The sequence below is a fragment of the Ruegeria sp. ANG-R genome (assembly GCF_000813985.1).
Taxonomy (GTDB): domain Bacteria; phylum Pseudomonadota; class Alphaproteobacteria; order Rhodobacterales; family Rhodobacteraceae; genus Ruegeria.
On sequence record NZ_JWLJ01000011.1, the window covers coordinates 114,485 to 169,573 of the forward strand.

Annotated in this window: 59 protein-coding genes, 2 tRNA genes, 1 pseudogene and 1 riboswitch (2 of these 63 only partly in view); of the genes and pseudogenes, 39 read left to right on the top strand and 23 right to left on the bottom strand. The window is 58.7% G+C overall.

The window, feature by feature from the left end:
• The 4 genes from RA27_RS18865 to RA27_RS18880 all read right to left on the bottom strand — a co-directional run.
• A protein-coding gene (locus RA27_RS18865; protein ID WP_039542772.1) for a hypothetical protein crosses the window boundary here: on the bottom strand, positions 1–329 show its start. 583 nt of this gene lie to the left of the window's left edge; only the first 329 of its 912 coding nucleotides appear in the window; it begins with the start codon at positions 327–329; its stop codon lies beyond the left edge, outside the window.
• Between the two features lie 138 nt (positions 330–467).
• Positions 468–1,778 carry a hypothetical protein gene (locus RA27_RS18870; RefSeq protein WP_052265382.1) on the bottom strand — a complete coding sequence of 437 codons (1,311 nt, stop codon included), beginning with the start codon at positions 1,776–1,778 and terminating at the stop codon, positions 468–470.
• A gap of 12 nt (positions 1,779–1,790) precedes the next feature.
• On the bottom strand, positions 1,791–3,146 hold the full coding sequence (locus RA27_RS18875; protein ID WP_039542775.1) for a TfuA-like protein: 1,356 nt from the start codon (positions 3,144–3,146) through the stop codon (positions 1,791–1,793).
• Complete coding sequence (locus RA27_RS18880; RefSeq protein ID WP_039542778.1) at positions 3,143–4,336, bottom strand: YcaO-like family protein; 1,194 nt, start codon at positions 4,334–4,336, stop codon at positions 3,143–3,145. The genes RA27_RS18875 and RA27_RS18880 overlap by 4 nt, the downstream gene beginning before the upstream one ends.
• Before the next feature lie 295 nt (positions 4,337–4,631).
• Here RA27_RS18880 and RA27_RS18885 point away from each other — a divergent pair.
• The 6 genes from RA27_RS18885 (at position 4,632) to RA27_RS18910 (ending at position 9,360) form a co-directional block, all read left to right on the top strand.
• Positions 4,632–4,707, top strand: a tRNA-Thr gene (locus tag RA27_RS18885).
• A gap of 601 nt (positions 4,708–5,308) precedes the next feature.
• Positions 5,309–5,647, top strand: coding sequence for a helix-turn-helix transcriptional regulator (locus RA27_RS18895; protein WP_052265383.1), 339 nt, complete (start codon positions 5,309–5,311; stop codon positions 5,645–5,647).
• A gap of 480 nt (positions 5,648–6,127) precedes the next feature.
• Positions 6,128–6,691, top strand: coding sequence for a hypothetical protein (locus RA27_RS18900; RefSeq protein ID WP_039542782.1), 564 nt, complete (start codon positions 6,128–6,130; stop codon positions 6,689–6,691).
• Between the two features lie 81 nt (positions 6,692–6,772).
• Positions 6,773–7,360: a hypothetical protein gene (locus RA27_RS24125; RefSeq protein ID WP_152610748.1), complete on the top strand. Its 588-nt coding sequence runs from the start codon at positions 6,773–6,775 to the stop codon at positions 7,358–7,360.
• A 158-nt stretch (positions 7,361–7,518) separates the two neighbouring features.
• Positions 7,519–8,304, top strand: a complete 786-nt coding sequence (locus RA27_RS23795; protein ID WP_082025195.1) for a phage minor head protein — start codon at positions 7,519–7,521, stop codon at positions 8,302–8,304.
• Positions 8,305–8,463: 159 nt separating this feature from the next.
• Positions 8,464–9,360 carry a DNA adenine methylase gene (locus RA27_RS18910; RefSeq protein WP_052265384.1) on the top strand — a complete coding sequence of 299 codons (897 nt, stop codon included), beginning with the start codon at positions 8,464–8,466 and terminating at the stop codon, positions 9,358–9,360.
• On the opposite strand, the gene RA27_RS18915 is transcribed toward RA27_RS18910, so the two are convergent.
• The 3 genes and pseudogenes from RA27_RS18915 to RA27_RS18925 all read right to left on the bottom strand — a co-directional run bounded on the left by RA27_RS18915 (position 9,349) and on the right by RA27_RS18925 (position 10,642).
• Complete coding sequence (locus tag RA27_RS18915) at positions 9,349–10,068, bottom strand: hypothetical protein (RefSeq protein ID WP_039542789.1); 720 nt, start codon at positions 10,066–10,068, stop codon at positions 9,349–9,351. The genes RA27_RS18910 and RA27_RS18915 overlap by 12 nt on opposite strands.
• A 144-nt stretch (positions 10,069–10,212) precedes the next feature.
• Positions 10,213–10,440 (bottom strand): annotated as a pseudogene (locus tag RA27_RS23800) (IS5/IS1182 family transposase); the annotation flags it as partial.
• Positions 10,441–10,566: 126 nt separating this feature from the next.
• Positions 10,567–10,642, bottom strand: a tRNA-Lys gene (locus RA27_RS18925).
• A 212-nt stretch (positions 10,643–10,854) separates the two neighbouring features.
• Here RA27_RS18925 and dapF point away from each other — a divergent pair.
• Together dapF and mtaB are read left to right on the top strand one after the other, a co-directional pair.
• Positions 10,855–11,697: a diaminopimelate epimerase gene (gene dapF / locus RA27_RS18930; RefSeq protein ID WP_039542792.1), complete on the top strand. Its 843-nt coding sequence runs from the start codon at positions 10,855–10,857 to the stop codon at positions 11,695–11,697.
• Positions 11,694–12,950, top strand: a complete 1,257-nt coding sequence (mtaB, locus tag RA27_RS18935) for a tRNA (N(6)-L-threonylcarbamoyladenosine(37)-C(2))-methylthiotransferase MtaB (protein WP_039542793.1) — start codon at positions 11,694–11,696, stop codon at positions 12,948–12,950. The genes dapF and mtaB overlap by 4 nt, the downstream gene beginning before the upstream one ends.
• A gap of 97 nt (positions 12,951–13,047) precedes the next feature.
• On the opposite strand, the gene RA27_RS18940 is transcribed toward mtaB, so the two are convergent.
• From RA27_RS18940 to petA, 3 genes are read right to left on the bottom strand one after another with little or no spacing between them, the layout of a single operon-like run.
• The gene (locus RA27_RS18940; protein WP_039542795.1) at positions 13,048–13,833 is read right to left on the bottom strand and encodes a cytochrome c1; all 786 of its coding nucleotides are present in this window, start codon (positions 13,831–13,833) and stop codon (positions 13,048–13,050) included.
• Between the two features lie 15 nt (positions 13,834–13,848).
• Positions 13,849–15,180, bottom strand: coding sequence for a cytochrome b (petB, locus tag RA27_RS18945; protein WP_039542796.1), 1,332 nt, complete (start codon positions 15,178–15,180; stop codon positions 13,849–13,851).
• Between the two features lie 14 nt (positions 15,181–15,194).
• Positions 15,195–15,779 carry a ubiquinol-cytochrome c reductase iron-sulfur subunit gene (gene petA, locus RA27_RS18950; protein ID WP_039542798.1) on the bottom strand — a complete coding sequence of 195 codons (585 nt, stop codon included), beginning with the start codon at positions 15,777–15,779 and terminating at the stop codon, positions 15,195–15,197.
• 488 nt (positions 15,780–16,267) lie between these two features.
• Between petA and RA27_RS18955 the strand changes: the two genes are divergently transcribed.
• Positions 16,268–16,714, top strand: coding sequence for a cytochrome c550 (locus RA27_RS18955; RefSeq protein ID WP_039542800.1), 447 nt, complete (start codon positions 16,268–16,270; stop codon positions 16,712–16,714).
• A gap of 18 nt (positions 16,715–16,732) precedes the next feature.
• Here RA27_RS18955 and RA27_RS18960 read toward each other — a convergent pair whose 3' ends face one another.
• Positions 16,733–17,347, bottom strand: coding sequence for an FMN-binding negative transcriptional regulator (locus RA27_RS18960; RefSeq protein WP_039542803.1), 615 nt, complete (start codon positions 17,345–17,347; stop codon positions 16,733–16,735).
• Positions 17,348–17,402: 55 nt separating this feature from the next.
• Positions 17,403–17,549: riboswitch (FMN riboswitch) on the top strand.
• A gap of 74 nt (positions 17,550–17,623) precedes the next feature.
• Between RA27_RS18960 and RA27_RS18965 the strand changes: the two genes are divergently transcribed.
• The 5 genes from RA27_RS18965 to cobO all read left to right on the top strand — a co-directional run bounded on the left by RA27_RS18965 (position 17,624) and on the right by cobO (position 21,601).
• Complete coding sequence (locus RA27_RS18965; RefSeq protein ID WP_039542805.1) at positions 17,624–18,064, top strand: 6,7-dimethyl-8-ribityllumazine synthase; 441 nt, start codon at positions 17,624–17,626, stop codon at positions 18,062–18,064.
• 143 nt (positions 18,065–18,207) lie between these two features.
• The gene (gene aroC, locus RA27_RS18970) at positions 18,208–19,308 is read left to right on the top strand and encodes a chorismate synthase (protein WP_039542808.1); all 1,101 of its coding nucleotides are present in this window, start codon (positions 18,208–18,210) and stop codon (positions 19,306–19,308) included.
• Entirely contained in the window at positions 19,292–19,954 is a 663-nt protein-coding gene (locus RA27_RS18975; protein WP_052265385.1) for an HD domain-containing protein, read from the top strand. The genes aroC and RA27_RS18975 overlap by 17 nt, the downstream gene beginning before the upstream one ends.
• Positions 19,955–20,008: 54 nt before the next feature.
• Positions 20,009–20,944: a DMT family transporter gene (locus RA27_RS18980; protein WP_039542811.1), complete on the top strand. Its 936-nt coding sequence runs from the start codon at positions 20,009–20,011 to the stop codon at positions 20,942–20,944.
• 57 nt (positions 20,945–21,001) lie between these two features.
• Positions 21,002–21,601 (top strand): cob(I)yrinic acid a,c-diamide adenosyltransferase, encoded by a 600-nt coding sequence (gene cobO, locus RA27_RS18985; protein WP_039542814.1) that lies wholly within the window; start codon positions 21,002–21,004, stop codon positions 21,599–21,601.
• Here cobO and RA27_RS18990 read toward each other — a convergent pair.
• The 4 genes from RA27_RS18990 to RA27_RS19005 all read right to left on the bottom strand — a co-directional run bounded on the left by RA27_RS18990 (position 21,598) and on the right by RA27_RS19005 (position 24,489).
• Positions 21,598–21,807: a hypothetical protein gene (locus RA27_RS18990; RefSeq protein WP_039542817.1), complete on the bottom strand. Its 210-nt coding sequence runs from the start codon at positions 21,805–21,807 to the stop codon at positions 21,598–21,600. The genes cobO and RA27_RS18990 overlap by 4 nt on opposite strands.
• A gap of 271 nt (positions 21,808–22,078) precedes the next feature.
• A complete protein-coding gene (locus tag RA27_RS18995; protein WP_039542819.1) occupies positions 22,079–22,444 on the bottom strand; it encodes a hypothetical protein in 366 nt (121 codons plus the stop codon).
• A 111-nt stretch (positions 22,445–22,555) separates the two neighbouring features.
• Positions 22,556–23,506: an AraC family transcriptional regulator gene (locus tag RA27_RS19000; protein ID WP_039542822.1), complete on the bottom strand. Its 951-nt coding sequence runs from the start codon at positions 23,504–23,506 to the stop codon at positions 22,556–22,558.
• 116 nt (positions 23,507–23,622) lie between these two features.
• Positions 23,623–24,489 (bottom strand): branched-chain amino acid aminotransferase, encoded by an 867-nt coding sequence (locus tag RA27_RS19005; protein WP_039543200.1) that lies wholly within the window; start codon positions 24,487–24,489, stop codon positions 23,623–23,625.
• 158 nt (positions 24,490–24,647) lie between these two features.
• Here RA27_RS19005 and RA27_RS19010 point away from each other — a divergent pair, with 158 nt between their 5' ends.
• From RA27_RS19010 to RA27_RS19075, 14 genes are all read left to right on the top strand, one after another.
• Positions 24,648–25,160 (top strand): MarR family transcriptional regulator, encoded by a 513-nt coding sequence (locus RA27_RS19010; RefSeq protein WP_039542825.1) that lies wholly within the window; start codon positions 24,648–24,650, stop codon positions 25,158–25,160.
• On the top strand, positions 25,157–25,858 hold the full coding sequence (locus tag RA27_RS19015; protein WP_039542829.1) for a response regulator: 702 nt from the start codon (positions 25,157–25,159) through the stop codon (positions 25,856–25,858). Before RA27_RS19010 ends, RA27_RS19015 begins: the two co-directional genes overlap by 4 nt.
• A gap of 69 nt (positions 25,859–25,927) precedes the next feature.
• Positions 25,928–26,854 carry a histone deacetylase family protein gene (locus tag RA27_RS19020; protein ID WP_039542832.1) on the top strand — a complete coding sequence of 309 codons (927 nt, stop codon included), beginning with the start codon at positions 25,928–25,930 and terminating at the stop codon, positions 26,852–26,854.
• Positions 26,851–27,093, top strand: a complete 243-nt coding sequence (locus tag RA27_RS19025; RefSeq protein ID WP_039542836.1) for an exodeoxyribonuclease VII small subunit — start codon at positions 26,851–26,853, stop codon at positions 27,091–27,093. Before RA27_RS19020 ends, RA27_RS19025 begins: the two co-directional genes overlap by 4 nt.
• Positions 27,094–27,960 carry a polyprenyl synthetase family protein gene (locus tag RA27_RS19030; protein ID WP_039542838.1) on the top strand — a complete coding sequence of 289 codons (867 nt, stop codon included), beginning with the start codon at positions 27,094–27,096 and terminating at the stop codon, positions 27,958–27,960.
• 21 nt (positions 27,961–27,981) lie between these two features.
• Positions 27,982–29,913: a 1-deoxy-D-xylulose-5-phosphate synthase gene (gene dxs / locus RA27_RS19035; protein WP_039542840.1), complete on the top strand. Its 1,932-nt coding sequence runs from the start codon at positions 27,982–27,984 to the stop codon at positions 29,911–29,913.
• Between the two features lie 213 nt (positions 29,914–30,126).
• The gene (gene napF, locus RA27_RS23805) at positions 30,127–30,639 is read left to right on the top strand and encodes a ferredoxin-type protein NapF (protein ID WP_082025196.1); all 513 of its coding nucleotides are present in this window, start codon (positions 30,127–30,129) and stop codon (positions 30,637–30,639) included.
• The gene (locus tag RA27_RS19045; protein ID WP_039542844.1) at positions 30,636–30,929 is read left to right on the top strand and encodes a chaperone NapD; all 294 of its coding nucleotides are present in this window, start codon (positions 30,636–30,638) and stop codon (positions 30,927–30,929) included. Before napF ends, RA27_RS19045 begins: the two co-directional genes overlap by 4 nt.
• The gene (gene napA / locus RA27_RS19050; RefSeq protein WP_039542847.1) at positions 30,926–33,430 is read left to right on the top strand and encodes a nitrate reductase catalytic subunit NapA; all 2,505 of its coding nucleotides are present in this window, start codon (positions 30,926–30,928) and stop codon (positions 33,428–33,430) included. Before RA27_RS19045 ends, napA begins: the two co-directional genes overlap by 4 nt.
• A 27-nt stretch (positions 33,431–33,457) precedes the next feature.
• The gene (gene napG, locus RA27_RS19055; RefSeq protein WP_039542849.1) at positions 33,458–34,276 is read left to right on the top strand and encodes a ferredoxin-type protein NapG; all 819 of its coding nucleotides are present in this window, start codon (positions 33,458–33,460) and stop codon (positions 34,274–34,276) included.
• Complete coding sequence (gene napH, locus RA27_RS19060; RefSeq protein ID WP_052265386.1) at positions 34,273–35,184, top strand: quinol dehydrogenase ferredoxin subunit NapH; 912 nt, start codon at positions 34,273–34,275, stop codon at positions 35,182–35,184. Before napG ends, napH begins: the two co-directional genes overlap by 4 nt.
• Positions 35,185–35,196: 12 nt before the next feature.
• Entirely contained in the window at positions 35,197–35,631 is a 435-nt protein-coding gene (locus RA27_RS19065; RefSeq protein WP_039542850.1) for a nitrate reductase cytochrome c-type subunit, read from the top strand.
• A 26-nt stretch (positions 35,632–35,657) separates the two neighbouring features.
• The gene (locus RA27_RS19070; RefSeq protein WP_039542852.1) at positions 35,658–36,350 is read left to right on the top strand and encodes a NapC/NirT family cytochrome c; all 693 of its coding nucleotides are present in this window, start codon (positions 35,658–35,660) and stop codon (positions 36,348–36,350) included.
• Between the two features lie 13 nt (positions 36,351–36,363).
• Positions 36,364–36,621 (top strand): hypothetical protein, encoded by a 258-nt coding sequence (locus RA27_RS19075; RefSeq protein ID WP_039542854.1) that lies wholly within the window; start codon positions 36,364–36,366, stop codon positions 36,619–36,621.
• A gap of 28 nt (positions 36,622–36,649) precedes the next feature.
• Here RA27_RS19075 and RA27_RS19080 read toward each other — a convergent pair whose 3' ends face one another.
• Positions 36,650–37,351 (bottom strand): Crp/Fnr family transcriptional regulator, encoded by a 702-nt coding sequence (locus RA27_RS19080; protein ID WP_039543203.1) that lies wholly within the window; start codon positions 37,349–37,351, stop codon positions 36,650–36,652.
• A gap of 185 nt (positions 37,352–37,536) precedes the next feature.
• Here RA27_RS19080 and hemA point away from each other — a divergent pair, with 185 nt between their 5' ends.
• Entirely contained in the window at positions 37,537–38,760 is a 1,224-nt protein-coding gene (gene hemA / locus RA27_RS19085) for a 5-aminolevulinate synthase (RefSeq protein ID WP_039542856.1), read from the top strand.
• A 58-nt stretch (positions 38,761–38,818) separates the two neighbouring features.
• Here the strand turns inward: hemA and RA27_RS19090 are convergent, their stop codons facing one another.
• From RA27_RS19090 to RA27_RS19115, 6 genes are read right to left on the bottom strand one after another with little or no spacing between them, the layout of a single operon-like run.
• Positions 38,819–39,106: a cytochrome C oxidase subunit IV family protein gene (locus RA27_RS19090; protein WP_052265387.1), complete on the bottom strand. Its 288-nt coding sequence runs from the start codon at positions 39,104–39,106 to the stop codon at positions 38,819–38,821.
• A 5-nt stretch (positions 39,107–39,111) separates the two neighbouring features.
• Entirely contained in the window at positions 39,112–39,660 is a 549-nt protein-coding gene (locus tag RA27_RS19095; RefSeq protein WP_039542858.1) for a cytochrome c oxidase subunit 3, read from the bottom strand.
• Positions 39,657–41,579, bottom strand: coding sequence for a VWA domain-containing protein (locus RA27_RS19100; protein ID WP_039542860.1), 1,923 nt, complete (start codon positions 41,577–41,579; stop codon positions 39,657–39,659). Before RA27_RS19100 ends, RA27_RS19095 begins: the two co-directional genes overlap by 4 nt.
• A gap of 9 nt (positions 41,580–41,588) precedes the next feature.
• Positions 41,589–42,404: a CbbQ/NirQ/NorQ/GpvN family protein gene (locus tag RA27_RS19105; RefSeq protein ID WP_039542862.1), complete on the bottom strand. Its 816-nt coding sequence runs from the start codon at positions 42,402–42,404 to the stop codon at positions 41,589–41,591.
• Positions 42,404–43,771, bottom strand: coding sequence for a cbb3-type cytochrome c oxidase subunit I (locus RA27_RS19110; RefSeq protein WP_039542864.1), 1,368 nt, complete (start codon positions 43,769–43,771; stop codon positions 42,404–42,406). Before RA27_RS19110 ends, RA27_RS19105 begins: the two co-directional genes overlap by 1 nt.
• Positions 43,772–43,786: 15 nt before the next feature.
• Positions 43,787–44,236, bottom strand: coding sequence for a cytochrome c (locus RA27_RS19115; RefSeq protein ID WP_039542866.1), 450 nt, complete (start codon positions 44,234–44,236; stop codon positions 43,787–43,789).
• A gap of 307 nt (positions 44,237–44,543) precedes the next feature.
• On the opposite strand from RA27_RS19115, the gene RA27_RS19120 reads away from it, so the two are divergent.
• Positions 44,544–45,599, top strand: a complete 1,056-nt coding sequence (locus tag RA27_RS19120) for a Hint domain-containing protein (RefSeq protein ID WP_039542867.1) — start codon at positions 44,544–44,546, stop codon at positions 45,597–45,599.
• A gap of 25 nt (positions 45,600–45,624) precedes the next feature.
• Here RA27_RS19120 and RA27_RS19125 read toward each other — a convergent pair whose 3' ends face one another.
• A complete protein-coding gene (locus RA27_RS19125; RefSeq protein WP_039542869.1) occupies positions 45,625–46,815 on the bottom strand; it encodes an NnrS family protein in 1,191 nt (396 codons plus the stop codon).
• Between the two features lie 245 nt (positions 46,816–47,060).
• Between RA27_RS19125 and RA27_RS19130 the strand changes: the two genes are divergently transcribed.
• The 9 genes from RA27_RS19130 to RA27_RS19170 all read left to right on the top strand — a co-directional run.
• Entirely contained in the window at positions 47,061–48,737 is a 1,677-nt protein-coding gene (locus tag RA27_RS19130; protein WP_039542872.1) for a cytochrome D1 domain-containing protein, read from the top strand.
• A 125-nt stretch (positions 48,738–48,862) separates the two neighbouring features.
• Complete coding sequence (locus RA27_RS19135) at positions 48,863–50,647, top strand: NapC/NirT family cytochrome c (RefSeq protein WP_039542874.1); 1,785 nt, start codon at positions 48,863–48,865, stop codon at positions 50,645–50,647.
• Positions 50,648–50,699: 52 nt separating this feature from the next.
• Complete coding sequence (locus tag RA27_RS19140; RefSeq protein ID WP_039542876.1) at positions 50,700–51,113, top strand: plastocyanin/azurin family copper-binding protein; 414 nt, start codon at positions 50,700–50,702, stop codon at positions 51,111–51,113.
• A gap of 213 nt (positions 51,114–51,326) precedes the next feature.
• Complete coding sequence (cobA, locus tag RA27_RS19145) at positions 51,327–52,088, top strand: uroporphyrinogen-III C-methyltransferase (protein ID WP_039542878.1); 762 nt, start codon at positions 51,327–51,329, stop codon at positions 52,086–52,088.
• A complete protein-coding gene (locus RA27_RS19150) occupies positions 52,081–52,464 on the top strand; it encodes a cytochrome c (RefSeq protein ID WP_082025197.1) in 384 nt (127 codons plus the stop codon). Before cobA ends, RA27_RS19150 begins: the two co-directional genes overlap by 8 nt.
• Positions 52,461–53,606, top strand: coding sequence for a cytochrome D1 domain-containing protein (locus tag RA27_RS19155; protein WP_039542881.1), 1,146 nt, complete (start codon positions 52,461–52,463; stop codon positions 53,604–53,606). The genes RA27_RS19150 and RA27_RS19155 overlap by 4 nt, the downstream gene beginning before the upstream one ends.
• Positions 53,607–53,610: 4 nt before the next feature.
• Positions 53,611–54,600, top strand: a complete 990-nt coding sequence (locus RA27_RS19160; RefSeq protein WP_039542883.1) for an AsnC family transcriptional regulator — start codon at positions 53,611–53,613, stop codon at positions 54,598–54,600.
• Positions 54,597–55,046 carry an AsnC family transcriptional regulator gene (locus RA27_RS19165; RefSeq protein WP_039542886.1) on the top strand — a complete coding sequence of 150 codons (450 nt, stop codon included), beginning with the start codon at positions 54,597–54,599 and terminating at the stop codon, positions 55,044–55,046. The genes RA27_RS19160 and RA27_RS19165 overlap by 4 nt, the downstream gene beginning before the upstream one ends.
• Positions 55,043–55,089 carry the beginning of an AsnC family transcriptional regulator gene (locus tag RA27_RS19170; RefSeq protein ID WP_039542888.1) on the top strand. 436 nt of this gene lie beyond the right edge of the window, so only the first 47 of its 483 coding nucleotides appear in the window; the start codon lies at positions 55,043–55,045; its stop codon lies off the right edge, out of view. The genes RA27_RS19165 and RA27_RS19170 overlap by 4 nt, the downstream gene beginning before the upstream one ends.

The following is a 55,089-nucleotide window of genomic DNA, read 5'->3' on the forward strand; positions in this document are numbered from 1 at the left end:
CAGTAGGTATTTTTGAACTGACGACCCCGGCGGATATAGACAAACGAGTCGTGCGAGACCTTCTTGCGCTTTTCGAATTTGAACTTGCCGCCGGTCGCTTTGACCACTTTGTAGATGCCGGAATACTCGTTCGCCGCATCACCCACCTGAACCAGAACACGGTCGTCTTCTCGAACGGGGACACCGTCAATTTTCAGGAATGAGTTATTCAGGTCGGTATGGCTATCAAGCTCTTCTGCAAGACGGACAGAACGTTGTTTCAGTTTTAAATCGCTTAACTCTCGCCCAAACAATAATACCTCGGAAAAACTGAGTAAGGACTCAGACATATCACTTTCTCCCTATCGGGGGTCGACGGTGCCCAGGGCCACGCCTGTCCCAAGTTTACGCAATTGTTGCGCGTCGATTGCCAAAATTATCACCCCGTGCGTGTAAAATGCCATAAAGTTTCGCCAAAAACAAAGACTTTAAGGCTCGTTTGCTTCTGGCGACAACGTCCGAACCGAAGCGGCATGGCTGGACCCGTCCGGCTTGGTCAACCGTGGCCCCGGACGTGTCAGCCCGATCTCGCGCATCCGGAAATTACTTTCGATGATCTGACGGAACGCACCGCCGGTTATCTCCTGATCAACCACGACCAGTGCACGTTCGACACCGAAGTAACTCAGCATGTCCGCATCCAGCATCTCCCATGCGTCGGCAAGATACGAGCCCAGCAAATCCCGGGCTTCGATCAAGGCGACGCGAAAGCCTTCGGGATCGGCGGCGTAGTGCGTGTCGAACAGATCCTGCATGATCTCGTTATATTCGTCCGTTCCTTCCAGCTCGTCCGACAGGTCCTCCATCTCCGGGTCGATCACGTCATGGGCGACCAGCCTTTCGTGATAGATGTCGACCAGAATATCGAACATTGCGCCGGTCAGAGGTTCTGAAAGCGCGTGTTCGCTGGACCAGCCATGCGCGAAGTCGGACAGCGTCCGGTCATTGGCGGCGATGCGGATCTGCGCGTTCTGTGACAGCTCCGCGAAGCGGCTGAGTCGGTTGTAGGTATACAGGTTCCCGCGCGTGTTTTTCAGCAGCTCGTCCACGACCGATCCGAAATGCAGCGAGGCCAGCAGCGCGACCATATCTGCGGCCGATTCATGGAACCCGTAATATTCACCTGTCGCGTCCTCTTCTGAAGGCAGGCCGATAACGCTGTAGATGATGGCGTGCCCGATCTCATGTGCCACGACGTCAAAGTTCAGGCTGTAGGGGCGGTATTCGTCGCCGTGTTCGCGGGTGCCGCCGGTTTCCAGAAACCCCCAGCCGATATGCGCGTTATCCAGGCTGGGCAGCAACGACAGCTCCAACCGTTCGAAGTCGCGCGCGAAATGCCAGGGGATCGGATGGCCGAAATACCCCTCCCAGACGTCCATGGTAAAATGGGCGGCCCCGAACAGATGGGCGGCCTCGAAGGCCGGGTCGTCGGGATCGATATGGATGAAGTTCCCGAATTCATCCGGTTCGGGGGGTGGCTCGATATAGCCATCCCACGCGGGCAGATACATCTCGGGGCCATCCTCGCCCTCGATCATCGCCCCGTAAGGTATCGTCTTGCCGACCGGGTTCATCGCATACATGCGCGGCCCCGAGGGGCCCGGGCCGATGGTCCCCTGAGGCGCTGAAATCTCAACCAGTTCCGGTTTCGAGTTCGGCTCAAGATACGGCGACTGCGGATACAGCAGGAACCGGGTGCCCGGGGGTTCGTTCTCCGAGTAGTCGGGCCAGATCGTCATTGTTCCCTCCCGTTATCCGTCCGGTTGTATGCCCGCCGTCACGTCGGACCCCTGATCAGCCGGGTTTCTGTCCAACTGACAAAACACGAACTCTGCTTCAATCAGATCGACAAAGGCATCGCGCCCCTCAAGACCCAGTGCAATTGCGTGTGATTCAAGATCATCCGGCACCGCCTGGTCAAGACGCGTTTCAAAATACCATATCAGCGACTGCGTTCGGTTCGCCGCGCCATTGGCGCTATTCGGTCGCGGCATCTGCTCGGCCTTGCGCCGGGCGCGCTCGCGCAACGCGCTATAGTCACCCGCGCGCCGAAGTTCGGTAAGCAGCGCGGCATCCAGCTCATCTGCCAGACCTTCGATTGCGATATCAACGCGCGATCTGTCAGCCAGCATCGTCTCGTATTGCGCAAGCGTCAGGTCGTTCTCTTGCAGCCATTGGATAAGATCGGCGTGGCGGGGCAGCCGGGCCCCCAGCCTATGCTCGGTCATCTGTTGCAGCAACGCCTGTTTGTCAGGTTCCCGGCCCTGTCTGCGGGCCGCGTCCTGTGAAAGCAAGCTCAGCGCGGCGCGGTCGCGCAGTTCGGCGTAACGCACGGGGTCAAGCCGCAACTCATCCACCAACGCCCGCGCGCCGGTTTCCTGCTGTGTGGTTTCGGTATCGACGCGAGTGCAGAGTTCGCGCCAGGCCAGCGTGCGCTCGACGCGCTGAGGATCGGGCGCTGCCGCGCCTTCGTCCAGACACCGGGCCATTTCGGTCAGCATCGTGCGCGCGTCATCGCCTTTGGTATCGACCCGCCCTTCCGGCAGCCAGCGTTGGAAGCCCTCCAGGCCGGACGGTGGCGTAGCACCCTCCATGATCCTGTCCCACACCCGATCACGGTAATGCAATTCCTTGGCCGTCCGCAGCAGGGCAGAGCCCGCCGCAGATTGCAGAACCCCCTCAGTCCGCGCTTGCGCAATCGTGGCGCGGATCGACACCATCGGCTCGCTCAACGGCGGAAAACCAAGCTCGGCAGGGCCATGCAGGACCGCCACCTCATCGTCATCCTCAAGCGCGCCGCTTAGATAGTCCTCGAATACCTGCCCGATTCCGATCATCCCGAAGTCAGCCAGCTCTGCCGCCCGCAGCGCGCCCATGCTGGCGCTGCCAAAGACCGGGATACCTTGCTCGATCGCCCACAGGATTTCTTTGTGCCAAACCGAGGGCACCCCGTCGAAATAGCCGTCGATAATCCCGATCGCGGGCGGTTTGTCCCGCACCGCACGATATACGTCTCCCTGCTGAACCGGCGGCAGAATGGTTGCATCGAGCAGTTCCCGAACCGTATCTGCCCGCAACGTGGGCCCGACAAAGACGACCGCTTTCATGATGACACCGCCTGAGCCCGAGGTCCGGCGATGAAATCAGGGTCATCATGAGGTGCCTCCAGCCCCGGAATCACGGCACGAACCACGGCGATGTCGATCTCGGGCCGCGACAGATCAACCGTGATCACCTGATCTATTCCGACAGCCGACAGGCGTGTCTCCAACAGGGACAAATCTTCCGCAAAAGATTCGGTCACATGCGTCGGGCACGCGGTGAAATCGCCGGTTATGGCCGAGCCATCGATCAACGCGCGGATATATCCGTTGCGCCAGTTCCGGGCAGTGTCCGAGAATTCTTCGGGGTCCAGATCGTCCCGCGCGCCCGAGATATAGGTCAGCCTTGTCTGTGCCGCTTCGGTCAGCGCCCGCAGCAGGGCGATGGCGCGGTCCGGGTGGCAGCCATCGCCGATGCCGATATGACCCGTTGCGCCACCAGTTTCGCAGACCGCACAGCGAAAGCTGGCGATGCCAACATCCGAGGTTGTGTCCCATATCCCCAGATCCAGCCCCGCCGCCGCAAACCGATCCATCGCCTGTTGGCAGCGCGGATCATCCACCGTGTGGGGATCGACGCGTGGCGTCACCGCCCGGTGATGCCACAGCGTGGTCGCGTCGCGCTCGACCAGCTCGCAGATCGCATGGCAACTGGCCTCGGTTACATCGTTGCCCGAAGCCAACCCGTTGGTGGTTCTGGGAAAGGCGCGCTGCCCGCCCACGGGCGACGTGGTGTAATCGGTATCCACCATCTCATACGGCACCCAGCAGGGCTGATCCGAACCCAGGTCGCGCCCCTGCACCCACAGCATCGCGTGATGCGGATCGAACCGACCGCCGGTCACGCGCGGCAGTCGGGCCACGTCAACAACGTGATCCTGTGCCAGATCGATATGGCTGGACAGACGCAACGGCAGTTCGACCCGTTCTGCGTGCCACGATTCAATCGCCTCCATCACGCCCGAGGCCTGCGCAGCGCTCAGTGATAACCCTTTGCCCAGTGATACCGCGACCGAGCGGGAATTGGGCCGTGTCACCATGACCGTCGGCAACCCGACTCGGTCGAGCCCGGTCAGGTTGGCAATTCGGGTAATGCCCATCTGTCTGAGAAACGGTTTGACGATAGCAAGCGTCTGCTCCGGGTCCCGCAGCCGGTGTGTATCCAGCACGTAAGTCTTCTGCGAAATCCCGGACATTCAAATGACCTTGCCAAATACCTGATAAACCAACCGAACCCGACGGACGGATCAGGTCCGCGTCAGGATGCGGGATGATTGCGAACCGGTCAACAGCAGGCTGATTGTGCGATCCGCACTTGCACGACCTGCGTCCTGCGGTTAATTCGTCTACTGCGTCGACCCAATAGTCAGTTTGTAGAGCAGGTCTTTCGTAAGTAGCGGGTCCATCCGCAATTGACGTTCGAGGCCAGTAGGTTAGAGAAGGCGCGTGATAACTAGTAGGGCCATAGTAGGGCCGCGAAAAAAGAAGGATGCCGCTGTAGCTCAGCTGGTAGAGCACGTCATTCGTAATGATGGGGTCGTAGGTTCGAGTCCTATCAGCGGCACCACCCTTCTTCTTAATCAATTGTTCTAAAACAGTGATCACTTCCGCGCTGCCAGCACCTTTAGTTTTAACAAGATATCTTTGTCAGTCACGGTGAAGGCAACGTGCTTATCGTCGGAAAACATCGCGAGATATGCGCCTTGGTGTTTCTTCTTCGCATCCAACGCCGCCCCTGCGACAAGGCCAACACCACCCGTTAGTATACCACCGGCTATTGCGCCAACGGCCATTTTCCCGGGAGAACGTGATGACTCTGACCCAAGAGCCTCGAAAGCCTACAATCTCATGCGTGAGGTAGTTTTTTCCTCGCCCCATGCTTCCAGATGTGAGGAAAGCTAATCGCTGCCCATTGTTGCCACCAAGTTCGATGGAAAGAGCACTGATGCCCGGTGAGCTTTCAATTATCTTTGCCTTAAATGTCTTGCCTTTCACCATATAGCCGCAACTCCTTTCTTGCACACCCAAACCGCCGCGCCAAATAATGCCAACTGCTCTTGGGCTGTGGTTCCACTTTTGTCAGAATAAGAACTTAAAGATCTGAATATCCAAAACAGGTGGTTATGATTTCTAGATTTGAGAAGTTCTTCATCTGAATGATGCTATCCATGGATAGCACGACAGACCTGAGGGAAGTTTTTGGGACAAACGTTCGGCATCACCGCCGTTCGCTTGTCTGGACACAGGAGCATCTCGCAGAACGTGGTGGAGCTACCTATGAAACGATTGGTAAGATCGAACGTGGGGCGGCTGCACCATCATTTGATACGGCATCCAGAATTGCGGTTGAACTCAAAGTAGATCCGTCAACTTTGTTTGGTGCTATTGCTGTTGTCGAGGGCGCTCGCGGAAAACTGCTTTCACAGATCCAGAAGTCGCTAGCGCGCATGAATGAGGAGCAACTTGCAAGGGCATCGAAGATGCTGGATGCGTTCATTGGTCGTTGATCGGGAACTTATTGTACTGTGTTTTTGCGGACTGCAGGGTTATACGTGCGCAAGTAGAGCACATTGCCCAGCGCAACGGGCGTTAAATGCCCAGAGAAGGCCGTACAGGCTGCGGCTGGCATACGCACGGCCCCAAGCCACCACTAATGGGATGTCGTCAACAGCGCGGCGCGTAAGACGTAGATTTGGCATTATCGACCTCAGAGGGCCGCAGCCTTTTGGGACTTGCGCATGTCGGGAGGACGGTTCGATTGTGTTGCTGGTAGGTAACAGCGTCTTCGGTGACGGCTGGTTCTACATATGGAGTTGAAATCGCTATATTTACTTCGCCTCAAAACTGAACAACACACTCATGCGTAGAAGAGCTCCTTATGTGATCGCCTGCTTGCTCGTCTGTAGGCGCTAGTAAGAAGCAGCGTTTCACAACGCTTCGTAGTTGGCAAACCAAACAAGACAAGTGCTCAGTTATAATGCAAGACATTGAAGAAGAAGCAAAAAAAACAGAAAGCCAGCTTGACTGAAGAGATTAAATCACGCGCTAGTCAACCGGGATGGGAGGCAATTGTTGAAGTTCTGAATTTGATTCAGGCTGAAATCGACGAGGGTCGACCAAGGTTAAGAAAAGTGAACGTAAAAGAGAATATTGGTAGTGACCGACTTGCTAGCGGTGTTCAAAGAAGCCAGACCACTAGTGCCGAATTGGTTGTAAGCGAACCTTTCTCCGACGTTGAATCCTTAGATATGACTGCAGAGGCATTAGCATTGGCATTTATAACTCCCACAAAAATGGCCTCACGGTTGATTACGACGGTTAACCGCTTGCGCGGAGATAAAAAGACTTCTGAAGAAGAAACGACGGTGAAATTTGTCGATCCCAATTCTCCTGAAAACAAGCCTTCAAGAATAATTTCACTTCAGGAAGTTAAGAGTTCCCGCAACAAATTGAATTCACTGGCACAAAGCTTAGAAAAGCTTGTGCTTGGCCTCGAAAAAAGTAAGCGGCGCATAGCCTTTGACCCTGTGAGTGAAGTCGATGCCGATTGAACAAGATCTGTGGGCTCAAATTGTTGATGCGCTTGGGCAGTCCCGAGTTCAAACCTATCGTCTGCTTCCGCCGGAGACGACTTGTACGAGGCCTACATTTGGTCACTAGTATTGGAAGCAGTTGAACGAGAGGGCGCTACGATCTCGCTCCGAGACAACGATGGCAATACACCTTCGAGCTTTTGGTTCAGATCTAGCCCATCTGGTATAGCTTCCAAAGCCCACCCATTTTGTCATGCCGAAATTGAATTCGACCAATGCCCTCCACTTGAGGCACACATCGGGATATACGTTTCCGGCAGGTCCAAAGTGCAACATGAATGCGATGTTGCGGTGTTGTTCAAGAGCGAAGCTGATGCAAGTCGAGCAAACAACGCACATCCTCGTTTTAGCAAGACGCTTCTGACAGTCGAGTGCAAGTTCTATATCAATTCCAATGTCGGCATTGGTTTGGGCAGATCTTTCTTGGGTCTGATCCACGATATCCAAAATGGAGAACGCTATTTTGTTTCAACCCGCGCAACTAAATCAGTTTCGCAGCTATTTGCAAAGCACAACAAGGAGTATGAGATTGGTCTTTCGCCCATGGAGCCAGATTTAGAAGTTCGACTTCGAGGCTCGTTTGAAAAGGCCTTTAGAGACTTCAAATCTGAATACTATAAACCGTAGTGTTATTCTTTGCCCAAGCTGACTGCGGGTTTTGTTTACATAATGGACCTTACGCGGAAATTTTTGGGTTGCGTTTATTCGAAACCAGCTAATGCTAGGGATAAATCTTCTTAGGCAACTGTTGCTAGAACCAACTGAGCACGACCGTGGGAGGTTCCATGCAGCAGGATTTCGGAGGTTTTCTTCGCTATGGCGGGAACGGACAGTACGTGGTGACTCGGCGAGAAAACCGAGTGATTGGGTATCGCTCGGCCATCTCGATCAAATCTGTTTTCCCAAACTATTCATCGTTGCTGTCAGACTTCGTGAATCGTTTGGACGAGGTTGTCTCTGAAAATAGCAGGATGCTGCTGAATGCGCTTACGTCTCCCGATAGCGTGCCGATTGTTTCGGAAGCAGACCTCTTCGATGTGTCTGAAGCCAAGGACGAAGCCCTAAGACAGTGGGGTGCACGTCTCCCAAGCATTTTCTCGGAATATCACACCCACCCTCAGCGTCTCCGCCCTCGACGAGTTAGCATGGAGGAACGCCTTCTTCGTGCATTTGCAGCTTTGGTAAACCAATTGCTGCAAGATGCTCTCGGCATTGAACAGTATATCTGGCGGACACGCGATGACGCCAAGGTTCGAGATAGCCATGCGGAATACGATGAGCGAGTATTTCGATGGGACAGTCCTCCGGAGGGAGGTCATCCGGGGCAGACGCATAATTGCCGCTGTGTCGCTGAGCCAATTCCACCCGGAACGCAAAACAATGTTGTTTGGCTGACTTTGCTGCGACCGCCGATAGCTTCCCGAGCAACAACGGTACGGTCCGGCGCTTGGCGAATGGCCTGTCTGCCAGATCACCAGCTGGTTTGGCTGCATATGCAGCGTTGGAGGCGAGCAATCAGCTCCAATCATTTATTCCGCATATGCCAGCCAGCATTCGCTAAGCGGGCATAAACAGGCAAGAATGGGTCGGGTCTGGTTGTGGTTATTACGGGGAGGCCAGCCGGGTCGTAGCTAACGGTGATTGATGTGTCGTGTATCATCCAGTAGTAGGTGACCAGCTCCAAACAACAAACCCTAGCAATGCACCGATTGACGGGCTAAAGCTTTTCCATGGCTAACCTACCTCACCCGATCCCGTATCAAGGTAGTAAGCGCAAGCTCGCGCCGATGATTGACGACTACCTGCCAGAAGGCATCAAAACCTTCTATGAACCATTTTGCGGTTCCGCTGCGATGACGATTTACGCTGCTTATCATCAGCGCGCAGATCGCTTCGTGATAGCCGATAGCCTTGAGCCGATGGTGGCGCTGCTGCGTTCAATCGTCGAGGAACCTGACGTAACGGCGGCGCGGTATGCTGAGCTGTGGCATGGTCAGCGCGAGGGCGAGACCGGATATTTCAACGAGGTGCGGGACCGATACAATGCCGATCGGCAACCAGTGGACCTGCTCTACCTTATATGTCGTTGCGTTAAGAATGCGGTTCGCTTTAACCGCGAGGGACGGTTCACCCAGTCGGTGGACAAGCGCCGCCTCGGGATGCGCCCGGAGAAGTTGAGCAACGCAGTGCAGGGTGTCTCACGGATTTTGCGTGGCAGAACTGAGTTCCGGGTAGGTGACTGGCGCACGACGGCATCTGACGCAGGTACGGCTGACTTTGTTTACATGGACCCGCCCTACCTCGGGACTTCCATGGGGAGAGACAAGCGCTACCATCAGCAGCTCACACAAGAGGAGTTATGTGAGGGACTGCAAGAGCTGCGCGCGAGGAATGTCCCCTTTGCGCTTTCCTATGACGGTATGACCGGCGGACGCGAATATGGCCCGCCTTTGCCCGACAACCTAGGGCTCACTCGCCTGTTGCTCCATGCCGGAACTTCATCTCAGTCCACCTTGTCGGGGCGGAAAGAGGAGACGGTCGAAAGCCTATATGTGACGCCTAGTCTAGCCGAACCGGTTGAGGGGGTGATCCGTCCGAAGGTAGCGCAGGCCAGCCTAGCCATCTAGCAACCGCTTAGCGAGAACCTGAACGGTCACGCCTTCCCGCGCGGCGCGATCACGCAGCTTGTCGAACACCGAGGTCTCATCCGCGCGCCATTCAAGGTCAAGACGGCGAACCTCCTCAAGTGCCACGTGCGTGTAGCTCTCGGGTGACGCCCAGAAGCAGGCACTGCAGACATCCTCACTCCGGTCTTGCTGAGCGTTGCGGCAGTTCTCGCAGGACCAAGACTTGGCTCGTTGGCTTGAGGCGTCGATGAGCATGTAGGTCTCGGGGTTAGACTCATCGAACGCTGCATCACCAGCCACTTGATATGGCACCCGATGGTCGATCTGGAGGTAGCGCGGCGCGAGCACTTCTTGCGTAAAGGCTTCCCGCGAGTTGTAGTGTTCAACCAGTCGGTTCTTGAAAGCCTTCGAGAACGCTTTGCGCCCGTCTATTCGGCCCGCTTTAATGTCGCTCGGGTTGCCAAAACGATACACCCCGATCTTGCGACCAGTCTTCGCCGAAACGCGGTCGCGTGTCATCACAATCGGGATTCCCGCTTCCTTTACGTCGCCCGCGACACGAGGTGGGTGGTCATATCCCAATTCATTCAGGTCTTCAGTCGAGCACTCACCGTACTCCAACAGGTAGTCAATGAGTGCTCGCGCACGCTTCGCGGTGACTTTCTCGCATAACGCGAGGATTCGAGGGTCAACATTCTGATTCGGCATAGAAATCACGTTGCCATACGTGACAGTGCAGCGAAAGCCGCAGCTCGACCAACATATCCGCAATTAGTTGTTCGGCTTTGCTGTGGTTGGGGCTCTGTTGCGCAAATCGGGTGAAGACCGAGCTTCCCCTTTCCCCGGAGGTACTTATCCTGCGGGCTCTGTGACGGGTATGCCAAGAGCTGTGTAGCGGTTGAGAACCGCGATCGGGACCTGCAGCTCAGCAACTTGCCGACCGAAGTCCCTCGCCATGAGGCCTTGGCCAAGTCGTTTGACGCAATTCATCTTTGCCTCTGCGCGGCTCCGGCGGTGATAGCCGGTCAGCTTTCGTCATAGGGCCGGCCCGAGATACTTGCAGGCTCTCACGGCTTCGTTAGCCCCCCGGAATGAGCACAATTCGCACGTTCCGGGCTTTCGTCCTTTCGGGTCGGCACTGTCCTCGAGAGGACAAAAACCTGTCGTAAAGGAACGATCAGGTGTCATTTGTCACTTTGAAAAAAGTGGTGAGCCGTGCAGGATTCGAACCTGCGACCCACTGATTAAAAGTCAGTTGCTCTACCAACTGAGCTAACGGCCCACTCTTTTTGTTGGATCTCGGCGATCCGTGGTGCTCTGTAAAGTATTTTCCCGACCGGGTTCAAGACCTTATTTCACACCTCGTTTCGCCAATGCCCAAGACATATCCGGCGACCCGATAGGCGGCCTAATTAGGCAGGTGGCGCAGGGGGGTCAACCCCTTTTTTTAGGAATCTGCGCGACAGGGTGGATTCATGTTGTGACCGGGGTTATATGCCCGCCATGCGACCCATAAACGATATCGGTTTGCCCTTCATGAAGATGCACGGGCTGGGCAATGACTTTGTCATTGTGGATACACGTGCGCAGGCTGTGCCGATTACTCCCGCACTGGCCAGAGGAATCGGGCATCGGCAGTTCGGCGTGGGATTTGATCAGCTGGCAGTGATCGAAAGCGGGGAATCGGACGCGCATCTGGTGTTCTACAATGCCGACGGATCGACCTCTGCCGCCTGCGGCAATGCCACACGATGCATTGCGCGGTTCTTGATGGAGGAGACGGGCAAATCCGATCTGACTTTGACGACCGAACGTGGCTCTTTGTTGGCGCGTGACGCAGGCAATGGGCTGACATCGGTCAACATGGGCCATCCGCAGCTTACGTGGCATGAAATTCCCCTGGCCGAAGAGGTGGACACCCTAGAGCTTCCCATCGAGGGCGGCCCGACAGCAACCGGTATGGGCAATCCGCATTGCACATTCTTTGTCGATAAGGCCGAAGCCATCCCGTTGGAGGAATTTGGCGCGCGCTACGAACTCCACCCGCTCTATCCTGAACGCACCAATGTGCAGGTTGCGCAGATCACGGGGCCGGATCAGATTCGGATGCGCGTTTGGGAGCGCGGTGTCGGCATCACCCTGGCTTCGGGGTCGTCGTCCTGCGCCACCGCTGTAGCGGCTGCCCGGCGTGGCCTTACGGGTCGTCAGGTGCAAGTGGATCTTGACGGCGGAACGATCTGGATCGATTGGCGGGAGGATGGAGTCTGGATGACGGGACCCACAGCTCACGTCTTTTCCGGCACGCTGACCCCGGAGTTTCTGAGGTCATTGGGATGAACCCGCCAAAGTTCACCACTCTGGGCTGTCGCCTGAACGCCTATGAGACCGAAGCGATGAAAGAGTTGTCGCAGCAGGCAGGGCTGAGCGATGCCGTGATCGTGAACACCTGCGCAGTGACGGCCGAGGCCGTGCGCAAGGCCCGCCAGGAAATCCGCAGGCTGAGGCGGGAGAATCCGGATGCCCGCCTGATCGTCACAGGCTGCGCCGCACAGACCGAGCCCGAGACCTTTGCCCGGATGGATGAGGTTGATGCGGTGATCGGCAATACCGAGAAGATGCAGCCCGAAACCTGGAAGGGGATGGCCGCGGATTTCATCGGTCAGACCGAGGCCGTGCAGGTGGACGATATCATGTCGGTCACGGAAACCGCAGGGCATCTGATCGATGGTTTTGGCACACGATCGCGCGCCTATGTACAGGTGCAGAATGGCTGCGACCATCGCTGTACCTTCTGCATCATTCCTTACGGCCGCGGCAACTCACGCAGCGTTCCGGCCGGTGTGGTGGTAGACCAGATCAAACGGCTGGTCGACAAGGGTTATAACGAGGTTGTTCTCACTGGCGTGGACCTCACATCGTGGGGCGCTGACCTGCCTGCGCAGCCGAAACTGGGCGATCTGGTCATGCGCATCCTCAAGCTGGTGCCTGATCTTGCGCGTTTGCGTATCAGCTCTATCGACTCGATCGAGGTGGATGAGAACCTGATGCGCGCCATCGCAACCGAGCCGCGCCTGATGCCTCATCTGCACCTGTCATTGCAACACGGCGATGATCTGATCCTCAAGCGGATGAAACGCCGCCATCTGCGCGATGACGCCATTCGCTTCACCGAAGAAGCGCGCAAGCTGCGCCCCGACATGACGTATGGCGCAGACATCATCGCCGGTTTCCCAACCGAGACCGAGGCGCATTTCGAGAACTCGCTGAAACTGGTAAAAGACTGCAACCTGACATGGCTGCACGTGTTTCCGTATTCCAAACGCGACGGCACGCCAGCCGCCCGTATTCCGCAACAGATAAACGGGTCCGTCATCAAAGATCGCGCCGCCCGTCTGCGGGCCTCCGGGGATGCGCAGGTCGCAAAACACCTGTCAGAGCAGATTGGCAAACAGCACACGGTACTGATGGAAAACCCGCATATGGGCCGGACCGAGCAGTTTACCGAAGTCGCCTTTGCCGCACCTCAGCCCGAGGGCCAGATCGTCTCGGCGACGATTGTCGGGAAGTCGGCCACTCAGTTGCAAGCCTGATTTAATCAGCCGCTTCATCTGGCCCCTTACATGCCGCTGTAACGAAAAACCCCCGCAACCGTCAGGCGCGGGGGTAAATTTGTGGATCGCGACCGACTTAATCCAGCCGCTTACCTTTGACGGGTGCCCAAAGGCGCTTGTTGACCAGATACAGAATCACCGACAGGACGGTCAGGAAAAGAACGCCAACAAACCCGGCACTCTTGCGCTCCATCATCTTCGGTTCAGCCGTCCACATCAGGAAGGCTGCAACGTCTTCGGACATAGCCTCGACAGTTGCAGGGTGACCATCGGCGAATTCAACCTGATCATCCGACAGCGGCGGTGCCATCGAAATCCAGCCACCGGGGAAGGCGGTGTTCTCGTACAGGATGGAACCCGCCTCTTCCTTTTCATGACCGGTATAACCATCCAGAAGCGAGGCAATGTATTCCGCGCCGCCCATACCTTTGAACAGCTGGTTGATGCCAAGACCGTACGGACCATGGAAGCCCGCACGCGCCTTCGCCATCAGGCTCAGGTCCGGCGCGCCCACACCGTTGTTGGCCGGGAAGTGATCCGTTGGCTTGGCCGGGCGGAAATCGTCCTCTTCCGGGTCAAAGACCTCGAAGTTGTCGGCCGCGTAGGTGATGACCTGCTCTTCCGAATACCCCAGCGCTTCAAGATCACGCAGAGGCACATATTTCAGACCGTGGCAAGCCGCGCAGACCTCGGTATAGACCTGCAGACCGCGCTGAAGCTGGTTCATATCCCAGGTCCCGAAAGGCCCTTCGAACGAGAAGTGGAAATCCTCGATGTGCTGCTCACCGCCACCTGCCGCAAAGGTCGAGGCGGGCGCAAGGGCCAAAGCAAACGCGGCACCGATTGCAAGTTTCTTGAACATGTTCCGTCCCTTTTCTTACTCGGCCGGCGTGGCGTCGGCGTTAGCCTTGCCATAATGCGCGTTAAAGTCTTCTTCGATGGTTTCCGGCTGCGCCTCGGGCTTTTCGATGACACCCAGGATCGGCAGGATCACGAAGAAATAGGCGAACCAGTAGGCGGACGCGATCAGTGAGAAGGACGCATAGGGTTCTTCAGCGGGCATCGCCCCCAGCCACATCAGGGCAAAGAAGTCGATGATCAGCAGGTAGAACCACCATTTGAACATCGGACGGTACTTGCCTGACCGCACGGTCGAGGTGTCCAGCCAGGGCGCCAGGGCCATGGCCAGGATCGCACCGAACATCGCCAGAACACCAAAGAACTTGGCGTCGATGATGCCGCCGGTGATGAAGCTGGCGAATTGCACAACCCAAACCTCGCCGGTGAAGGCACGCAAGATCGCGTAGAACGGCAGGAAGTACCATTCGGGAACGATGTGCGCAGGCGTGACCAGCGGGTTGGCCTCGATGTAGTTATCGGGGTGGCCCAGATAGTTCGGCATGTAGCCAACGATGGCCCAGAACACGACCAGAATGACCGCCAGAGCGAACAGGTCCTTGATCACGAAATAGGGCCAGAAGGGCAGGGTATCTTTCTCGGCCTCGGCCTTTGAGCCCCGGCGCACTTCAACACCTGTGGGGTTGTTGTTGCCGGTGGTGTGGAAGGCCCAGATATGCACGATCACCAGCGCCGCAATGACAAACGGCAGCAGGTAGTGCAGCGAGAAGAAGCGGTTCAGCGTGGCATTGTCCACCGCCGGTCCGCCCAGCAGCCAGGTCTGGATCGCGTCACCCACGAACGGGATCGCACCAAACAGGCCGGTGATCACGGTCGCGCCCCAGAAGGACATCTGGCCCCAGGGCAGAACGTAGCCCATGAAGGCAGTGCCCATCATCATCAGATAGATCAGCATCCCGATGATCCACGTGATCTCACGCGGGGCTTTGTACGAGCCGTAGAACAGGCCACGGAAGATGTGAATGTAGACCGCAACAAAGAACAGCGACGCGCCGTTCATGTGCAGATAGCGCAGCATATAGCCGCCATTCACGTTGCGCATGATGTGTTCGATGCTGGCAAAAGCCAGATCCACATGCGGGGTGTAATGCATCACCAGAACGATACCGGTGACGATTTGCAGCGCCAGACAGAAGGCCAGGACGATGCCCCAGATCCACCACCAGTTCAGGTTTTTCGGGGTGGGAATCATCAGGGTGTCATACAGCAGGCCGACAATCGGCAGGCGGCTGTTCAGCCACTTTTCGCCGTTCGTCTTCGGCTCGTAGTGATCGTGGGGAATGCCGGACATAAACTGGGTCTCCCTTAGCCGAGTTTGATGGTGCTGCTGTCCACCCACTCAGCGGGCGGCACAGGAAGGTTCTCGGGCGCGGGGCCCTTACGGATACGGCCCGCCAGATCGTAGTGCGAACCATGGCAGGGGCAGAACCAGCCGCCGAAATCACCGGCGTCGCCCAGAGGCACACAGCCCAGGTGGGTACATACGCCCATCTGGACGAGCCATGCGGCGGCCTCTTCGCCTTCGGGCGACGGCATCACGCGGTTGGCATCCGTTGCGGGCGCATCGGCGGCCAGATTGAAGTTGCGTGCCAGCGGATCGGGCAGTGCATCGACGCCGTCGGGGTCCTGCTCACCAGCGCGCTGAATCTCTTCGCCAGTGCGGTGGCGAATGAAAACGGGTTTACCCAGCCACTTCACGGTCAGCTGCGTCCCCTCTTCGACACCGCTTACATCAACGCGGATCGAGGACAGCGCCTGAACGTCTGCCGATGGATTCATTTGATTCACCAGGGGCCAAACGGCAGCCCCGGTGGCAACGACACCTGCGCCGCCAGCGACGTAGTAGAGGAAATCTCTGCGGGTGCCTTCGTGGTCTTCAGCGTGGGACACGAGGTTATCTCCGAATTGTCTGGCGCCCGCGAACGGGCATAAAGCTCGCGCACCGCACAAGTGCGGCGTCTTAGAGGGGGTATCTATCGGGGAGAATAGAGTTCGTCCAGCGCTGTTAAACGCGCAATACGCCGCATCTAAGCATTCATGTCACGGTGAAGGGGTAAAATTTCAATATCAAATGCAGATTTTGACCCTCAAAGTATCCGAATAACGCCCCGCAGTTGGAGTGTGATTCGGTCTCTGACTGCACCCCTGTCGGTTTCGAACCAACGCAAATCGAGACCGTGACGACACAGTCGGCATTTTTGAGTTTTCTGTCGCAAATTCGCCCGCCAAAGCTCCGGCCCAAACCGATTCTGATGCACTTAAATCATTCATATAAAATAGATATTTCAAAAATCTGTAGTCCATCGAAAATATGATTGCACTTTTAACGGGAATGTCTGAAAGACCGGTAAACACCACCTCTCAGCCGGAGATTTCCAATGCCAAAGATTGCAGCAACCGCAGTTCTTTTTTCTCTTCTGACCACTGCACAGGCCTTTGCGGTCGGTGATCCGGCGAAAGGTGAGCTGCTCTATAACCGGTGCTCCTCCTGCCACGCGATCATCAAAGATGGCGAAGTTCTGGTCAAAGGCGGTATCACGGGGCCGAATCTGTATGGCGTCGTTGGTCGCGTCGCCGGGTCCGAATACGATTATCGCAACGGAAGCGAGCGTTTGCCCATCGGAATGTTCACCGATGACATGATCCGGGCGGGCCAGGAAGGGCTGGTCTGGACAGAAGAAAACATCGCCGCCTATTCGCAAGATCCGGTCGGGTTCATCAAAGAGTATCTGAATGATGAAACGGCTCGCCCCAACATGAGCGTGAAACTGAAGAAGGGCGCGGACGACATCGCCGCCTATCTGGCCACCTTCAGCACTCAGTAAACAGGGCACACATGTACCTCAGGCCTCGCGCATAAGCGAGGCCAGCCGTTCGACCTCACTCCCAACCCCCGCAGATCGCATCTGATCAGCAGCTAGTTTACGCGCGGCTGGGGGCTTGTTCTGATTCAGCTTCCACGTGCCATCGATGTCAGAGATATTCAGGCGGAATGGCACGATCATGCGCATCATCCGATCCAAGGCATCCTGTGTCATTTTCGATACCAGCCAAGGAGGCTTTGGCAGCAAGCGTTTTTCGAAATCGGCCGCCTGCCGGTCCAGCAGGGCACGCAGCTCATCCGCTGGACGCATCTCAAGCTCCCCGGTCAGATGAACCGCCACATAGTTCCAGGTCGGGACCTGATCATCGATTCCATACCAATCGGGAGAAACATACCCATCCGGCCCCGAGACGGCGATCCGCGCCGGTTGCGGCTGCTTCAGTTGCCTGACGACCGGATTTGACCGGACCAGATGCAAGTCGGCCCATGCGGCATCCTCGTTCAGCAGAAAGGGAACATGACTCAGCAGCGGTGCATCCGGTGCCGACACCGCCAGAACGCCAAAGGCGCGGGCGCGGGCAAATTCTATATTACGCGCGGGGGCCTCGGCCCTAAAGGCTGGATTGGGGTGCATTTCGGTCCTCCTGCCAATTTCTCTTGCAGAAGCGATGTCGCCTTGGCAAGGTCCCATTCGTTCTCAGGGCGGGGCGAAATTCCCCACCGGCGGTATGCGGGCATGACCCGTAAGCCCGCGAGCGGCCCCGCCTTCGGGGTGACAAGCAGATCTGGTGAGAGGCCAGAGCCGACGGTTACAGTCCGGATGGAAGAGAACGTGCAAGTCGCGCCGGTGATACGGTGCGATTGCTCGTGATCGCCTTGGGTGACGTGTCTGTTTACTTAGGAGATCTCGATGACACACACCCGCTATGCTTTTGTCAAAGCCAACTGGCATTCCGATATCGTCGACCGCGCGCTGGACGGGTTTCAGGACCTCATCCCGGTCGACCAGATCGACGTCTTCGACGTACCCGGCGCATTCGAGATGCCGTTGCTGGCCCGCGATCTGGCGCAGACAGGGCGTTACGCTGCGATCGCCTGTGCCGCCTTCGTGGTGGATGGCGGCATCTACCGGCACGACTTCGTCGCACAGGCCGTCGTCGATGGGCTGATGCGGGCCGGGCTCGAGACGGGTATTCCTGTCCTGTCGGTCTCACTGACCCCACATCAATATCAGGAAACCGACCACCACAACGCAATCTATCGCGACCATTTCGTGCAAAAGGGCCGCGAGGCCGCACAAGCTGCACTTGCGATCACCAAAACCCGCCAATCGCTGCAAGCGGCAACCTGATTCGCTTCATCTGGCCAAAAATATCCCGGGGGTGAATTGAGCCAAAGGCTCAAGAGGGGGCTGACCCCCTCCCCCGCTGCGCCGAAATCCGCTTGAGGCCAAAGGCACTCCCCGCTAATCACATCCCGCAAAGGAGCACGCCCATGTCGATGAACAGCTTTGGACACCTCTTCCGCGTCACCACCTGGGGTGAAAGCCATGGGCCCGCCCTGGGCGCTACGGTTGACGGGTGCCCGCCGGGCGTCACCATCGACGAAGCCATGATCCAACACTGGCTGGACAAGCGCAAACCGGGGCAGAACAAGTTCACCACCCAGCGGCGAGAACCCGATCAGGTGAAGATCCTGTCTGGTGTGTTCGAGGGCCAGACCACCGGCACCCCGGTTCAGCTGATGATCGAAAATACCGATCAGCGCTCGAAAGACTATGGCGATATCATGGACAAGTTCCGCCCGGGCCATGCGGATATCACCTATTGGCAGAAATACGGCATCCGGGACTATCGTGGCGGCGGGCGCAGCTCGGCCCGTGAAACCGCCTCGCGCGTCGCCGCAGGCGGTCTGGCACGCGAGGCGATCAAGCAGATCGCGCCCAATGTCCAAATCACCGGCTACATGACCCAGATAGGCCCCCACAAGATCGACCGGGACAAGTTCGACTGGTCCCAGATCGAACAGAACCCGTTCTGGACGCCTGATGCGCAGGCGGCCGAGGACTGGGCCGCCTATCTGGACGGGTTGCGCAAATCTGGCAACTCAGTCGGCGCGGTTGTTGAGGTCGTCGCGCGCGGCGTTCCCGCCGGGATCGGCGCGCCCATTTATGCCAAGTTAGACACGGATCTGGCCGCCGCGATGATGTCGATCAACGCGGTCAAGGGCGTCGAGATCGGCGAAGGCATGGCCGCCGCCGAACTGACTGGCGAGGCCAACGCGGATGAAATCTTCATGGGCCAGAACGGCCCGCAATACAGCAGTAACCACGCGGGCGGCATTCTGGGCGGCATCTCGACCGGGCAGGACATTGTGGTGCGCTTCGCGGTCAAGCCGACATCTTCTATACTGACCACCCGCAAGACCATTACCAAATCCGGCGAGGAAACCGAAATCATCACCAAAGGCCGCCACGACCCTTGCGTCGGCATCCGTGCCGTGCCGGTGGGTGAGGCGATGATGGCCTGCACAATCCTCGATCACCTGCTGCTGCACCGTGGCCAGATCGGTGAGAACCGTGGACGGATCGGCTGATCTGCGCACAAAGCTGCGCGCGGTCGTCGACCAGCGAATGCAGACGGACCCGGCGCATGATCTGGCGCATCTGGATCGGGTTTGGATCAATGCGCAGGCCATAGCCGATGATGACGCCAACACGCGTGTCTTGCTTGCGGCCTGTTATCTGCATGACCTGATCAACCTGCCCAAAGACGACCCGAGCCGCCATCTGGCCTCGATACGTTCCGCGAAGGAATCAGAGCCTGTTCTTGCCGATTTCGGCTATTCCACCACTGAAACCGAAGCTGTTCAGCACGCTATCGCCGCACATAGTTTCTCGGCCAACATCCCGCCCGAAACACCTGAGGCACGTATATTACGCGATGCCGACCGGCTGGATGCGCTGGGTGCAATCGGCATAGCGCGCAACTTTTCCGTATCGGGCGCTTTGGGGCGCACGCTTTATGATCCGTCAGATCCGTTTGCCGAAAACCGTTTGCCGGATGACCTGCATTTTTCGATCGATCACTGGCATGTAAAACTGTTGCGACTGCCCAATGATATGCTGACCGCAAAAGGCAAGGCGATTGCGCGGCACCGGGCGGCACGGATGATGAGATTTCTACAGGACCTGTCAGAGGAGATCGGGGCGCAGCTTCCCCCGGATTGGTCAAATCTCTGACGCAGGACTTTTGGCGAGTTGATCTTTTCGCCTCAAAAGCGCAGGTTCACAGCCATGGCGAAATCCTTAACATCGCATCGTCCGGCATTGGCCGTGGCGCTCAAACTCAGTGCGCTGGTTCTGTTCACGTCAATGTCCGCTTTGGTCAAGGCGCTGTCGGCCGAATTCCCGCCGGGTGAGATGGTGTTTTTTCGCTCGCTCTTCGCGATTCCGGTCATCATCGCCTGGCTGACCTGGCGCGGAGAATTGGCGCAGGGCTTCGTTGTCAGGAAACCCATGGGCCATTTCTGGCGCGGCGTTCTGGGCACATCGGCCATGGGCCTGACCTTTACCGGCCTTAGCCTGCTGCCGTTGCCCGAGGTCACGGCCATCGGCTATGCCACCCCGATCTTTACGCTGATCCTGGCCGCGATCATGCTGGGTGAGCGGATACGGATGATCCGCATCGGCGCCGTCGCCATTGGCCTCGTCGGTGTTCTGATCATGATCTGGCCCCGTCTGGGATCAGGCACGTCCGAGACCGCCGCAACGATAGGCGCGCTCTGCGTGTTGGCAGCCACCGTTGCACGCGCCTTTGTTCAGATACATATTCGCCAACTGGTTCAGGTGGATCATCCCGCTGCGATCGTGTTCTACTTTTCTCTCACCGCGACCTTGCTGTCCGGTCTCACCGTGTTTTGGGGCTGGACCGTCCCAAGCTGGGAACAGGCGGCACTTCTTATAGCAATCGGCCTGATCGGCGGGGTGGCGCAGATTCTGGTGACCTCATCCTACAGGTTTGGACAAGCTTCGATGCTGGCACCTTACGACTACACCACAATGCTGTTTGCCATCATCATCGGTTACATCTGGTTCGATGAGCTTCCGACGCTGGTGATGCTGGGCGGTGCGGCGCTCGTGATTGCAGGCAACGTCGTGGTAATCCTGCGCGAGCGTCAGCTTGGGCTGGACAGAACCAAGGCGCGATCCGCCACAGATCCCAAGGCCTGACTTTACCTTTCACAAACTTCCCCTAGTTTGGGCGCGATACTCCAATGAGGTTTCCCGATGAGCGACGCACAAGACCACAAAGAAAAGATGCAAGAGGTGCAGGCCAAGCACCGCAAGAAAGTCTCGGAAGCGGTTGATCCCGGGCGGGGGCTGGTGCTGATCAACACCGGCAAGGGCAAAGGCAAATCCTCGGCCGCTTTTGGAGTGGTGATCCGGGCCTTGGGATGGGGACAGAAAGTGGCCGTGGTCCAGTTCATCAAGGGCAAGTGGAAGACGGGTGAGCGGAGGTTCTTCGAAGAACGCGATCTGGTCACCTGGCACACAATGGGCGAAGGGTTCACCTGGGACACACAGGACCGTGAGCGCGACATCGCGGCGGCGACTTCGGCCTTCAACAGGGCGTGTGACCTGATGAAAAGCGGTGACTATGATCTGGTCGTTCTGGACGAGATCAACATCGCCCTGCGTTACGAATACCTACCTGTAGAGACTGTTATCGAGGGGCTTCAGGCGCGCTCGGACAAAACCAGTGTGTTCCTGACAGGTCGGGACGCCCCGCAAGCGCTGCGCGACTATGCGGATCTTGTGACCGAAATGACCGAAGAAAAGCACCCCTTTCAGGCCGGCATCAAAGCCCAGCGTGGCGTGGATTTCTAATCCCGCAGCCTGCCTTCGTTCAGCGCACGCATTGATGCGCGCCTGACGGGATGCGGCTTTTCCGAAGACCTTTCCTCATGCCGGCGGCAGCGTTCGGCATCGCAGGTCTTGTGATCGAGATAAGCTGCGACATCCGAGGCCAGCGCGTCGCAATCGCACGACGCGCAGCAGGGATCGGCCATCAGTTCTTCGAAACGATCGCGCAAGCGCGTTCTCCCTTTGGTCGTTCCCGGGGCGATGGTCGGCCTTCACATCTGCATTGCTGAGCCCACAGATCGCCCCGGAACCCTATGCTTGATGTTCGTCATCTGGCGTTACCCTATATCTGATTGTTTTTGTCGGAATATTCAAGTCCGAAAAACCAAGATAACAGAGCCGGTGCATGGGGCGTATTTTCCCCGATTAGGGTCTGATATGGCAAGGGCCATCCGGCATCGCGCATGGCCCATCACCGCAACTTGTTGCGAATCTGGTTGGTTAGGCAACCGCACTTTGCTCGGGGGCGCTGAGCGATATGACCACCACGACCGCCGCGCCGTTCACCCAATAGAACAGCGCATCAATTCCCGAGAAGCCAAACAAGCTAGGGGCCAGCAGGAAGGCGATGCCGACAAGCAGGTCAACTGCAAGGTGGAACTTGTAGGGCAGCACTCGCCAAATCCCGAGATGATGGTCCGTCAGAACGGTCAGCGCAAAGGCCGCAGCACCGGTAGCCACAGACAGCCAAAGCGCCAAAGCGTTGGACTGGCCAAGCCCCAGAACAAAGGGCAGGACCATAAGCGCGACCGCAACCGGGTAGTCGAGATAGGCATGGACGGAGCGGGTGACGAAACGCAGGGACATCTGAACTTCCTTTCTTCAATCAGTGATGATCAAAGATTAGGAGCAGCAGTTCGAACGAACCATTTGAGAACGTCCTGCATATTGTGCAGATCGTTCACTGAATTCGTTTGATCAGTGAATCGCACGGTAAGCAGCGGGTGACAGGCCAACCTGCTTCTTGAACACGCGCGAAAATGCAGCCTCGGACGCATAGCCAACCTCGGCAGCCGCATCCGCGACAGTCCAGCGATTCTCGGTCAGCCCGTGGCAGGCGATCTGCATCCGCCAATCCGTCAGGTACTGTATCGGAGTTGTCCCCATCTTCTGAGCAAACAGCTGGGCAAATGCGGTGCGCGACATCGCCGCCTCGCGGGCAAGCGTCGCGACACTCCAGTCCTGCGCCGGAGACTGATGAAATGCCGTCAGCGCCCGCGATATGCGCGGATCTGCAAACCCGGCCAACGCAGCATCATCGGGGCTTTGATGCTCAAGATAGGCGCGGATCGCCTGTGCGAACAGCACCTCGGACAGTTTCAGCGCGATCAAGTCACCACCAATGCGCGCACCGGACACTTCTGATCCGATCATGCGCAACGTCGCCTCAATCCAGGCGCCGGCGTCTTCACCGTAGTTCTCGATCAGAATATAGGGCGGTAGCCGGTCAATCAGCATGTGCCCCGCCCCGTTCCGCCCGGCAGGGCCGGTAAACGAGAAGTGCCCGCAGATCAGTTGCGTATCACGCTCTTCTTCGGCGCCGCCATAGACCAGCACACCATCGCCTTTGTAGCCCGACAGTTCCAATACCTGCTCAAGCGGCAGGGCATCGAATGGTTTGACCTCATTGCACAGCAGTGCGTGCGGCGCGCCATGGGGGATCAGGATCAGATCGCCCTGCCGCAACCGCAGTGTTTCGCCCGTCGTCGGCAGATGAACCTTCAATTCGCCGCGCTGAACAAAGTGAAACCGGGCCACGTTTTCGAAGCCCGGCACCTGTATTCCAAAAGGAGGAGTGAAAGATGTGCGGAAATAGAACGTGCCCTGCAAAGACAGGCGGGTGAGAATATCGCTGAGAAGATCCAACATAGGCCTAGGCTACAGCCTAGCGCGAAAACGTCCACACCTCGGGACGATCTGCATGGAAGATTGCACGATCTGCAATCAAAACCCCCGCCTGAGCGGGGGTTCAAAGCGGTGTTAACTTACGCGCGGACTAATTTCTCGTAGTCGTCGGCGATTTCACGGGTCAGGTCGCCAACCTCGAACGTGTAATCTCCGATCTGCCCTACCGGTGTGACTTCGGCTGCTGTTCCGGTCAGCCAGCACTGTTCGAAATCCGCCATTTCTTCGGGTCTGATGCGGCGTTCGTGGACAGTGACGCCCTTGTCTTTCAGCATCTGAATGACTGTCTGACGGGTGATGCCGTTCAGGAAGCAATCGGCCAGCGGGGTGTGTACTTCTCCGTCTTTCACGAAGAAGACGTTGGCGCCCGTCGCTTCAGCCACATTGCCGTTGTAATCCATGAACAAAGCGTCCGAGCAGCCTTTGGCCTCGGCCTTATGCTTTGAAATAGTACAGATCATGTAAAGGCCCGCTGCCTTGGCATGGACCGGAATGGTTTCCGGGCTGGGGCGTTTCCACTCGGCGATGTCCAGCTTGGCGCCTTGCATCTTTGCGTCACCGTAATAGGCCCCCCAAGGCCAAACAGCGATGGCCATCCGAACCGGGTTCTTGGCGGAGGCCACACCCATATCTTCACCCGAGCCGCGCCAGACCAGCGCCCGCACATAGGCATCCTGAAGACCGCTGGCTTTCAGGGCTTCTTCCTTGGCGGCCTCGATCTCATCAACTGAGTAAGGCATCGGCATGTCCAGCGCCTCGGCCGAGGCGATCAGGCGTTCGGAATGTTCGCGGCTTTTGAAGATCTTGCCGTTATAGGCGCGCTCACCCTCAAACACCGAGGACGCATAGTGCATCGCGTGGGACAGGATGTGCACATTGGCCTCGCGCCATGGCACCAACTTTCCATCCATCCAGATGACACCGTCGCGATCGTCATATCCCGCCATGCGAAACCTCCTGAGCAGGTCATAATTTCCGAATGTTGCGCCACATAGGTCCGCATCGGACACAATGTTGCGCAAAAACTGCGATTCGATACCTGCGCGCTCTTGGAATGTCAATAAGGCTGACATAAAGTCGGACCATATTACGAATGAGGCCCGACATGTCCGATATCCGTCCTGCCCCGGTCTTTGGCGGAGAAAGCCTGTTGTTTCTGACAGATGAGCAACTGAGGCAGGGTATCGAGGCCATGTTTTTTGCCTATCGCGGGTTCACTGCCGATCCGGACCGCATCCTGTCCGAAATGTCCTATGGCCGGGCGCATCATCGGGCCATTCACTTCATAAACCGAGCGCCGGGAACAACGGTCAACAATCTGCTGGCCATATTGGGCGTTACCAAGCAGTCGCTGAACCGTGTTCTGCGCAGTCTGATCGAGGATGGGCTGGTCGAAAGCCGGGTCGGAACAGTGGACAAACGCGAACGCCACCTATTTTTGACGGATAAGGGCAAGGCGTTAGAGGCCAAACTGTCCGACGCCCAGCGCGCCCGGATGCGCGCGGCCTACAAGGATGCGGGGCCCGAAGCAGTGGCCGGGTTTCGCAAAGTGCTTGAAGCGATGATGGATGCTGATATGCGTCGTGCATATACCAAACTGCGGGATACGACTTCATGAGCGATATGGACGCCCATCTTCTGATCGTCGACGATGACGAGCGCATTCGCGATCTGCTCAAGAAATTCCTGATGCGCAGCGGGTTTCTGGTGACCTCAGCGCGGGATGCAGCCCACGCGCGACGGGTTTTGTCGGGGCTGGATTTCGATCTGATCGTGCTGGATGTGATGATGCCCGGTGAGGACGGTGTGAGCCTGACCCGATCCCTGCGCGACACCCATACCACCCCGATCCTGCTGTTGACGGCCAAGGGCGAAACCGAGCATCGGATTGCCGGGTTGGAGGCGGGCGCGGATGACTATCTGGCGAAACCGTTCGAGCCCAAAGAGCTGCTGCTGAGGATCAATGCCATTCTGCGCCGGATGCCTGAGACGCCTGCGCAGGACACGGCGGCGAAGATCCTGCATCTTGGGCCCATTCGCTATGATATCGAGCGCGGCGAGATGTGGCAGGGTGAAGACCCGGTGCGTCTGACCGCAACGGAAAGCCAACTGATGAAGATATTCTCGGCCCAGCCCGGTGAACCGATCAGCCGCGCCAAACTGGTCGAGGATCTGGGGCGTGACAAAGGTCAGGCGCAGGAACGTGCCGTGGACGTGCAGATCACTCGGTTGCGTCGGAAGCTGGAACAGGACCCGAAGCAGCCACGCTATCTGCAGACGGTGCGCGGTGCGGGTTATATGCTGGCGCCGGATTGATTTAGCCGCTGCGCGGCGTTTTCATGCCTTCGGCGAGGATATTTAGAGCCAGATGAAGATGGGATTCCGATGAAAACAGCCCTTTTGACTCATGCAGATTGCCTCGATCACGTTACACCGCAAGGCCACCCGGAGCGTGTGGCGCGGCTGGAGCACATTCTTCATGCGCTTGAGGACCTTGATCTGCAGCGCGTGACCGCTCCGATGGCGGCGGATGACGATCTGCTGCGCATTCATCCGCAGAGTTACATCAGCGACATCCTCGACAGCAGGCCCTTGGATGGGTTCAGGCAGATTGACGGCGACACGTTCATGTCGCCGGGTTCGGTCGATGCGGCCTATCGCGCGGCGGGTGCCGCGGTGCGGGCTGTCGATATGGTGCTGGGAGGCGAAGCGCAGAACGCGTTTTGTGCCATTCGACCTCCGGGGCATCATGCCGAGACCGAAACGGCCATGGGGTTCTGTCTGTTTGGCAATGCGGCGCTGGCCGCCAAACATGCGCTGGAGCATCACGGGTTGAGCCGCGTGGCCGTGGTGGACTTCGATGTGCATCACGGCAATGGCACGCAAGACCTGTTGTGGGACGAAAAGCGCGCATTGGTGATCACCAGCCAGCAGATGCCGTTGTGGCCCGGCTCTGGCCGTCCTGATGAAACTGGCGCTTATGAGACGGTTTTGAATATTCCCCTGGCTCCGGGCACGGGTGGAGCGGAGATGCGGGTGGCCTATGAAACGCAAGCCTTTCCACGTCTGCGGGCATTCAAACCAGAACTGATCATCATCTCGGCCGGGTTCGATGCGCATCAGGATGATCCGTTGGCGAATCTCAACTGGTCCACGGGTGATTTCGCATGGATCACGGCTGAGCTATGCAAGATTGCCGATGAGGTCTGTGACGGCCGTATCGTCTCGACTCTGGAAGGCGGGTATGATCTGAACGCACTGGCCGAGGCGACACGCGCCCATGTGGAAGAACTGATGAAGGCAGCACGATGACCGAGACCCCAGTCGAACAGATGACCTTTGAACAGGCGATGAAAGAGCTTGAGGCCGTGGTCGGCCAGCTGGAACGCGGCGATGTTGCGCTGGATCGGTCGATCGAACTCTATGAACGCGGTGCAAAGCTGAAGAAACGCTGCGAGGATGAGTTGAAGCGGGCCGAGGAGAAAGTGGCCGCAATCACTCTGGACGCCGATGGGCAGCCAACCGGAACGACACCTGTCGAAGGTCAGTAAATGTTTCGTGAAAGACTGGCGCAGGATGCCGCCCGTATTCAGGATCAGTTTGATCTTGTTCTGGGCGCACTGGACGATCTAGATGTGACCCGCGCGATGACCTATGCCACGCAAGGCGGTAAGCGCCTGCGCGGGTTTCTGGTTCTGGAAAGCGCGCGGATTCATGGGATTGGTCCGACTCAAGCAATCTGGCCAGCGACGGGGATCGAAGCGTTGCACGCCTATTCTCTGGTCCATGACGATCTGCCCTGCATGGACAACGACGATCTGCGGCGCGGTCGCCCGACGGTCCATGTGAAATGGGATGACGGCACCGCAGTTCTGGCCGGGGATGCGTTGCAGACTCTGGCCTTTGAGCTATGTACCAGTGCCGAAGCCGGTACTGCTGAGATTCGTGCTGAGATGGCTTTGACACTGGCCAGAGCGAGCGGCGCGCAGGGCATGGTACTTGGCCAGGCGTTGGATGTCGCGGCTGAGACGGCGGCGTCACCACTGACACTGGAAGAAATAACCCGGTTACAGGCAGGCAAAACCGGCGCGTTGATCGAGTGGTCTGCCTGCGCGGGCGCGCGGCTTGCGCGGGCAGATACGGGGCCCTTGCGCCAATATGCCCAAGCTCTTGGCCTTGCTTTTCAAATCGCCGATGACATCTTGGATATCGAAGGCGATGCCGAAAAGGCGGGAAAACGCCTGCAGAAGGACACGCAAGCGGGCAAGGCGACATTCGTCTCGCTTTTGGGTCTGGATGCGGCCAAGTCCCGTGCGGCGGAGTTGGTGGATCAGGCTTGTGCTGCATTGGATGGGTATGGTGCGCAGGCTGAAACCTTGAAGGACGCCGCCCGCTTCGTTATTGCCCGGGACAGCTAAGCCGCAAGGAACGCGCTACAGATGACATCCGACCGTCCGCACACCCCTCTGCTGGATCTTGTGAACCGCCCTGCGGACCTCAAGCAGTTCTCGGATGCGCAGCTGCATCAGCTGGCGCGCGAGTTGCGGGCCGAGACGATCTCGGCGGTATCGGTTACAGGCGGGCATCTGGGCGCGGGGCTGGGTGTTGTTGAACTGACGGCTGCCTTGCACGCCGTGTTCGATACGCCACGCGACAAGATCATCTGGGACGTGGGCCATCAATGCTATCCCCATAAGATTCTGACGGAACGCCGTGATCGCATTCGGACCCTGCGCATGAAAGATGGCCTGAGCGGCTTCACCAAGCGCAGCGAAAGCCCCTATGACCCGTTTGGTGCCGCGCATAGCTCGACCTCGATCAGTGCCGCGCTGGGATTTGCCGTGGCCCGCGATCTGGGCGGTGTCACGCCCGAAGGTCTGGGAGATGCGATTGCGGTCATCGGGGACGGTTCGATGTCGGCGGGTATGGCGTTTGAGGCGATGAACAACGCCGGACATCTCGGCAAACGCCTGATCGTCATCCTCAACGACAATGAGATGAGCATCGCCCCGCCCGTGGGCGCGCTGTCTACCTATCTGTCGCGCATCTATGCCGAAGAACCGTTCCACGATCTGAAAGCTGCCGCCAAAGGCGCGGTGTCGCTGTTGCCCGAGCCCTTCCGCGAGGGCGCCAAGCGCGCCAAGGACATGCTGAAAGGCATGGCTATGGGCGGAACTCTCTTTGAAGAGTTGGGGTTTTCCTACCTTGGGCCAATCGACGGACACGATCTGGATCAGTTGTTGCCGGTTCTGCGGGCGGTCAAGGCCAAAGCGGCCGGACCGATCCTGATCCATGTGCTCACCAAGAAGGGCAAGGGTTACGCACCGGCGGAACAGGCCCGGGACAAAGGCCATGCGACGGCGAAATTCGACGTGGTTACCGGCGAACAGAAGAAAGCCCCCTCGAACGCGCCGTCCTACACGTCGGTGTTCGGCAAGGCTTTGGTCGAGGCGGCGGCGCGCGACGACAAGATCGTGGCAGTGACGGCTGCGATGCCGGATGGCACGGGGCTGAACCTGTTTGCCGAGAGATACCCATCGCGTTGCTTCGACGTGGCGATTGCAGAACAGCATGGCGTGACCTTTTCCGCCGCATTGGCGGCCGGAGGAATGAAACCCTTCTGCGCCATGTATTCCACCTTCCTTCAACGTGGCTACGATCAGGTGGTGCATGACGTGGCAATCCAGCGCCTGCCGGTGCGCTTCGCCATCGACCGCGCCGGGCTGGTGGGTGCGGATGGCGCCACCCATGCCGGATCGTTCGACATCGCCTATCTGGCCAACCTGCCGGGTATGGTGGTCATGGCGGCAGCAGACGAGGCCGAGTTGATGCACATGGTCGCGACCGCCGCGGCCCATGACGAAGGCCCCATCGCATTTCGTTATCCCCGAGGTGAAGGGGTTGGTGTGGACCTGCCCGAGACCGGGAAGGTGTTGGAAATCGGCAAGGGCCGTATGATCCAGACCGGTGCCCGCGTCGCGCTTCTGTCCTTTGGCACCCGACTGGCAGAGGTCCGGAAAGCTGCTGAATCACTGGCGGCCAAAGGGATCACCCCTACCATTGCCGATGCGCGCTTTGCCAAGCCGCTGGATCGGGATCTGATCCTGGATCTGGCTGCGAACCACGAGGCGCTGATCACGATCGAGGAAGGCGCGGTTGGCGGGTTCGGCAGCCATGTGGCGCAGCTTTTGTCGGATGAGGGCGTGTTCGATCAGGGCCTCAAATACCGCTCGATGGTGCTGCCGGATACGTTTATCGATCAGGCCAATCCCGCCGATATGTACGCCACAGCTGGCATGAATGCCGACCAGATCGAGGCCCGGGTCCTGTCTGTTCTGGGTGTCACTTCCATCGGTGAGAAACGCGCCTGAATCGGCAATTGCATCGCCTGTGATCCAGGCTCTTCAAATTAACATCGATACAAATATATGAAATTGTGCATTTTATGCGCATGATTTTCGTGTTTCCAAAGAAAATAACAGCTCTGAAAATGACATAGGTCAATATCCCGGGGTTCAAGGTACACTAGAACCCGACTCAGGGCAGGCCCAAGCGTTGCCCTTTATGCATAAGGTCGCAAGCGTATGAACAAGCTAGCCAGCCGCCGTGCATTCCTTAAGGGAAAAGTGCTGCGTAATGATCGGACAGCCATCCGCCCACCCGGAGCGGATGAAGCGGCATTTCTTGATCTGTGTACGCAATGCGACGAATGCCGCGAAGCTTGCCCCGAAGATATCATCAAATTCGACGCTCAGGGTTGGCCGGTTGTAAAGCTGGACGAAGGTCCCTGCACCTTCTGCGGCGATTGCGCCCGCGTTTGCCCGACTGGTGCGCTGGACCCTGAACAGGTCGAAGATTGGCCCTGGCGGGCAACGATTGCAACCTCGTGCCTGTCCATGAACGGTATTAGCTGCCGGGTCTGTCAGGACGTCTGCGACCACAGCGCGATCCGCTTCCGACTGCAGCCGGGAGGCCGCGCCGAACCCTCGCTCGACGCCGACAGTTGCACTGGTTGCGGGGCCTGCGCCAACGCTTGCCCCGCCGGGTCCGTCAGCTTCGAACGCCGCGCGCCACATAATCAGGAGGTCGCCCTATGAACATCTGCGGTTGCCTCATTCATGTGATCCCCGAAACCTCCGAAACCGCACAGGCTGCGATCGCGCGAGTGAACGGGGCCGAAGTCCACGCCGCGGCCGAAGATGGCCGCCTCGTCGTGGTTGTCGAGGACACGCCCGAAAAGCTGGCATCCGAGACGATCATGGATCTGCATCAGATCCCGGGCGTCATCTCGTTGTCGCTGACCTATCACCATTTCGAAAATCCCGCGGAGCAAACTCCGCGTCCAGACGCTTCTAGCCAGACAAACAGCCGGAGACACATGCCATGACCATCTCTGAATCACGCCGGACCTTTCTGAAATCGACTGCAGCGGCGGCAACCGCCTCGGCGGCGGGACTGCCGCTGGCCACCGGACAGGCTAACGCACAGGCTGCAACCCCGGACATCCGTTGGGACAAAGCCCCCTGCCGGTTCTGCGGCACCGGATGCTCGGTCCTGATCGGCACCAAAGACGGGCGCGTCGTGGCCACCCAAGGCGATCCGGATGCGCCGGTGAACCGGGGTCTGAACTGTATCAAGGGCTATTTCCTGTCCAAGATCATGTACGGCAAGGACCGTCTGACCACGCCGTTGCTGCGCAAATCGAACGGTCAGTACGACAAGAACGGCGAGTTCGAGCCCGTTTCGTGGGACGAAGCCTTCGACGTGATGGCCGCCAAGTGGAAAGAGGCGCTTGCCAACAAGGGCCCGACCAGCGTCGGTATGTTCGGTTCGGGCCAGTGGACCGTTTGGGAAGGGTATGCCGCCGCCAAGATGATGAAGGCCGGTTTCCGGTCGAACAACATCGACCCCAACGCGCGCCATTGCATGGCATCGGCTGTTACCGGCTTTATGCGGACCTTCGGCATCGATGAACCGATGGGCTGCTATGACGACCTCGAGGCGGCCGATACCTTCGTGCTCTGGGGGTCGAACATGGCCGAGATGCACCCGATCCTGTGGTCGCGGCTGACCGACACCCGTCTGACCAAACCGGGCTGCGAAGTACACGTGCTGTCGACCTTCGAACACCGGTCATTCGAGCTGGCCGATAACGGGATGATCTTTACCCCTCAGGCCGATCTGGCCATCCTGAACTATATCGCCAACTACATCATCGAAAACGATGCGGTGAACTGGGACTTTGTCGACAAGCACACGAATTTCACCAAAACCGCCACCGATATCGGGTACGGTCTGCGCCCCGAACATGAACTGGAACAGGCGGCCGCCAATCCGGCACATTCGGGAAATCACGGCAAGATCGAAAAAATCTCGTTCGAGGAATACAAAGACTTTGTGTCCGAATACACGCTTGAAAAAGCTGTGGAAATCTCGGGCGTTCCCGCCGAGAAGCTGGAACGTCTGGCCCGACAGTACGCCGATCCGAACCGCAAGGTGATGTCGCTCTGGACCATGGGGTTCAACCAGCATACGCGCGGCACCTGGGTCAACTCGCTGATGTACAACGTGCATCTGCTGACCGGCAAGATATCGGAGCCGGGCAATTCGCCGTTTTCGCTGACAGGACAGCCTTCGGCCTGTGGTACTGCCCGCGAAGTCGGCACATTCGCCCACCGCCTGCCTGCAGACATGGTTGTGATGAACGAGGAACACCGCGACATTTGCGAAAGCTTCTGGGAAATCCCGAAAGGCACCATTCCGCCCAAGCCCGGATATCACGCCGTGCTGCAGAACCGAAAGCTGAAAGACGGCGAGCTGAACGCCTATTGGGTGATGTGCAACAACAACATGCAGGCCGCCCCCAATATCAATGAGGAAGGCTATCCCGGGTATCGTAACCCCGAAAACTTCATCGTCGTGTCAGACCCTTATCCGACTGTGACCGCGCTGACTGGCGACCTGATCCTGCCGACTGCCATGTGGGTCGAAAAAGAAGGCGCCTATGGCAACGCCGAACGGCGCACCCAGTTCTGGCGTCAGCAGGTCGACGCACCGGGCGAGGCCAAATCGGACCTGTGGCAACTTATGGAGTTCTCCAAGCGTTTCACCACCGACGAAGTGTGGACGGAAGAGTTGCTGGCCCAAAAGCCCGAACTGCGCGGTAAGACCCTGTTCCAGGTGCTGTTCGAGAACGGCAAGGTCAACAAGTATCCGCTGTCGGAAACAGCCGAAGGGTTTGCAAACGACGAAGCAAATGATTTCGGCTTCTACGTCCAGAAGGGCCTGTTCGAGGAATATGCCTATTTCGGACGTGGCCACGGCCACGATCTCGCCCCCTTCGATACTTATCACAAAGCTCGCGGCCTACGCTGGCCGGTGGTCGACGGCCAGGAAACCCTGTACCGGTTCCGCGAAGGCTATGACAGCTATGTGAAAGAGGGCGAAGAGGTCCGCTTTTACGGCAAGAAGGATGGCAAGGCGAATATCATCTTCGCGCCATTCGAGGTTCCCGCCGAGGTTCCGGACGAAGAATTCAACCTCTGGCTGGTGACCGGGCGCGTTCTGGAGCATTGGCATTCCGGCTCGATGACCCGCCGGGTGCCGGAATTGCACCGCGCGTTCCCAGCGGCTGTGGTGTACATGCACCCGCAGGATGCCAAAGACCGGGGACTGCGCCGCGGGCAGGAGGTCACCATTTCCTCGAAACGGGGCGATATGCAATCGCGGGTCGAGACACGCGGGCGCAACAAGCCACCGCGCGGCGTGGTGTTCGTGCCTTGGTTTGACGAAGGACAGTTGATCAACAAGCTGACTCTGGACGCCACCGACCCGATTTCCAAGGAAACCGACTTCAAGAAATGCGCCTGTAAGGTCGAGCGCGCGTAAAAGGCTGGCAAGGCAAAGGTCGTCCCCATGTCTCGTGTTGGCACACCCCTTTCGCCGCAGCGGCGCCGGTTCCTGCAGGACTCGGCGCGCGCAGCGGGTGGCTGCGTGGCAGCCGGGTCCCTGTTGGCCTGGCTGGCGCGAGATGCACGGGCGTTGCCGGCCGAGGCCCTGCGCCCCCCCGGAGCCTTGCCGGAAAAAGACTTCCTGTCAGCCTGTATCCGCTGTGGATTGTGCGTGCGGGAATGCCCCTATGATACGCTGAAACTGGCTGAACTAGGCGTTGACGCGGTGGCCACCGGTACGCCGTATTTCACCGCCCGTGATGTACCTTGCGAAATGTGTGACGACATCCCCTGCGTCGCGGCCTGCCCGACCGGTGCACTGGACCCCGGACTGGACAATATCGACGACGCCAAGATGGGTGTGGCTGTTCTGGTCGATCAGGAAAACTGCCTGAACTTCCTCGGCCTGCGTTGCGATGTCTGCTATCGGGTGTGTCCCGTGATTGACGACGCCATCACTCTGGAAACCGAACACAACGCCCGCTCAGGCAGTCATGCGATCTTCATTCCAACCGTTCATGCCGATCATTGCACCGGATGTGGCGTTTGCGAGAAAAGCTGCGTTCTGCCCGAAGCTGCGATCAAAGTTCTTCCCACCCGATTGGCCCGGGGCAGCAGCGCTGATCATTACCTTAAGGGCTGGGAAGAGAAAGAAGCCAGAGGCGCGCCCGTCGTCGAAGGCATTATCGACCTGCCAGACCGCTTGCCGGGACCGGGGACCGATAACCTTGTCGCACCGGGCGGGTTTGAGCCCAGCTTCAAGTTGCCGGAGGTCACCCAATGACCGCCCGCACAAATATGCCACTGGGTCAAGAGGCCATCGCTAGCAAAGGTTGGTTGAGTGCCCATAAATACCTGCTGCTGCGGCGCGCCAGTCAGCTGTTCTTTCTGGTGCTGTTTCTGCTGGGCCCATGGTTCGGGATCTGGATCGTGCAGGGCACTCTGGCCGGGTCGCTGACGCTGGGCGTGCTGCCCCTGACCGATCCGTTTGTTTTTCTGCAAAGCCTGATCGCCGGGCACTGGCCCGAGCTGACTGCCGCCATCGGTGCCGTCATCGTCCTGGTTGCTTACGCGTTGATCGGAGGTCGCGTCTATTGCTCGTGGGTCTGCCCGATCAACCCCGTAACCGACGGCGCGCATTGGCTGCACCGCAAGCTGGGCCTGCAAAAAGGCTGGCAACCCAAACGTGGCACTCGGCTGTGGATCATGGTCACTGTACTGATCGTGTCCGGCCTGAGCGGAGCCATCGCGTGGGAGCTGGTCAACCCGATCACCATGCTGCATCGCGGGTTGGTATTTGGCATGGGCTTCGTCTGGGCGATGGTCGCCGCGATCTTCCTGTTCGACTTGTTTGTGTCGCGCCACGGATGGTGCGGCCATGTCTGCCCGGTGGGCGCGTTCTATGGATTGATCGGCACCAAAGCAATGCTGCGGGTCAGCGCCGCCAACCGCTCCGCCTGCGATGACTGCATGGACTGCTACGCGGTCTGCCCGGAAAACCACGTGATCTCTCCGGCGCTGAAAGGCAAAGACACCCCGTTGATCCTGTCGCCCGACTGCACCAATTGCGGGCGCTGCATCGATATCTGTGCCGAAGACGTTTTCAAATTCACCCATCGGTTCGACGCCCTGACCGTCGCACCACCGGAACCAACCGCCGCGCCTCAGCCGCGCGCCTCAAGACCTTTTTGAAGGAGTGAGAAGATGAAAAAGCCGATCCTAGTGGGCCTTGCCCTGATCCCGCCGCTGCTCCTCGGTGGCCTGGCCCTTGCACAATCTGCCGAGGTCAACAGCCTGCGCGGCGCCGAGGTAGATGAACCTGCCGTTCTGGATCAGGTGCATCGCACGGTCGAAGGCCGTATGCAGCGCAACTATCGCCAGCAGCCGCCGCTGATCCCGCACTCGATCGAGCAATACCAGATCGACCTGCGCACCAACCAGTGCCTGTCGTGCCATGACTGGACGAAGGCGGGTGAGCGCAATGCGCCGACGCTGTCGATGACCCACTATCTGGACCGCGAAGGCCGTGAGTTGGATCAGATCGCAGGCACTCGGTATTTCTGCAACCAGTGCCACGTGCCGCAGGCCGATGCGCTCCCGCTGGTCGATAACACTTTTGAACCTTCCTCCGGAAACTGAACTCAGGTCGAAAAGGAGAGCGCGACATGTCCGACTCCCAAGAAAAACAAGGGCTCATCCGGCGCCTCTGGACCTGGTTCTGGAGCCCGATCGCCGTCCTCAGCGTTGGCTTCACCCTGCTTGCTGGATTTCTGGCAGGCATCCTGTTCTGGGGTGGGTTCCACTGGACGCTGGAACTGACGAATACAGAAGAGTTCTGCACCTCGTGTCACACGATGGAGGTCAATCTAGGCGAATACCGTGAGACGATCCACTACAACAACCATTCGGGCGTGCGGGCGATCTGTTCGGACTGCCACGTCCCGGACGAATGGAACCACAAGATCAAGGCCAAGATCATGGCCGTGAAGGACGTCTATCACGAGCTGGCAGGTACGATCAGCACACCCGAGAAGTATGAGGATCATCGTCTCGCTATGGCGACGGCCGTTTGGAAGAAGATGAAAGCATCCGACAGCCGGGAATGCCGTAACTGTCACAACTTCGACTATATGGACTTCACGATTCAGGAAACCCGGGCCGCCAATGAACACCAGCGCGCAATCGACACCGGCATGACCTGCATCGATTGTCACCAGGGCATCGCACACAGCCTCCCACCCAACTATCTGGAAACGTATGAGAAGATTGCGAAAGAGATAGATGGTGAGGTTCTGCAGGAACACGCAGCCGCTTCAGGAGACGACATCCGCGCGTTCCTGAACAAAAGCTCGGATTAAGGTGGGGACAGACATGTTAGAGATACTTGGAACCATCGGCGGCAACGTACTGGGCCTGCCTGGCATTCTTGGATTGGCGCTGGGCATGATGACGCGCCAATACTGGCTGGGTGCCCTGTTGGGCGGTCTGGTCGGCCTGATCGCGCCTCTGCTCTTTGCCGGGTGGCAGTTTTCCCACGTCGGGACGATGGCGCTGTTGATCGCAATCATCGTCGGCCTCTGCGCCGGCAGTCTGGGCACAGCGATCCGCCGTAAGGGCGCAACGGTCTGAGACCAAACGGTCCGGCAGAAATGCCGGGCTATCGGCCCCAGTTCTCCGCCGGGTCGCTTTCAGCATAATCCCGCAACAACGCGATATCCGATATTTCGGCGTGGTTGCGGTTGATCTTGACCCCAACCGCCTTGAGCCGCGAAAAGGCCCGGCTCAGGCTTTCGGGCTTCATCCCCAGACGACCGGCGATAAGCATCTTGTCGTAAGGCAGCGATACTTCGCACTCACCCGCATCACTGTCACAGAGGTTCAGCAAAAACTCGGCCACGCGCTGTGCGCCGGTCTGCGCCTTGAGCTGTTCCAGCTGCGCAACCAGAGAATGCAGATGGGTGAAGGTCGCAGCCAGGATCGAGATCCCGATTTCGGGATCTTCTTTCATCAACGAAATCAGAATCGGACTGGGAATGTGCATCACCTCGCAGGCCGACACCGCTTCGGCCGAGACCGGATAGGGGACGTTCCGAAGCGCTACCGCCTCGCCAAAACTGTCACCTCGGGTAAAGACGCTGACGACCGCCTCGGCACCGGTTGGGGTCATGCGGAACAGCTTGACCCACCCCTCAAGCACGACATGGATGGCCTGCGCCTTTTCTTCCTGCAGGAAAATCGTCTCACCACGGTCGTACTGGCGCCAGATCGCGTGGCTCAGCAGGGTTTCCACATGCTGTTCCGGCAAACTGCGCAGCAGCAGCGACTGCCGTGCGATCGCTTTTTGTGCTTCGTGAGCCAAGAGAACACCCCTGTTACTTCCTGCCGGCGCTTGCGCCCGGTCGGTCCACCCCTGTTTCACGCTATGCCAGAGCCGGCGGCCATGCACCATAGTTTTATGTTGCGTGAACTTGACAATTGTCATGTTGCGGGCTGCTCCGCCGCCCTATTCTCTGCCCAAAGCCAGTATTCCGGGGAGCAAGTAAAATGGACTACGAGCGATTTTTTACCCAGAGCCTCAACGCATTGCGGGACGAAGGAAACTATCGTGTCTTCATCGATCTGCAACGCCGGTGCGGTGCGTTCCCCAACGCGCGTCAAACCGATGGGTCGGTGCAGCGAGATGTGCGCATCTGGTGTTCGAACGACTATCTGGGGATGGGGCAGCACACTGCAGTCATTGGCGCCATGCACGACGCGCTGGATCGCTGCGGCGCGGGCGCGGGCGGAACACGTAATATTTCCGGAACCACCCATGACCACGTCTTGCTGGAAACCGAACTAGCCGATCTGCACGGCAAAGAGGCAGCGTTGCTGTTCACCTCCGGTTACGTGTCCAACTGGGCTGCGCTGGGAACGCTGGCCGCAAAAATCCCCGGGCTGATCGTTTTCTCGGACGCGCTGAACCACGCCTCAATGATCGAAGGCATCCGCCATTCGCGGGCGCAGAAAGTGATCTGGAAACACAACGATCTGGAAGACCTTGAGGCGAAACTGGCTGCCGCAGATCCGGATGCCCCCAAGATGATCGCCTTCGAGTCGGTCTATTCCATGGACGGCGACATCGCCCCGATCAAAGAGATTTGCGATCTGGCCGACAAATACGGCGCGATGACCTATCTGGATGAGGTCCACGCCGTTGGTCTCTACGGCCCACGGGGCGGCGGTATTGCCGAGCGCGAGGGCCTGATGGATCGCCTGACCGTGATCGAGGGCACGTTGGGCAAAGCGTTCGGTGTGGTTGGCGGCTATATCGCGGCTTCGGCGGCCTTGTGTGATTTTGTGCGCAGCTTTGCCAGCGGGTTCATCTTCACCACCGCTCTGCCGCCCGCGATTGCAGCAGGGGCGGCCGCCTCGATCCAGCATCTGAAACACTCGAATGCGGAACGTGATCTGCAGAAAACCCGTGTTGCGCAGGTTCGCGCCCGTCTGGATGCGGAAGGGATTCCTCATATCCCCAACCCCAGCCATATCATCCCGGTGATGGTCGGCGATCCGGTGAAGTGTAAGTTCATCTCGGACACGCTGCTGGAAGAGTTCGGTATTTACATTCAGCCGATCAACTACCCGACGGTTCCCAAGGGGACCGAACGCCTGCGCATCACGCCGTCTCCGGTGCATACGGATGAGAATATCGACCATCTGATCGGTGCGCTTTCCGCCTTGTGGCAACGCTGTCAGATCGCACGGATGCCGATGGCTGCCCAATAAACAAAGCACCTCCCGTGCCTAAAAAACTGCCGCCTCTCAGAGGCGGCTTTTTCATTGATCAGAGCAGGTAAAGGGCAAACACCAAAATCGCGAAACCGGTCAGAACCATCGTAAAGCCACGTAACCACGAGGGGCTTTGGATCAGGTCCAGATACCGCGCAAGGATCACCCGGGCTTTGATCAGCGCCAACAGCAGGATGCCCGCACCGATCAGTTCCGCCGGCGCGTGCAACATGGTCAACAACGCGGATGCGAAGCTGAGCGCCAGAAGCGAGAGCCAGGCGCGGGTCAGGGAACCCGGTCGCCTGCGGCAGGAGTATTTGGGAAAAGATGAAGGTGCAGACATAGTCATTATCCCAGCAGGTAAATCACTGGGAAGAGCATGATCCAGACCAAATCAACCATGTGCCAGAACTGCGCGCCTGCCTCGATATTCCGGGGATCATCGCGCCAGGCGACCAGCAGCAGGATGCCGACCCCGGCAAGCACATGGGCGGCGTGGAATCCGGTCAGCAGGTAGTAGAACAGGAAGAACGGGTGCGTCTCGTAGGTGATCCCTTGTGCGGCTTTGCCTGCGTATTCCACGCCTTTGATGACCAGAAACACGACGCCCAGCGCGGCGGCGGCGATCAGTGCCAGACGGGCGGCGAGCCGACGCGCGATCTGCCGCCAATGCAGCGCTTGCGCCGCCAGATAGCCTGAGGTCACCAGCACCGCCGTATTGAGCGCCGCTCCGGTACGATAGAGATGCGATTGTGCTTCGGCGAACCCGGCCGGATCGGTCAGCCGAACGCCCATGAAGGCAATCAGGCCAGCGCCGAATACCAGCAGTTCCGAGATGATCAGAACCCACATCAACAACTCGCCCGGAAGCTCGTCGATTAAAGAGGCATCACTCATGCGCCGACCAGTTGGCGGTAGATCTGCGGCAGGGCCATGGTCAGGCGATGCGGATCGGGGATGACGGCGAATCCGCCTTGGCCGAACATCCGGGGGAACCAGCTTTTACCGGTTTTGTCGATGGTAACGCCAAAGACCGATTGCCCGGCCCGGCGCGCTTCGCGGATCGCTTGACGTGTGTCTTCGATACCGTGGCGGCCCTCGTAGTGGTCCAGATCGTTGGGTTTGCCGTCGGTGATCACCAGCAGCAAGCGGCGTTTTCGGGTCTGAGTGGCGAGTTCGGACGAGCAATGGCGGATCGCCGCGCCCAGCCGCGTGTAGTGGCCCGGGCGCAGCGACGCGATGCGCTGTTCGACCTTTGCACCCATCGGCTCATCGAACCGTTTGCAGCGTTGCACATAGACCCGCTGGCGTTTGAGCGAGCTGAAGGCGTGGATTGCGAAATCGTCGCCGCAGGCGTTCAGGCCCCAAGCGAGCGCGGCTAGCGCCTCGCGTTCGATGTCGATCACGGCGCGACCGGTGACGGCGCTTTCGGTCGAGCGGCTAACATCCAGCAGGATCGAGACCGCCAGATCGCGCGCCTCGGGGCGGGATTGTTGCCAGATGCGTTCGGTGCCCTCGCCATTGGCACAACGATCGACCTGCGCCCGCACAGCGGCCTCGATATCCAGTTGATCTCCATCGAGATGGCCGCGGGTCATTGCGCGACCGGGGCGTAGCGCTTCGAATTGGCGTTTGACGGCGCGGATGCGGCGGGCGGTGGCGGGGTCTTTGCCGAATTCGGCAGCATCCTCACGAATATCGGCATCCGAGATCAGGACGTTGACGTGATCAGGCAGGTATTGCCCGGTGCGCACATCCCATTCGGGATAAAGGATGCGGCCAGAAAGACGCTCGCGATTCACATCCTCGGGCGCGAGATCCAGATGCAGTTTCAACTTGGTCGGCGGCGCTTTGGAGATCTGCCCCAATCCGATCTCTTCCTGATCGTCAGCGGCTTTCTTCGCGTTGTCGGGATCGTCATCGTCGATGCGCCGGTTGATATTCAGGAACTCGGCCCAGCTGAGGATCGCTTCGAACTTGTGCAGAATGAAACTGTCACTGCGGTTGGCCTGATCCGATTTACGACGTCGGGCACGGTGGGTTTTCTCGTCGGATTCTTCCGGTGGGCCATCAGTGTCGGGGTTTTCTACTTCGTTATGTTCGGAAAACCCGACAGCGCGCAGTTCGGGCCACAAGGGGACAGGGCGGAAATGCTGATAGCCGCGCGGGGCGGCGAGATTATCATCCAAAGCCAAATAGAGTTCGGCCTTTGGTGACAGCGTTGCCGGATCACCCAGCAAGTGGCGAACCAATTCCTCAACAGTTGCTTCTGCGGGAGGCAGGCCGGGGATATCGCGGTGATGCAGAACACCTTTGCAAAGTTCGGTGTAAAGCGGGCGCAAACCAGGGGCGTTGTCCAAAGCTGCCTGGACCATCTCCTGCGCGGCGATCAACGCGCGCAAATCAGCGCGCAGCGGATCGTCTTCATCAATACGGGTTCCGGCATGGGCGGCAGCAGCGGCCAGCCAGACATACAGCGCGCCGTTTGCCTCGCGCGCAGGAAAAACGGCCAGCCGATCGGGTAGACGCAAAACTTCGCCATCGAAAGACGCGCGCGGCATAAGTTCGGCTTCGGTTCCCAGACGGCGGCGCCAGCCCAACCGGTGGCGTGAAATCTCGGGTGAGACCGGGCGCAATTCAACGCCCGGGCTACCCCCAAGCCCTCGAAAGAGGACGGCCAGCCGCCCCGCGACCTCAGAGAGGTCGACCGCGGCTCCATCATGCACCTCAGGTGCATCGAGGCGGCTGGCAAGGGTGTGCCACAGTTTCCCGATCGTTTCTTCGGGTTCCCATGGCTCAAAATCGATCCTGACCATCGGCCGGCCTCACCCAAAGACAGCCGTGACAAGATCGAGGAGCCCGCGTTTGATGTCCTCGTCATCCGTCAGAGGTTCAATCATAGCGGCAAGGATGGCGCGATCGGTGGACATGCCCTGTGCGATCAACGTCGCGGCATAGACAACCAGACGGGTGGAGACGCCTTCCTCAAGGTCCTGACCCTTGAGCCCGCGCAGCTTGTTCGCCAGCCGGATCAGGGGCTTGCAGCGTTCCAGCGCCAGCCCGCTTTCCTGCGCGACGACTTCGGCCTCCATCTCGGGCGATGGGAAGTCGAATTCCAGCGAAATAAACCGCTGCCGGGTCGAGGGTTTCAGGGTTTTCAGGATATTCTGGTATCCGGGGTTATACGAGGCCACCAGCATGAAGCCGGGCGCGGCCTCAAGCTCTTCGCCGGTGCGATCGATCGGCAGGATGCGCCGGTCGTCGGTCAGCGGGTGCAGCACGACGGTCACGTCCTTGCGGGCCTCAACCACCTCATCCAGATAGCAGATTGCGCCTTCTCGCACCGCGCGGGTTAAGGGGCCATCGACCCAGACGGTTTCGCCGCCCTTCAGCAGATAACGCCCGATCAGGTCGGCGGCCGCCAGGTCATCGTGGCAGGCCACGGTATAAAGCGGGCGGCCAAGTTTGGCGGCCATGTGGGCCACAAAGCGGGTCTTGCCGCAGCCCGTCGGCCCTTTCAGCAGGACCGGCAGGTCGTTGTTGTAAGCGGCGGTGAAAACATCGCATTCATCGCCCTGCGCGAGGTAGAAGGGGGCGTTTGCCGCCCCCTCGTTCAGTTTCATGGAGCCATCCATATCCATCACTCCGCCGGGGTTTCAGCTGCGCCAGGTTCAATGACCTCTTTCCGGGGAACCCAGATCGAGTAGATGAACAGCAGCGCGCCAAGGACCACGACCACACCAGATCCAAGACGCATCCAGTAGAAGACCGCAATCTGGTCCTGCACGTCCATGAAGTAGTCTCCGACCACACGTTGCATGTGCGTCTGCACGGTACCACCGAAGGTCAGGACGAAGGTCATGAAGACCATGCCACTGGTCATCAGCCAGAACGAGCCCATGTTCAGAACCTGATTATAGGGATCACGGTTCTTGAGGATCGGCATCGCGTAGCTAAAGATCGCCAGGTTGAGGCAGACATAGGCGCCATAGAAGGCCAGGTGACCATGCGCGGCGGTGATCTGCGTGCCGTGGGTATAGTAGTTCACTCCGTGCAGTGTGTGCAGGAAGCCCCAGACACCGGCACCGAAGAAGGCCAATGTGGCACAGCCCAGCGACCACAGCAGTGCAGCCTTGTTCGGGTGGTCACGGCGGCCCTTCCAGACCATGACGAAGGCAAAGGCCATCATCGCGAAGAACGGGATCACCTCAAGGCTCGAGAAGATCGAACCGATCCATTGCCAGTACGCAGGCGTACCGATCCAGTAATAGTGGTGACCTGTCCCAAGGATGCCCGAGAACAACGCGGCGGCGACGATAACATAGAGCCATTTTTCGACGACCTCACGGTCCACACCTGTTAGTTTGAGCATCAGGTAGGCCAGGATCGAGGCCATGATCAACTCCCACACACCTTCGACCCACAGGTGGACAACATACCACCAATATTGCTTGTCCAGGGACAAGTTGCCCGGGTTGTAGAAGGCAAACAGGAACAGTAGCGCCAGACCCCACAGACCCAACAACAGGATGTTGGTGATGGCAGTTTTCTTACCCTTCAGAACGGTCATCGACACGTTGTAAAGGAAGATCAGCGCGGCCACGACAATACCCATCTTGACCCATTTGGGTTGCTCAAGGAACTCGCGCCCCTCTTTGCCCAGCAGCCAGTTGCCTTCAAACAGATTGAAGACATAGGTTACCACCACGCCCAGCGTGCCAACCACAAGAATGATCAGCTGCAGATAAGCCAGCTTGGGTGAATGGATTTCACGTTCCGCCTCTTCCGGGATCAGGAAGTAGGCCGCACCGAAGAAGCCAAGGATCAGCCAGACGATCAAAGAGTTGGTGTGCAGCATCCGCACGATGTTGAACGGTAGAAGCTCACTCAGAAAGTTCGGGAATACATAGATGAAACCGGCCAGAAGGCCGCCGATCACCTGTATCGCAAACAAGGCCATAGCTACCGCAAAGTAGGCATAGGCGATTTTTTGGGATTCGTATTTCATAGTCCTTGTCCCCTCTCAGCCTGCCTCGTTGGGCGGCCAGTCCTGAGCGTCGATATTGTCTGTCCAGATCAGGAAGTTTGTCAGATCGCGGATTTCTTCGTCGCTGAGGTTGAATTGCGGCATCTGCCGGCGACCGGGAATCCCGGTGGGTTGCGCCTCCATCCAGCCCTTGAGGGCTTCAAAAGCCGAGTCCGGGTCGTCCAGTACATCCCACCGGGTCATCACATTGGCGACTTCGGGCGCAAAATAGGCCCCTTCACCCATGATTGTATGACAGTTGATACAGGCGTGCTTCTCCCAGACATGCTTGCCCCGGACCACGCTTTCATCAAGCTTGGCCGAATTCTCGGAATTCACGATGTACCAATGGGAATGGGCCGACAGGGCCAGAAAGATAAGAATGAAGAACAGTGACCCGCCATAGAATATATTGCGGGCCATGCTCTTGGTCATGACGTCTCGCATTGCGCTCTCCTTTGCGCCGCTTTGCTGGTGCAGGCAAAATGACGTCAGAGCGCGTGAACTGCCTTAACGAAAGTCAAGACACTGGAAGATGGCTTTGGACATCCGGCCAGGTTGGTTTGCGAACCCGCAGGTGTCACACTTCGGTGATTTTGGCTGTAAAACTGCGAATTTGCCCAGATAAGCCCCGAATTGATCGAATTTCCGCCTTGAAAAGTGCATTTGGGACGGTCAGGGTTGGCCCGATATTATCGTCGGTCGGGCTGTGTGTTTCGGCATGTGGTGAGTTTAGGTAAAGCGGGTAAACAGTATGGCAATCACAATCTATGGCGCGTTTCGTTCCGACTCGACCATGACGGATTTTCAGGCGCGACTCTATCAGGTCAATACAACCTTCCAGATCTCTCAATACAGCCAGATCACAATCACCGACGGCGCCGACCCCACGGTTATCGACGGCGACGATCAGGTCAACGAGGTCCCCAATGATCCGACCCAGACTTACCTGGGACGCGCGTTCGACTGGGACTACACAATTCGCGTCCGGGATGAGGATGGCAATACCCATCAGATCGGGATCATGGATTGGGACACCAACAACAACGGACAGATCGATACGTTCTCCAGCGAACAGGGTTACTTTCTGGGCTTCATCGGGGGAACTGTCCCGCCCCTGAACTCGACGTTGACGATCATCGAGCTGACCGACAACGGCCCTGACATCGACGTGGATACGGTCGTGCCATGCTTCTGCGCAGGCACACAAATCGAAACGACGTTGGGGGCCCGCGCCATCGAAACCCTTTCAGCCGGGGATAAGGTTGTGACTCTGGACCATGGACCGCAGAGCATTCGCTGGATCGGCGCGCGATCGCTTGATGCGTCCGATCTGGCGTGTAAGCCAAAGCTGCGCCCGATACGGATCGCAGCCGGAAGTCTGGGCAGCGGCCTGCCACATCGTGATCTGCTGGTCTCGCCCCAGCATCGGATGCTGATACGTTCGACCATTGCGGTGCGAATGTTCGACAGCGAAGAGGTCCTGGTGCCGGCCCACAAGCTGGTCGGTATTCCGGGCATTACGGTCGATGAGGCGGCGCAGGGCGTGGTCTACTATCACATGCTGTTCGACCGGCACGAGATTGTGCTGGCGGAAGGCGCGCCGTCAGAAAGCCTGTTCACAGGCAAGCAGGCCCTCAAGGGCATCCACCCCGATGCGCTGGCCGAGATCGCCGCGCTCTTCCCGGAGGTGACGTCGCCCGATCATCATCCCGTGGCCGCGCGGCAAATTCCAGAACGGGGAAAGCAAATCCACACCCTGCTGCGACGGCACATCAAGAATGACAGGGCGTTGATCCGGTCTTCATAACCGGAACCCGCCCGTTTGCCATGGATCAGGACGCAAGACGCGGTCCTGTCAGCGCGGGCCACATGGCGAACAGATACAAGACGATGGCGCTGATCCACAGGCCGTCCGACACCAGCATCGCGGTCAGATAGCCCTGGTCAAATGTCGAACCGACCCAGCGGCAAACCGCTGCAGCCGCCATAAGCCCATAAGCGACCGCCATGGGCGGAGGGGCGACAAGTGCCCGGCCACTGTGACCAAGGGCGGCGCGGCTCATCACGGCCAGAGTCATGCCCCCGACGCAGCCGATTCCCAGAACGTGCAGAGCCCCGATCTCATTGCCAAAACCCAGCACGGCAAGGCCCCACAGGATCAGTCCCAGCGCCAGCATACCCAGGCCCAGATGCAGGGCGATCAGGATCGGCTGACGCATTGCCCAGCGCGCACGCCAGCGCACCATGCGCAGAATCTGCAAGATGCCAAGGATCAACGCAGTACCTCCCGCGACCGGACTCAGACCGAAGATGAGCACGCTCAGCGGCAACAGCAGCGCCACTATCATACCGGCTTTGTCGAACGCCCCCACCGAAACCGGCCAGGCGGATTCAGGCTCTCCCGCTCGCTTCATGGCGTTCCGGGTAAAGGCGGGCGTGATACGTGCGCCGAGTATCGCGATCATGCTGCACAATGCGAACAATCCAGCACGCAATCCGGTGTTCAATGTACCGCCGGTCACACCCATCCACTCGAGATGCGTCAGCAGATTGGCGACCCAGATATAGCTGAGCAACAGCAGGAATATCATGTTCTGTGGCTTGGGGCGGCGGATCAGCTGGGTTGCGATCTTTGCCGCCAGGATCGGTACAAAGGCCAGATCGATCACAGCGACCAGACCCGGCGACAGCGCGCCGGAAAACCACATCGCGATCCGACCGGCCAGCCACAGGCCCGCAGTCACCATGATATAGTGCGCCCGCGCCTGCGGTGTGCCGGTCCAATTCGGAACCGCAGTCAGAAAGAACCCGCCCAGAGCTGCGGTGGCATATCCAAAGATCATCTCATGGGCGTGCCACATGGGTGGGCTCATGGCATAGGTCGGAGCTTCGTACGGGATCAACCCGATCTGCGTCGTCAGCCAAAGGCCCCAGGCACCACCCGCAAATAGACCGTATAGTCCCGCTGACAGGAAAAAGACGCGAAATCCTTCTCCCAGTACCCGTGCGATCATTGCCGACATGCCCGCTCTCCTCGGCCTCATTGCCTGTTGGGTCCGGTCTAGCAAAACCGACTCGGGCGGGACTTAACCGAAATCAAGCACCCGGAAAAACATGACCCCAAAACACAGGTTTTTTCCTTGATTTTAAAGGCCGATCCGCTCGTTCATTTTCCGGATTGCGGCCTTTCCGTTGACTTTCGTCAAGGCGGGTCGGGCGCGAATGTTTCACTCTGCAACCTGCCTCACCACGCAAATGGAGAGTGATCATGTCACTTGGAATCAGCTACGATAAGACCGGCCGCGCCTTTGGGGTCGGTTTGGCAATGCTGCTGGGCTCTGTCGCCGCACCAGCATTTGCCGAAGAGCCAACATTGAGCGACGAAGCATTTGAGTCGTCCAAGCAGCTCTACTTTGAACAATGCGCAGGTTGCCACGGCGTTCTGCGCAAAGGCGCAACCGGCAAGAACCTTGAACCCCATTGGAAAAAGACCGCAGCGGACGGCACCGTCACTGAGGGCGGTACGCTTCAGCTGGGTCAGGAGCGCCTTGAAAAGATCATCGCCTGGGGGACCGAAGGCGGGATGAACAACTTCTCGGACATCATGACCGAGCAGGAAATCAAGGATATGGCGACATACATCATGATGGAGCCGCCAAAGCCGCCGGAAATGTCGCTGGAGCAGATGAAGGCCACCCGCAAGGTTTATGTCGAAGAAGCCGACTATCCGACCGAGCCTCTGCATGGCCGCAACTGGGAAAACTTCTTTGTCGTCATCGAACGTGACGTGGGCAAGGTTGCTGTGATCGACGGCGACACCAAAGAGGTTCTGACACACATCCCGACCGGTTACGCCGTGCACGTTCTGAAAGCGTCCGAGCACCATTCGCTGGAAGAGCCGGAACAGCCCGGGCGTTTCTGGTACACCATGGGCCGCGACGGCAAGATGACCAAGATCGACCTCTGGCAGACGCCGGACAAGATGCTGGTTTCCGAGGTCAAGATTGCCTATGACGCCCGCGATGTCGCCGTTTCCGGCGATGGCAAATACGTCATCGGTGGGGGCTATTGGCCGCCGCACTTCGCAATCGTCGACGCCCAGACGATGGACCCGGTCAAGGTCGTATCAACCCGCGGCGTAAACGTCGACGGCGAGTATGTGGAAGAGGCCCGCGTGGCCGCAATCTACACAACTCCGAACGAACCCACCTGGATCGTCGCGGTGAAGGAACTGGGGCAGTTGTGGCAGGTCGACTATACCGATCTGGACAATCTGCGTATCGACAAGATCGACAGCGCCAAATTCCTGCATGACGGGTTCTTCGACCCGACAGGCCGGTACTTCCAGATCGCCGCAAACGCGTCGAACAAGATGGTGGTTGTCGATACCGAAACCCACAAGCTGGAAGCGATGATCGACACAGCCGCGCTGCCGCACCCGGGTCCAGGCGCCAACTGGGTCGACCCGAACTGCGGTCCCGTTGCTGGCACAACCCACCTTGGCGTTGGCACCGTGACCGTATGGGGGAACGATCCCGAAGGTCACCCGGACCAGGCCTGGGAAACCTGCTACGAAGTGGAAACCGACGGCCCCGGCCTGTTTGTCCGTACCCACCCGAATTCGGATTACATCTGGGCTGACCAGACCAAACATCCGGAGCCGGAAGTACAGCAATCGGTACAGGTCATCTCGAAAGAGACCGGCGAGATCGTGAAAACGATCCAGATCACCGAAGACGAAGGCAGCGCTGCCGTTCACTTCGAGTTCAACGCCGACGGTACCGAGGTCTGGGTGTCCAAATGGAACCTGTCGGATTCGAAAGAACCCAATGGTCAGATCGTGATCTTCGACGCCAAGACGCTGGAAGAAATCGGTCGCATCGAAGGGCTTTATGCTCCGACCGGCAAGTTCAACGTCTACAACCGCTCGAACCACGTCACTTGACGGGTTTTGAACTCAGCACCGGAAAGGGCGGGCCCCTCGCCCGCCCTTTCCTCGTTTGACCCATCAGCCAAACTCACCGGCCTGCCATCAAAGGCCAGATAAGAAAGCCAAAACGGAGCCCGGATATGACCTCCGAACCGGATAAGAAAAAACCGATCTGGCGCCGGTATTTCCTGTGGGGAATGCCTGTGGCCGGTATTGCCGCGGCCTTTGTCGGCGGCATCATCTTCTGGGGCGGGTTCAACACCGCCATGGAAGCCACCAACACCAAGGATTTCTGTATCTCGTGCCACGAGATGCGCGATTTCGTCTATGAGGAATACACGGGCACGATCCATGACGTGAACCGTTCCGGCGTGGGGGCGGTCTGTTCAGACTGCCACGTGCCCAAGGACTGGACCCACAAGATCATCCGCAAGATCAAGGCGTCCAAAGAACTGTACGGCAAGATGGTCGGCACCATCAGCACCCGCGAAAAATTCGAAGCCAAACGCGTGCATCTGGCGATGAACGAATGGGAGCGGATGAAATCCACGGACTCACGCGAATGCCGCAATTGCCACGATTTCGAATCGATGATGCCCGAGTTCCAGAAACCCCGCGCGCGGCAGCAGCACCTGAACGCGATGACGGTCGGCCAGACCTGTATCGACTGCCACAAGGGGATCGCGCACTCGGATGCCCGCGACCGGGCCGACGAAGAGTATCTGGAAAAGCTGGAGGCTCCGAATCCGGCCTTCATCCGTGAGATACCGCCCGAGTATCTGGCCAGCCTTGAACGGATCGAAGCCAAGGAAGCCGCCGAAGCCGAGGACGAGAAAGCCGCCAAACAAGCGCAGCATGAGGCCGTGCAGGCGCAGATTGCGGCGGCGGTGGATGCGGCGGTGGCCGAGGAACGCGCCAAAGCCAACGGCGAAGAAGCTGCGGCGCCCTCCGGTGGAGGCAGCGATGTCGGCGCAGATATCGACTGGAACGCGGTGGCCGCAACGGATCTGAAATTGTTCTACCCCGGTCAGGCGTCGTTTGAATGGGTACAGAACGGCAAGTTCCACGGTGGCGCACGCCCGCTGACCAAAGGCGGCGACCAGTGCACAACCTGCCACGCCAAAGAGCTGGACACGATCGGCAACAAGATCGTGGCCGGTGGTGAACTGGAACCAACCCCGATCCCCGGCAAACGCGGCGTAATCGACGCGACCGTCCAGGCCGCGCATGACGATCAGAACCTCTATGTCCGCCTGCAATGGCCGGATGCGGGGCACAATCCCGCGCCCTTCGTCGATGGTGGCAAAATGGACCCCGATAACCAGATCAAGGTTGCCATGATGATCACCGGCACCGGGATCGAGATGGGGGATCAGGTGGGCTGCTGGGCTTCGTGTCACGCCGACAACACCTATATGCCCTTCGCCCCCGAGGCGGACGCCATCGCGGGTAACGCCGATGTGGCGGGTCGTATGACCACGCAGGACACCGTGACCAAATACATCAGCGAAAGCCGTACCGATGTCGAAGTCAAAGGTCGTCGCGGTAAAGCTCTGGGTGGTTGGGACAAGCTGAAAGCCGAAGAAGAGATCGCGCAATATCTTGAGGATGGCACCTATCTCGACCTGATGCGTGTTTATGCCGACGGCAGCGCAACCAACGGCTATCTGCTGGAGCAACGCGTGGTCAACGAAGGTGAGATCGCCGCCTCGGCCAGCCTTGATGGAGGCATGTGGACGGTTGTGTTCTCGCGGCCTCTGAACTCGGGCACTCCGGGGGATGTCCCGCTTGAGCCGGGCCAGACCTACACGGTCGGCTTTGCGATCCACGACGACTTTGCCGCTGCGCGGTTCCACCACGTGACGCTGAACACCAGCCTGGCCCTGGATGACGACAGCGCCGCAATCAACGTGGTGAATCAGTAATGGTCGGGGCCGGGTTATCCGGCCCCTGCCTTTTGGAAAGGAGACCTGGACCATGAGACCCCAAAGCCTTCTTCCCGCAGCGTTGTTGCTTTTCGCGGCAACACCTGCCTTGGCGGCGGACGAGGAAACCGCGGCCATCTGTATCGAAGCCGAAGAACGGTATGTCGAGTTATTCGGCCAGCCTTCAGCCTCGGTCGATGATGCCGAAGTGGTGCTGATGTACAAATATAACTTCTGCCCTTTCGAACTCACGATAAAGGCAGGCACAACGGTTCGTTGGGTCAATGTCGATAAGCGCACAAGTCACAGCGTGCTGTTGAAGGATGGCAGCGAACCAGAAAGCGACAGGCTGTTCCCCGAAGAATCGGTCGATATGACTTTCCTCACTCCCGGCCCGCAGGATTACCTGTGTGGTCCGCATTGGGAGACGCAGAACATGATCGGAATGATCACAGTCGAACCCTGAGCCGAGGCAGATATACAGGCAGGATCTAAGGAGCGCGGGCGCAAATCCCGCGCTCCTTAACTTATGTCAAGGAGGTTTGTTTACGACTGCGCCAGTCTGCGCCCATGACACGCCCGGCCCACCCAGCAACGTCACGAATGTCCAACGGATTCGCGCGCGAGGCCTGCCGGAAAAACCGGGCTCAGACGACATTCAGAGCAAGCGAGTTTGACCATGAGCGGTAAGGTTTTTCTGATTGGTGCCGGCCCCGGCGATCCTGAACTGATGACCCTGCGCGCCCTGCGGATGCTGCAAGCAGCCGATGTGGTTGTCTATGACCGCCTTGTCTCGGATGAAATCCTTGCCATGCACGCAGAAGGCGCCCGGCTGATCCCGGTCGGCAAGGCCCCGAAATGCCACACCGTGCCGCAGGAACGCATCAATGAGATCCTGCTGGAAGAAGCCCGCGGCGGTCACACCGTTGCCCGCCTGAAAGGGGGCGATCCGATGATTTTCGGACGTGGCTCGGAAGAAGCTGCTTACCTGAACGCCCATGATATTGCCGTCGACTACGCGCCCGGCATCACTGCCGCGCAGGGGGCATCAAGCTCGTCAGGCGTGCCGTTGACGCATCGCGGGCTGGCGACTTCGGTCCAGTATGTCACGGGCCACCGACAGGCCGACAAGGTTCTTGATCTCGACTGGAAACGCCTCGCCGATCCGGATTCGACCCTCGTGATTTATATGGGTGTCGCCAATATTGGCCAGATTGCCATGGGATTGATGACCGAAAACCTGCCCGGTTCAACCCCTGTACTGGCGGTCGGGAAGGCCACCACGCCTGACGAGCGCCGCCTGATATCCCGGCTGGACCGGCTGGCGGCGGATGTGCGCGAGGCCGAGTTAAAGGCACCGACGCTGTTCATCATCGGCCAGGTCGTCTCGCTTTATTCCGAAAAGGCGCTCGACCAAATTCTGGAGCAAGCCCATGGCTAGCCTAGCCCATATGCAACTGGGGTTACGCACGGCGAAACCCGGAAATGCCGCAGGGCGCGCAGGCTGGGCCGCTCGTGCGGTGCTGACCACTGCCGTCGTATTGGCCACGTCCGCCTTCGCCGCCGACACGCTGGACCCGAACGCACTGAAACGGCTGGTCCATCAGGATTGCGGGTCATGCCACGGGTTGTCACTGAAAGGGGGCCTTGGCCCCGACCTGCGCGCCGAAACATTGGAACACTACGATGCGGACATCCTCACCGGTGTGATCCTTGATGGCATTCCCGACACCGCAATGCCCCCATGGCGTCCCCTGATCTCTCAGGAAGAGGCCGAATGGATTGCCCGCTATCTTCTGGAACCGGAGGCACAATGAAACAGCTCATCCTTGGCCTGGCCGCCACCCTGCTGATGACGGCAGCACATGCCGAACCCACCGCGACCGGAGACCTCGGGCTGGTGATCGAACGCGCCAAGGGCTCGGTTCTTCTGGTCGATCAATCCGACCGCGCCGCACTGGCCCGGATCGAAGGGTTGGGCGATCTGTCCCATGCCTCGCTGGTCTATTCGCCGGACGAGCGTTTCGCCTACGTGTTCGGACGCGATGGAGGACTGACCAAGGTTGATATCGTCACCCGCCAGATCGTGAACCGTGTCGTACAGGCAGGGAACGCAATTGGCGGCGCGATTTCCGATGACGGGAGGTTGGTGGCGGTATCGAATTACGAACCCGGCGGCGTGCGGGTCTTTGATGCCGATACGCTGGAGATGGTCGCGGATATCCCCACCGACAGCAAAACGATCGGTCTTGTTGATGCGCCGGGCCGCCGGTTTGTCTTCACCATGTGGGACACGGGCGAGACGTGGATTGCAGACTTTTCCAAAGGCGACCCGGCGATCACCAAAATCCTCGATATGGGCAAAAACCCCTATGACGCACTGATCACCTCCAATGGCCGTACGTATATCACCGGTCTGTTCGGCGAGGACGGACTGACGGCGCTCGATCTTTGGGCCGAGACGCCGGAACCGATCCGCGTGTTGCCTGACTACGGACGGGGACAGGAAGAGATGCCTGTCTACAAGATGCCTCATCTGGAAGGCTGGGCGCTGACGGGGCGCGAGTTCGTACTGCCTGCCGTCGGTCATCACGAGGTTCTGTGGATCGATGCCGACACACTGACCGAGACCGGACGCACGCAGACACACGGCCAGCCGGTCTTTGCCATGGCCCGGCCCGATGGGCGACAGGTCTGGGTAAACTTCGCCCACCCGCTGAACGACACGATCCAGGTCATCGACAGTGTCAGCAAAGAGGTCGTCCACGAATTCAAACCCGGCCCCGCGGTGCTGCATATGGAGTTCACGCCCCGCGGGCATGAGGTTTGGATCAGCGTCCGCGATGCCAACAAGGTGATGGTCTACGACACGCAAACCTTTGAAAAACTGCGCGAGATCGAGGCAGACAGCCCTTCCGGCATCTTCTTCACCGCCCGCGCGCACAAAACGGGGCTTTGAGACGATGGACCACATCACCGACCCGATCGACCGCCGCCTGCTGGACGAGTTTCAGCGCGACTTCCCTATAACCGAGCGTCCGTTTCAGGTTTTGGCGTTCACGCTGGGGCTGGACGAAGCCGAGGTGATCGACCGCCTCAATCGTATGCGGGCCACCGGGAGGATTACACGCGTCGGCGCGACCATTGCTCCGGGCGCGGTCTCGGCCAGTACATTGGCCGCAGTTGCCGCCCCCGAACATCGGTTGGAAGAGGTCGCCGCGCTGATCGACGCCGAGCCGGGTGTGAACCATAACTACCAGCGTGAAGATGACTGGAACCTCTGGTTCGTCGCTACTGGCCCGGATCGTGCGCATGTCGACGACACGCTGGCCCGTATCGGCCAACGTTCCGGGCTAAGGGTTCTGGACCTGCGCCTTGTGCGCCCGTTTAACGTCGATCTGGGCTTTCGTATGTCGGGCAAAACACGCAATGTCCCGGGTCCTCGTAAGGTGGATCGCTCGGCCATGCAGGCCGGGGACCGCGAATTGCTGCAGGCGCTCAGCTCGGGTCTGACCCTGACGGACACCCCCTTTGCCGCGTTGGCACGTACACTGGACCGCGATGATACCGATGTGATGGGGCGCATCGAAGCGCTGCACAAAGCGGGCATCATCTCGCGCCTCGGGGTTATCGTACGTCACCGGGCGCTTGGCTGGTCAGCCAATGCAATGGTGGTCTGGGACATTCCAGCCGAGCAGATCGGTACCGCCGGTCCAGCGCTTGCCGCCCATCCCGGCGTAACCCTGTGCTATGAGCGGCGTCCGGTCGAGGATATCTGGCCATACCGCCTCTATTCCATGATTCACGCCCGGTCGCGCAACGAAGCGCTGGACGTTTTGGGCAGTGCCTCAGCTCTGCCTCAACTGTCGGGCGCGCGGCATAAGGTTCTGTTCTCGACCCGTTGTTTCAAGCAGACCGGCGCCCTGATCCAACCGAAAGAGGTGGCGGCATGACCCTGGACGCAACTGACCGCGCGATCCTGAACCGGATGCAGGATGACCTGCCTCTGACCGCGCATCCCTTTGCCAGCGTGGCCCAGGAACTTGGGATTACCGAAGACGAACTCTTGTCCCGTCTCGTACGGATGAAAGAGCAGCGGATCATCACACGTTTCGGCCCGTTTTTCGACGCAGCCGCAATGGGGGGAGCGTTTTGCCTGTGCGCCATGGCCGTGCCAGGGGATGAATTCGAAACCGTCCTGACCAAAGTCAATGCGCACCCCGAGGTTGCTCATAATTATGAGCGTACGCACCGGCTGAACATGTGGTTCGTGCTGGCCACCGAAACGCCCGAGGGGATCGAGGCCGCCGCTGATGCGATCGAACGGGAAACGGGGATCGAAGTGCTCCGTTTCCCCAAACTGCAGGAATTTTTTATCGGCTTCCGGGTGGCAGCATGATCGACGCCAAGGACAGAGAGATTATCGAAGCACTGCAGGGCGG

What these genes read in the sequence shown, in the direction of transcription:
- RA27_RS18870 (WP_052265382.1), bottom strand. Translation starts at nt 1,778, where the DNA reads ATGACGATCTGGCCCGACTACTCGGAGAACGAACCCCCGGGCACCCGG.
- RA27_RS18875 (WP_039542775.1), bottom strand. Translation starts at nt 3,146, where the DNA reads ATGAAAGCGGTCGTCTTTGTCGGGCCCACGTTGCGGGCAGATACGGTT.
- RA27_RS18880 (WP_039542778.1), bottom strand. Translation starts at nt 4,336, where the DNA reads ATGTCCGGGATTTCGCAGAAGACTTACGTGCTGGATACACACCGGCTG.
- RA27_RS18895 (WP_052265383.1), top strand. Translation starts at nt 5,309, where the DNA reads ATGGATAGCACGACAGACCTGAGGGAAGTTTTTGGGACAAACGTTCGG.
- RA27_RS23795 (WP_082025195.1), top strand. Translation starts at nt 7,519, where the DNA reads ATGCAGCAGGATTTCGGAGGTTTTCTTCGCTATGGCGGGAACGGACAG.
- RA27_RS18910 (WP_052265384.1), top strand. Translation starts at nt 8,464, where the DNA reads ATGGCTAACCTACCTCACCCGATCCCGTATCAAGGTAGTAAGCGCAAG.
- RA27_RS18915 (WP_039542789.1), bottom strand. Translation starts at nt 10,068, where the DNA reads ATGCCGAATCAGAATGTTGACCCTCGAATCCTCGCGTTATGCGAGAAA.
- dapF (WP_039542792.1), top strand. Translation starts at nt 10,855, where the DNA reads ATGCCCGCCATGCGACCCATAAACGATATCGGTTTGCCCTTCATGAAG.
- mtaB (WP_039542793.1), top strand. Translation starts at nt 11,694, where the DNA reads ATGAACCCGCCAAAGTTCACCACTCTGGGCTGTCGCCTGAACGCCTAT.
- RA27_RS18940 (WP_039542795.1), bottom strand. Translation starts at nt 13,833, where the DNA reads ATGTTCAAGAAACTTGCAATCGGTGCCGCGTTTGCTTTGGCCCTTGCG.
- petB (WP_039542796.1), bottom strand. Translation starts at nt 15,180, where the DNA reads ATGTCCGGCATTCCCCACGATCACTACGAGCCGAAGACGAACGGCGAA.
- RA27_RS18955 (WP_039542800.1), top strand. Translation starts at nt 16,268, where the DNA reads ATGCCAAAGATTGCAGCAACCGCAGTTCTTTTTTCTCTTCTGACCACT.
- RA27_RS18960 (WP_039542803.1), bottom strand. Translation starts at nt 17,347, where the DNA reads ATGCACCCCAATCCAGCCTTTAGGGCCGAGGCCCCCGCGCGTAATATA.
- RA27_RS18965 (WP_039542805.1), top strand. Translation starts at nt 17,624, where the DNA reads ATGACACACACCCGCTATGCTTTTGTCAAAGCCAACTGGCATTCCGAT.
- aroC (WP_039542808.1), top strand. Translation starts at nt 18,208, where the DNA reads ATGTCGATGAACAGCTTTGGACACCTCTTCCGCGTCACCACCTGGGGT.
- RA27_RS18980 (WP_039542811.1), top strand. Translation starts at nt 20,009, where the DNA reads ATGGCGAAATCCTTAACATCGCATCGTCCGGCATTGGCCGTGGCGCTC.
- cobO (WP_039542814.1), top strand. Translation starts at nt 21,002, where the DNA reads ATGAGCGACGCACAAGACCACAAAGAAAAGATGCAAGAGGTGCAGGCC.
- RA27_RS18995 (WP_039542819.1), bottom strand. Translation starts at nt 22,444, where the DNA reads ATGTCCCTGCGTTTCGTCACCCGCTCCGTCCATGCCTATCTCGACTAC.
- RA27_RS19000 (WP_039542822.1), bottom strand. Translation starts at nt 23,506, where the DNA reads ATGTTGGATCTTCTCAGCGATATTCTCACCCGCCTGTCTTTGCAGGGC.
- RA27_RS19005 (WP_039543200.1), bottom strand. Translation starts at nt 24,489, where the DNA reads ATGGCGGGATATGACGATCGCGACGGTGTCATCTGGATGGATGGAAAG.
- RA27_RS19010 (WP_039542825.1), top strand. Translation starts at nt 24,648, where the DNA reads ATGTCCGATATCCGTCCTGCCCCGGTCTTTGGCGGAGAAAGCCTGTTG.
- RA27_RS19015 (WP_039542829.1), top strand. Translation starts at nt 25,157, where the DNA reads ATGAGCGATATGGACGCCCATCTTCTGATCGTCGACGATGACGAGCGC.
- RA27_RS19020 (WP_039542832.1), top strand. Translation starts at nt 25,928, where the DNA reads ATGAAAACAGCCCTTTTGACTCATGCAGATTGCCTCGATCACGTTACA.
- RA27_RS19025 (WP_039542836.1), top strand. Translation starts at nt 26,851, where the DNA reads ATGACCGAGACCCCAGTCGAACAGATGACCTTTGAACAGGCGATGAAA.
- RA27_RS19030 (WP_039542838.1), top strand. Translation starts at nt 27,094, where the DNA reads ATGTTTCGTGAAAGACTGGCGCAGGATGCCGCCCGTATTCAGGATCAG.
- dxs (WP_039542840.1), top strand. Translation starts at nt 27,982, where the DNA reads ATGACATCCGACCGTCCGCACACCCCTCTGCTGGATCTTGTGAACCGC.
- napF (WP_082025196.1), top strand. Translation starts at nt 30,127, where the DNA reads ATGAACAAGCTAGCCAGCCGCCGTGCATTCCTTAAGGGAAAAGTGCTG.
- RA27_RS19045 (WP_039542844.1), top strand. Translation starts at nt 30,636, where the DNA reads ATGAACATCTGCGGTTGCCTCATTCATGTGATCCCCGAAACCTCCGAA.
- napA (WP_039542847.1), top strand. Translation starts at nt 30,926, where the DNA reads ATGACCATCTCTGAATCACGCCGGACCTTTCTGAAATCGACTGCAGCG.
- napG (WP_039542849.1), top strand. Translation starts at nt 33,458, where the DNA reads ATGTCTCGTGTTGGCACACCCCTTTCGCCGCAGCGGCGCCGGTTCCTG.
- napH (WP_052265386.1), top strand. Translation starts at nt 34,273, where the DNA reads ATGACCGCCCGCACAAATATGCCACTGGGTCAAGAGGCCATCGCTAGC.
- RA27_RS19065 (WP_039542850.1), top strand. Translation starts at nt 35,197, where the DNA reads ATGAAAAAGCCGATCCTAGTGGGCCTTGCCCTGATCCCGCCGCTGCTC.
- RA27_RS19070 (WP_039542852.1), top strand. Translation starts at nt 35,658, where the DNA reads ATGTCCGACTCCCAAGAAAAACAAGGGCTCATCCGGCGCCTCTGGACC.
- RA27_RS19075 (WP_039542854.1), top strand. Translation starts at nt 36,364, where the DNA reads ATGTTAGAGATACTTGGAACCATCGGCGGCAACGTACTGGGCCTGCCT.
- hemA (WP_039542856.1), top strand. Translation starts at nt 37,537, where the DNA reads ATGGACTACGAGCGATTTTTTACCCAGAGCCTCAACGCATTGCGGGAC.
- RA27_RS19090 (WP_052265387.1), bottom strand. Translation starts at nt 39,106, where the DNA reads ATGTCTGCACCTTCATCTTTTCCCAAATACTCCTGCCGCAGGCGACCG.
- RA27_RS19095 (WP_039542858.1), bottom strand. Translation starts at nt 39,660, where the DNA reads ATGAGTGATGCCTCTTTAATCGACGAGCTTCCGGGCGAGTTGTTGATG.
- RA27_RS19100 (WP_039542860.1), bottom strand. Translation starts at nt 41,579, where the DNA reads ATGGTCAGGATCGATTTTGAGCCATGGGAACCCGAAGAAACGATCGGG.
- RA27_RS19105 (WP_039542862.1), bottom strand. Translation starts at nt 42,404, where the DNA reads ATGGATATGGATGGCTCCATGAAACTGAACGAGGGGGCGGCAAACGCC.
- RA27_RS19110 (WP_039542864.1), bottom strand. Translation starts at nt 43,771, where the DNA reads ATGAAATACGAATCCCAAAAAATCGCCTATGCCTACTTTGCGGTAGCT.
- RA27_RS19115 (WP_039542866.1), bottom strand. Translation starts at nt 44,236, where the DNA reads ATGCGAGACGTCATGACCAAGAGCATGGCCCGCAATATATTCTATGGC.
- RA27_RS19120 (WP_039542867.1), top strand. Translation starts at nt 44,544, where the DNA reads ATGGCAATCACAATCTATGGCGCGTTTCGTTCCGACTCGACCATGACG.
- RA27_RS19125 (WP_039542869.1), bottom strand. Translation starts at nt 46,815, where the DNA reads ATGTCGGCAATGATCGCACGGGTACTGGGAGAAGGATTTCGCGTCTTT.
- RA27_RS19130 (WP_039542872.1), top strand. Translation starts at nt 47,061, where the DNA reads ATGTCACTTGGAATCAGCTACGATAAGACCGGCCGCGCCTTTGGGGTC.
- RA27_RS19135 (WP_039542874.1), top strand. Translation starts at nt 48,863, where the DNA reads ATGACCTCCGAACCGGATAAGAAAAAACCGATCTGGCGCCGGTATTTC.
- RA27_RS19140 (WP_039542876.1), top strand. Translation starts at nt 50,700, where the DNA reads ATGAGACCCCAAAGCCTTCTTCCCGCAGCGTTGTTGCTTTTCGCGGCA.
- cobA (WP_039542878.1), top strand. Translation starts at nt 51,327, where the DNA reads ATGAGCGGTAAGGTTTTTCTGATTGGTGCCGGCCCCGGCGATCCTGAA.
- RA27_RS19150 (WP_082025197.1), top strand. Translation starts at nt 52,081, where the DNA reads ATGGCTAGCCTAGCCCATATGCAACTGGGGTTACGCACGGCGAAACCC.
- RA27_RS19155 (WP_039542881.1), top strand. Translation starts at nt 52,461, where the DNA reads ATGAAACAGCTCATCCTTGGCCTGGCCGCCACCCTGCTGATGACGGCA.
- RA27_RS19160 (WP_039542883.1), top strand. Translation starts at nt 53,611, where the DNA reads ATGGACCACATCACCGACCCGATCGACCGCCGCCTGCTGGACGAGTTT.
- RA27_RS19165 (WP_039542886.1), top strand. Translation starts at nt 54,597, where the DNA reads ATGACCCTGGACGCAACTGACCGCGCGATCCTGAACCGGATGCAGGAT.